This is a genomic window from Paenibacillus sp. NRS-1760 (genome assembly GCF_050467785.1).
In the GTDB taxonomy this organism is placed as follows: Bacteria; Bacillota; Bacilli; order Paenibacillales; family Paenibacillaceae; genus Pristimantibacillus.
Map to the genome: position 1 here is coordinate 228,442 of NZ_JBITPK010000020.1, position 54,368 is coordinate 282,809.

The 54,368-nt window shown below is 42.4% G+C and carries 46 protein-coding genes and 2 pseudogenes (1 of these 48 running past the window's edge); 33 read left to right on the forward strand and 15 right to left on the reverse strand.

Annotated features, from left to right (window positions below):
- The 5 genes in view from ACIFSR_RS27910 to gcvPB are tightly spaced (at most 53 nt apart) and all read left to right on the forward strand, a layout consistent with a single transcriptional unit that may run on beyond the window.
- Window positions 1-370: the 3' portion of a carbohydrate ABC transporter permease gene (locus tag ACIFSR_RS27910; protein WP_430061565.1), read on the forward strand. 443 nt of this gene lie to the left of the window's left edge; only the last 370 of its 813 coding nucleotides appear in the window; its start codon lies beyond the left edge, outside the window; its stop codon occupies window positions 368-370.
- A gap of 53 nt (window positions 371-423) precedes the next feature.
- Window positions 424-3,591, forward strand: coding sequence for a glycoside hydrolase family 2 TIM barrel-domain containing protein (locus ACIFSR_RS27915; protein ID WP_430061567.1), 3,168 nt, complete (start codon window positions 424-426; stop codon window positions 3,589-3,591).
- Window positions 3,592-3,593: 2 nt separating this feature from the next.
- On the forward strand, window positions 3,594-4,376 hold the full coding sequence (locus ACIFSR_RS27920) for an SDR family NAD(P)-dependent oxidoreductase (RefSeq protein ID WP_339209708.1): 783 nt from the start codon (window positions 3,594-3,596) through the stop codon (window positions 4,374-4,376).
- A gap of 37 nt (window positions 4,377-4,413) precedes the next feature.
- Window positions 4,414-5,826 (forward strand): aminomethyl-transferring glycine dehydrogenase subunit GcvPA, encoded by a 1,413-nt coding sequence (gcvPA, locus tag ACIFSR_RS27925; RefSeq protein WP_430061569.1) that lies wholly within the window; start codon window positions 4,414-4,416, stop codon window positions 5,824-5,826.
- 34 nt (window positions 5,827-5,860) lie between these two features.
- Complete coding sequence (gene gcvPB, locus ACIFSR_RS27930) at window positions 5,861-7,420, forward strand: aminomethyl-transferring glycine dehydrogenase subunit GcvPB (RefSeq protein WP_430061571.1); 1,560 nt, start codon at window positions 5,861-5,863, stop codon at window positions 7,418-7,420.
- Between the two features lie 132 nt (window positions 7,421-7,552).
- Here the strand turns inward: gcvPB and ACIFSR_RS27935 are convergent, their stop codons facing one another.
- Together ACIFSR_RS27935 and ACIFSR_RS27940 are read right to left on the reverse strand one after the other, a co-directional pair.
- Window positions 7,553-8,755, reverse strand: coding sequence for an MFS transporter (locus ACIFSR_RS27935; protein ID WP_430061573.1), 1,203 nt, complete (start codon window positions 8,753-8,755; stop codon window positions 7,553-7,555).
- Between the two features lie 24 nt (window positions 8,756-8,779).
- Entirely contained in the window at window positions 8,780-9,361 is a 582-nt protein-coding gene (locus ACIFSR_RS27940; RefSeq protein WP_076270492.1) for a TetR/AcrR family transcriptional regulator, read from the reverse strand.
- A 184-nt stretch (window positions 9,362-9,545) separates the two neighbouring features.
- Between ACIFSR_RS27940 and ACIFSR_RS27945 the strand changes: the two genes are divergently transcribed.
- Together ACIFSR_RS27945 and ACIFSR_RS27950 are read left to right on the forward strand one after the other, a co-directional pair.
- Window positions 9,546-9,962, forward strand: coding sequence for an Rrf2 family transcriptional regulator (locus ACIFSR_RS27945; RefSeq protein ID WP_339203942.1), 417 nt, complete (start codon window positions 9,546-9,548; stop codon window positions 9,960-9,962).
- Between the two features lie 99 nt (window positions 9,963-10,061).
- A complete protein-coding gene (locus ACIFSR_RS27950; protein WP_430061575.1) occupies window positions 10,062-10,928 on the forward strand; it encodes an SDR family oxidoreductase in 867 nt (288 codons plus the stop codon).
- A gap of 106 nt (window positions 10,929-11,034) precedes the next feature.
- On the opposite strand, the gene ACIFSR_RS27955 is transcribed toward ACIFSR_RS27950, so the two are convergent.
- From ACIFSR_RS27955 to ACIFSR_RS27970, 4 genes are read right to left on the reverse strand one after another with little or no spacing between them, the layout of a single operon-like run.
- Window positions 11,035-12,144 carry a GerAB/ArcD/ProY family transporter gene (locus tag ACIFSR_RS27955; protein ID WP_430061577.1) on the reverse strand — a complete coding sequence of 370 codons (1,110 nt, stop codon included), beginning with the start codon at window positions 12,142-12,144 and terminating at the stop codon, window positions 11,035-11,037.
- 26 nt (window positions 12,145-12,170) lie between these two features.
- Entirely contained in the window at window positions 12,171-12,413 is a 243-nt protein-coding gene (locus ACIFSR_RS27960) for a hypothetical protein (RefSeq protein ID WP_339203938.1), read from the reverse strand.
- A gap of 2 nt (window positions 12,414-12,415) precedes the next feature.
- Window positions 12,416-13,588 (reverse strand): Ger(x)C family spore germination protein, encoded by a 1,173-nt coding sequence (locus ACIFSR_RS27965; protein WP_430061579.1) that lies wholly within the window; start codon window positions 13,586-13,588, stop codon window positions 12,416-12,418.
- On the reverse strand, window positions 13,588-15,132 hold the full coding sequence (locus ACIFSR_RS27970) for a spore germination protein (RefSeq protein WP_339203936.1): 1,545 nt from the start codon (window positions 15,130-15,132) through the stop codon (window positions 13,588-13,590). The genes ACIFSR_RS27965 and ACIFSR_RS27970 overlap by 1 nt, the downstream gene beginning before the upstream one ends.
- 259 nt (window positions 15,133-15,391) lie before the next feature.
- Between ACIFSR_RS27970 and ACIFSR_RS27975 the strand changes: the two genes are divergently transcribed.
- The 6 genes from ACIFSR_RS27975 (at window position 15,392) to ACIFSR_RS28000 (ending at window position 23,848) form a co-directional block, all read left to right on the forward strand.
- Window positions 15,392-17,194, forward strand: coding sequence for a sensor histidine kinase (locus tag ACIFSR_RS27975; protein ID WP_430061582.1), 1,803 nt, complete (start codon window positions 15,392-15,394; stop codon window positions 17,192-17,194).
- Window positions 17,187-18,800, forward strand: coding sequence for a response regulator transcription factor (locus tag ACIFSR_RS27980; protein WP_430061584.1), 1,614 nt, complete (start codon window positions 17,187-17,189; stop codon window positions 18,798-18,800). The genes ACIFSR_RS27975 and ACIFSR_RS27980 overlap by 8 nt, the downstream gene beginning before the upstream one ends.
- Window positions 18,801-18,863: 63 nt before the next feature.
- Window positions 18,864-19,778: a carbohydrate ABC transporter permease gene (locus ACIFSR_RS27985; protein ID WP_076270536.1), complete on the forward strand. Its 915-nt coding sequence runs from the start codon at window positions 18,864-18,866 to the stop codon at window positions 19,776-19,778.
- Window positions 19,779-19,785: 7 nt separating this feature from the next.
- The gene (locus ACIFSR_RS27990) at window positions 19,786-20,622 is read left to right on the forward strand and encodes a carbohydrate ABC transporter permease (RefSeq protein ID WP_076270500.1); all 837 of its coding nucleotides are present in this window, start codon (window positions 19,786-19,788) and stop codon (window positions 20,620-20,622) included.
- Between the two features lie 134 nt (window positions 20,623-20,756).
- Window positions 20,757-22,085 (forward strand): extracellular solute-binding protein, encoded by a 1,329-nt coding sequence (locus ACIFSR_RS27995; protein WP_430061587.1) that lies wholly within the window; start codon window positions 20,757-20,759, stop codon window positions 22,083-22,085.
- 110 nt (window positions 22,086-22,195) lie between these two features.
- Window positions 22,196-23,848: an MGH1-like glycoside hydrolase domain-containing protein gene (locus ACIFSR_RS28000; RefSeq protein ID WP_430061589.1), complete on the forward strand. Its 1,653-nt coding sequence runs from the start codon at window positions 22,196-22,198 to the stop codon at window positions 23,846-23,848.
- A gap of 92 nt (window positions 23,849-23,940) precedes the next feature.
- Here ACIFSR_RS28000 and ACIFSR_RS28005 read toward each other — a convergent pair whose 3' ends face one another.
- Both ACIFSR_RS28005 and ACIFSR_RS28010 read right to left on the reverse strand, forming a co-directional pair.
- Window positions 23,941-25,122: an MFS transporter gene (locus tag ACIFSR_RS28005; protein WP_430061648.1), complete on the reverse strand. Its 1,182-nt coding sequence runs from the start codon at window positions 25,120-25,122 to the stop codon at window positions 23,941-23,943.
- 1,749 nt (window positions 25,123-26,871) lie between these two features.
- A complete protein-coding gene (locus ACIFSR_RS28010) occupies window positions 26,872-27,525 on the reverse strand; it encodes a transcriptional regulator (RefSeq protein ID WP_339203930.1) in 654 nt (217 codons plus the stop codon).
- A 589-nt stretch (window positions 27,526-28,114) separates the two neighbouring features.
- Between ACIFSR_RS28010 and ACIFSR_RS28015 the strand changes: the two genes are divergently transcribed.
- Window positions 28,115-28,669: an FAD-dependent oxidoreductase gene (locus tag ACIFSR_RS28015; protein WP_430061591.1), complete on the forward strand. Its 555-nt coding sequence runs from the start codon at window positions 28,115-28,117 to the stop codon at window positions 28,667-28,669.
- A 1-nt stretch (window position 28,670) separates the two neighbouring features.
- Complete coding sequence (gene sigJ, locus ACIFSR_RS28020; RefSeq protein WP_430061593.1) at window positions 28,671-29,513, forward strand: RNA polymerase sigma factor SigJ; 843 nt, start codon at window positions 28,671-28,673, stop codon at window positions 29,511-29,513.
- 65 nt (window positions 29,514-29,578) lie between these two features.
- Here the strand turns inward: sigJ and ACIFSR_RS28025 are convergent, their stop codons facing one another.
- Window positions 29,579-30,109 (reverse strand): hypothetical protein, encoded by a 531-nt coding sequence (locus ACIFSR_RS28025; RefSeq protein ID WP_430061595.1) that lies wholly within the window; start codon window positions 30,107-30,109, stop codon window positions 29,579-29,581.
- A gap of 198 nt (window positions 30,110-30,307) precedes the next feature.
- Here ACIFSR_RS28025 and ACIFSR_RS28030 point away from each other — a divergent pair, with 198 nt between their 5' ends.
- A complete protein-coding gene (locus ACIFSR_RS28030) occupies window positions 30,308-31,423 on the forward strand; it encodes an NADH:flavin oxidoreductase (RefSeq protein WP_430061597.1) in 1,116 nt (371 codons plus the stop codon).
- 128 nt (window positions 31,424-31,551) lie between these two features.
- On the opposite strand, the gene ACIFSR_RS28035 is transcribed toward ACIFSR_RS28030, so the two are convergent.
- Window positions 31,552-32,919 carry an MFS transporter gene (locus ACIFSR_RS28035; protein ID WP_430061599.1) on the reverse strand — a complete coding sequence of 456 codons (1,368 nt, stop codon included), beginning with the start codon at window positions 32,917-32,919 and terminating at the stop codon, window positions 31,552-31,554.
- 169 nt (window positions 32,920-33,088) lie between these two features.
- Here ACIFSR_RS28035 and ACIFSR_RS28040 point away from each other — a divergent pair, with 169 nt between their 5' ends.
- The gene (locus tag ACIFSR_RS28040) at window positions 33,089-33,763 is read left to right on the forward strand and encodes a helix-turn-helix transcriptional regulator (protein WP_430061601.1); all 675 of its coding nucleotides are present in this window, start codon (window positions 33,089-33,091) and stop codon (window positions 33,761-33,763) included.
- A gap of 100 nt (window positions 33,764-33,863) precedes the next feature.
- On the opposite strand, the gene ACIFSR_RS28045 is transcribed toward ACIFSR_RS28040, so the two are convergent.
- On the reverse strand, window positions 33,864-34,562 hold the full coding sequence (locus ACIFSR_RS28045) for an MBL fold metallo-hydrolase (RefSeq protein WP_430061603.1): 699 nt from the start codon (window positions 34,560-34,562) through the stop codon (window positions 33,864-33,866).
- Between the two features lie 16 nt (window positions 34,563-34,578).
- Between ACIFSR_RS28045 and ACIFSR_RS28050 the strand changes: the two are divergent.
- From ACIFSR_RS28050 to ACIFSR_RS28065, 4 genes and pseudogenes are all read left to right on the forward strand, one after another.
- Window positions 34,579-34,800 (forward strand): annotated as a pseudogene (locus tag ACIFSR_RS28050) (Lrp/AsnC ligand binding domain-containing protein); the annotation flags it as partial.
- A 356-nt stretch (window positions 34,801-35,156) separates the two neighbouring features.
- Window positions 35,157-36,188 (forward strand): ATP-binding cassette domain-containing protein, encoded by a 1,032-nt coding sequence (locus tag ACIFSR_RS28055; RefSeq protein WP_339203921.1) that lies wholly within the window; start codon window positions 35,157-35,159, stop codon window positions 36,186-36,188.
- Window positions 36,185-37,000, forward strand: a complete 816-nt coding sequence (locus tag ACIFSR_RS28060; protein WP_430061605.1) for an ABC transporter permease — start codon at window positions 36,185-36,187, stop codon at window positions 36,998-37,000. Before ACIFSR_RS28055 ends, ACIFSR_RS28060 begins: the two co-directional genes overlap by 4 nt.
- 168 nt (window positions 37,001-37,168) lie before the next feature.
- Window positions 37,169-37,978, forward strand: coding sequence for an aminoglycoside phosphotransferase family protein (locus tag ACIFSR_RS28065; RefSeq protein WP_430061607.1), 810 nt, complete (start codon window positions 37,169-37,171; stop codon window positions 37,976-37,978).
- Between the two features lie 64 nt (window positions 37,979-38,042).
- On the opposite strand, the gene ACIFSR_RS28070 is transcribed toward ACIFSR_RS28065, so the two are convergent.
- From ACIFSR_RS28070 to ACIFSR_RS28080, 3 genes are all read right to left on the reverse strand, one after another.
- A complete protein-coding gene (locus ACIFSR_RS28070; RefSeq protein ID WP_430061609.1) occupies window positions 38,043-39,503 on the reverse strand; it encodes an MFS transporter in 1,461 nt (486 codons plus the stop codon).
- Between the two features lie 179 nt (window positions 39,504-39,682).
- On the reverse strand, window positions 39,683-40,633 hold the full coding sequence (gene nudK / locus ACIFSR_RS28075; RefSeq protein WP_430061611.1) for a GDP-mannose pyrophosphatase NudK: 951 nt from the start codon (window positions 40,631-40,633) through the stop codon (window positions 39,683-39,685).
- 19 nt (window positions 40,634-40,652) lie between these two features.
- Window positions 40,653-41,855: a MerR family transcriptional regulator gene (locus tag ACIFSR_RS28080; RefSeq protein ID WP_430061613.1), complete on the reverse strand. Its 1,203-nt coding sequence runs from the start codon at window positions 41,853-41,855 to the stop codon at window positions 40,653-40,655.
- Between the two features lie 264 nt (window positions 41,856-42,119).
- Here ACIFSR_RS28080 and ACIFSR_RS28085 point away from each other — a divergent pair, with 264 nt between their 5' ends.
- Entirely contained in the window at window positions 42,120-42,464 is a 345-nt protein-coding gene (locus ACIFSR_RS28085) for a hypothetical protein (RefSeq protein ID WP_430061615.1), read from the forward strand.
- Window positions 42,465-42,796: 332 nt separating this feature from the next.
- On the opposite strand, the gene ACIFSR_RS28090 is transcribed toward ACIFSR_RS28085, so the two are convergent.
- Window positions 42,797-43,447 (reverse strand): transcriptional regulator, encoded by a 651-nt coding sequence (locus ACIFSR_RS28090; protein ID WP_339203906.1) that lies wholly within the window; start codon window positions 43,445-43,447, stop codon window positions 42,797-42,799.
- A 438-nt stretch (window positions 43,448-43,885) separates the two neighbouring features.
- Between ACIFSR_RS28090 and ACIFSR_RS28095 the strand changes: the two genes are divergently transcribed.
- The 11 genes and pseudogenes from ACIFSR_RS28095 to ACIFSR_RS28145 all read left to right on the forward strand — a co-directional run bounded on the left by ACIFSR_RS28095 (window position 43,886) and on the right by ACIFSR_RS28145 (window position 54,106).
- Window positions 43,886-44,836, forward strand: coding sequence for an SDR family NAD(P)-dependent oxidoreductase (locus ACIFSR_RS28095; protein ID WP_339203905.1), 951 nt, complete (start codon window positions 43,886-43,888; stop codon window positions 44,834-44,836).
- Window positions 44,837-45,107: 271 nt separating this feature from the next.
- A complete protein-coding gene (locus ACIFSR_RS28100) occupies window positions 45,108-45,662 on the forward strand; it encodes a GNAT family N-acetyltransferase (protein WP_430061617.1) in 555 nt (184 codons plus the stop codon).
- Window positions 45,663-46,727: 1,065 nt separating this feature from the next.
- The gene (locus ACIFSR_RS28105) at window positions 46,728-47,345 is read left to right on the forward strand and encodes an alpha/beta hydrolase (protein WP_430061619.1); all 618 of its coding nucleotides are present in this window, start codon (window positions 46,728-46,730) and stop codon (window positions 47,343-47,345) included.
- A gap of 125 nt (window positions 47,346-47,470) precedes the next feature.
- Window positions 47,471-48,448 (forward strand): phosphotransferase enzyme family protein, encoded by a 978-nt coding sequence (locus ACIFSR_RS28110; RefSeq protein WP_430061621.1) that lies wholly within the window; start codon window positions 47,471-47,473, stop codon window positions 48,446-48,448.
- A gap of 491 nt (window positions 48,449-48,939) precedes the next feature.
- Window positions 48,940-49,596 (forward strand): DUF4085 domain-containing protein, encoded by a 657-nt coding sequence (locus ACIFSR_RS28115; protein WP_430061623.1) that lies wholly within the window; start codon window positions 48,940-48,942, stop codon window positions 49,594-49,596.
- Between the two features lie 163 nt (window positions 49,597-49,759).
- Window positions 49,760-50,122 (forward strand): DUF4440 domain-containing protein, encoded by a 363-nt coding sequence (locus ACIFSR_RS28120; RefSeq protein ID WP_430061625.1) that lies wholly within the window; start codon window positions 49,760-49,762, stop codon window positions 50,120-50,122.
- A gap of 170 nt (window positions 50,123-50,292) precedes the next feature.
- Window positions 50,293-50,982 carry a CPBP family intramembrane glutamic endopeptidase gene (locus ACIFSR_RS28125; RefSeq protein WP_430061627.1) on the forward strand — a complete coding sequence of 230 codons (690 nt, stop codon included), beginning with the start codon at window positions 50,293-50,295 and terminating at the stop codon, window positions 50,980-50,982.
- 247 nt (window positions 50,983-51,229) lie between these two features.
- Complete coding sequence (locus ACIFSR_RS28130; protein ID WP_430061629.1) at window positions 51,230-51,706, forward strand: UPF0158 family protein; 477 nt, start codon at window positions 51,230-51,232, stop codon at window positions 51,704-51,706.
- Window positions 51,707-51,920: 214 nt separating this feature from the next.
- Window positions 51,921-52,649 (forward strand): annotated as a pseudogene (gene hisJ / locus ACIFSR_RS28135) (histidinol-phosphatase HisJ); the annotation flags it as partial.
- A 64-nt stretch (window positions 52,650-52,713) separates the two neighbouring features.
- On the forward strand, window positions 52,714-53,529 hold the full coding sequence (locus tag ACIFSR_RS28140) for a hypothetical protein (protein ID WP_430061631.1): 816 nt from the start codon (window positions 52,714-52,716) through the stop codon (window positions 53,527-53,529).
- Between the two features lie 145 nt (window positions 53,530-53,674).
- Window positions 53,675-54,106: a hypothetical protein gene (locus tag ACIFSR_RS28145; protein WP_430061633.1), complete on the forward strand. Its 432-nt coding sequence runs from the start codon at window positions 53,675-53,677 to the stop codon at window positions 54,104-54,106.
- The last annotated feature ends 262 nt before the right edge of the window (window positions 54,107-54,368 follow it).

Below are 54,368 nucleotides of genomic sequence, written 5' to 3' on the forward strand. Positions count from 1 at the left end.
ATTTTTGCTGAGGCAGTTTATTCTTACGATTCCGCGTGAGCTTGATGAGGCGGCAACTATAGATGGGGCGAGCAAATTTGGAATTCTTGTGCGGATTATAGTGCCGCTCATGGGACCTTCGCTCATTTTAGTCGCTGTGTTTCAAATTATGAGCTGCTGGAATGATTATCTGGGGCCGCTTATTTTCCTTAATGATCAGTCGAAGTACACACTTACGCTCGGATTAGCACAGTTCAAGGGCATGTTCGGCGTCGATATGCAGTCGATTATGGCGATTACTTGCCTCATCTCGATTCCTCCGCTCGCTGTATTTTTTTTCGCACAGCGTTATATTGTCGGTGGAATAGCAGGTACGGGGATTAAGGGATAGGCAGCATGAATAGGTAGAGTGATAGAGATAGGTTTAGGAGAGGAGCGGCATCGATGCGAAACGAGAAAATAGAACGCGATTGGGATAACCTTGCCATACTTGCACGTGGCCGTGCGAAAAGCCGATCATATTTCATCCCGTATTCCGATCGTGCTGGAGCTTTGAGCTATGACCGAGGGAGCTCCCCTTGGTTCCGCTCATTAAATGGCAGTTGGAAGTTTCATTATGCGAAGGGGCCTGAGTGGGCACCGGATGGATTTTATGAAGACCATTATGATACATCTAGCTGGGATGATATTCAGGTTCCAAGTCATTGGCAGCTGAAAGGTTATGGAAATCCGCATTATACAGACTTGTATTATCCATTCCCTGTTGATCCGCCCCATGTACCGAATGATAATCCAACAGGCAGCTATATACGAGAATTCGAGCTGCCTGCACATTGGGATGGAAGAAAGCTTGCCGTCAAGTTCGATGGCGTTGATAGTGCCTTTCATTTGTGGGTTAATGGGACATTCGTGGGATACAGCCAAGGAAGCCGATTGACATCAGAGTTTGATTTGACGCCTTATGCGAAGACGGGTATCAACCGTCTAGCTGTTCGTGTATACCAGTGGTCGGACGGCAGCTACTTGGAAGATCAGGATATGTGGTATATGAGCGGTATTTTTCGAGATGTATATTTGATTTCGGAGCCATCAGCGCTTCGTATTGTGGACTACCGAATCGTTACCGATTTGGATAGTGAATACTGCGATGCGATGTTATCGGTACAGGTGGAACTGAGTGGAGAGGATCTGCAAGGCGAAGTTCGGCTGGAGCTGCTTGACCCTGAAAGCGCATTTGTTTGTTCAGCGATGAATCGAATTGCTTCTGCTGATGGTCAGACTTTCGTAGCAAGTTTCGCCATTCCAATTGTGAAGCCAGCCCTTTGGAGTGCGGAAGCTCCTGCTTTGTATCATCTGACAATTAGTATTGTGGATCAGAATGTACAAATGATCGAGACTGTTGCTCAGCGGGTGGGCTTCAGGAAGATAGAAGTAAAGAATGGCCAATTTCTGGTGAATGGCAAAGCCATTTTGCTCAAAGGTGTAAATCGTCATGACCATCACCCTGATACGGGACGAACAGTCACCCTATCAACGATGATCCAAGATGTGAAAATGATGAAACAGCATAACATTAATGCGGTTAGAACGGCACATTATCCGAATGATCCGAGATTTTATGATATTTGTGATGAATACGGTTTGTATGTTATGGAAGAAACGGACTTAGAGACACATGGCTTCGAGCTTTTGGGCAATATTGCTAAGCTAAGCGATGACCCAGCATGGCAGGAAGCGTATGTGGAGCGGATGAGGCGTATGGTGGAGAGGGATAAGAATCATCCTTCCATTCTGTTCTGGTCGCTCGGCAACGAGTCTGGCTTTGGCTGCAACTTCCGGGCAATGTCGGAATGGTGCAAACAAAACGATCCGACCCGCCTTATTCACTATGAAGAGGATCGTGAAGCAGAAGTGTGCGACATCGTGAGCACTATGTACTCCTCAGTAGAGAAGATGGAAGGTTTTGGACAGCTGCTTGATCATCCTAAGCCGCATATCCTATGTGAATTCGCTCATGCGATGGGTAATGGTCCAGGCGGTCTCAAACCCTATTTTGATACCTTTGATGCTTATCGAAGATTGCAGGGCGGCTTCGTATGGGAATGGATCGATCACGGCATTCGCAGGAAAACAGCCGATGGCAAAGTTGATTATGCTTATGGTGGAGACTATGGCGATGTTCCTAACAACAGCAATTTTGTTATTGATGGCCTTGTTCGTCCAGATCGAACGCCTTCTCCCGGACTCATTGAATATAAGAAGATTATCGAACCTGTCAGAGTCGACTATATAAATAATGATCGTATACGAATTACGAATCGGTATGACTTCCTAACGCTGGATCATCTATATGCAGATTGGAATGTGACAGTAGAAGGACGGATAGTCCAAAGCGGTGTACTATCGCTGCCAAGGATAGCACCCGGTGAAAGTGCAGAGCTTCGTATCCCTATGCGAAATGATTCGCAGTTGACCTTATCCGTGGAGGGAGCGGAGCGCTGGCTGAATATCAGCTTCTCGCTTGCAGCATCTTGCATGTGGGGAGAGAGAGGAGATGAGGTCGCATGGGCGCAGTTTGCCATTGAACCTGCGCGGAGCTGCTCAACAACCCGAGCTGACGGGGATTACGCCAATGATGGATTGACTTTAGCAGCACCTATGAGTCTACCTATTCCTAGCTTATCGTGCATGGAGGATGGACGACAGATTAGCATTGGGAACGATAATTTCAATTTGGTATTCGATTCACGGCAATCAGGGATCAGCTCACTCCGAATAAACGGACAAGAGTTAATAAATAAAGGGCCGCGACTCAACTTCTGGCGAGCCCCGATTGACAACGATATGTACGTCCTGCCCGATTGGCGCAAGGCGCATCTCGATAAGCTGACGGAACGAATCGATGATTGCCATTGGGAGCGATTGAATGAAGGGACGATTCGGATCAGCTGGTCCTCCCGAATTGCTCCGCCTGTCTATGATTGGGGCTTCCGCTGTGAAACGACTTACACTGTAACAGGCACAGGCTTAATCATTATTGATGTGCATGGCGTACCTGAAGGCAAGCCGCCTGCTATGCTTCCTAAGATTGGATTTCAATTGGAAATGCCGTCAGAAATGGATTCAGTCAAATGGTATGGCCGTGGTCCGGGAGAAAATTATTCCGACAGCAAGGAAGCAGGAAGATTTGGTGTGTATACCAAGTCAGTTGATGAACTATTTACCCCATATATCTATCCACAAGAGAACGGGAATCGTATGGATGTTCGCTTTGTATCTATTACAGATGGCAGTGGAATTGGGCTGCTGGCAGTAGGGGTAAAGGCACTCGAGTTCAGCGCTCGACGTTATACGGATGGCGACTTAGAAGCAGCGCAGCATGCGAGTGATCTTGTTCCACGGGATTTTATTACACTTAATTTGGATTATCGCCAGAATGGTCTTGGCAGCAATAGTTGTGGACCTTCTCAATCACTGGAAAACAAAGTTGCGGCAGAGGAATTCCGTTTCAGACTGCTGCTGAAGCCTTATCTTTCAGAAGATACGGCTCCCGAGAGGCTCAGCCATCACATGAGACAGGAAGCGAATCTACTACAACAGGAGGAGAAATAATGATGCTTCATACACAAGACATGCTTAATCTATCGGGAAAAGTAGCCGTAATCACCGGAGGCGCCTCTGGAATTGGACTTGCGACAGCTGAACTTCTTGCCAGCTTCGGTGCAGCAGCTATCCTTATTGACATTAATGAGGCGATGGGTGAGCAGGCGGTTAAAGGAATAAGGGAAAAGGGAGGCCAAGCGAGCTTTCAGCGCTGTGATGTGACCTCTTCAGCAGATTGCCAGCGTGCAGCAGCAGAAATTGATTCTGCTTATGGCAGAGTAGATATCTTGTTCAACAATGCTGGCGTTATTCGTCGCAAGACTGTCGTGGAGCTGGAAGAACGCGACTGGGATCTCGTTTTGGATGTTTCTTTGAAGGGTGTCTATCTTCTCTCCAAATATATCATTCCTATCATGGAACGCAGCGGTGGAGGAAGTATCATTAATTCGGGTTCAGGCTGGGGTCTAAAAGGCGGAGATCGGGCTGCAGCTTATTGCGCAGCCAAGGCTGGTGTCGTGAATTTAACGAGAGCGATGGCTATCGATCACGGAATCGCCAATATACGTGTGAACTGCGTTTCACCTGGCGATACGGATACTCCTCTCCTGCGCGATGAAGCAAAGCAGCTGCAGCAGGACGAGGCAGCCTTCCTTGTCGCCTCTGCCAGCGGTCGTCCGCTTGAAAGGCTTGGAACGCCGCGTGATATTGCGAATGCGGTTCTGTTCTTAGCAAGCGATATGTCTTCTTGGGTAACAGGAAGCGTGCTCGTTGTGGATGGCGGCGGTATTGCATAAGAACGGCTGCAGGATACAACTAAACTGACAACGATGAATGGAGGCGTTTATTTTGCCTAAGAACAGAACGTATGCCCATCCTTATATACCGAATACTGTACCTGAAGTTCGCGAAGCGATGCTGAAGGAAATTGGACTCACCTCGATGGACCAGCTTCACGATGGCATACCAGAGAGCTTAAAGCTAAATCATGAGATGAACCTTCCTCCAGCGATGACGGAATATGAGCTGCGCCGTCATATCGATGGCCTGCTTGCAAAAAATAAGCATGGTGCAGCTTATCTGAATTTTTTAGGAGCAGGCTGCTGGCAGCATTTTATTCCAGCTGTCTGTGATGAGATCAATCAGCGTTCCGAATTTGTAACGGCTTATGCAGGTGAACCCTATGAAGATCATGGACGCTTCCAAACGTTGTTTGAGTATCAAAGTTTGATGGCTGAGCTAGTTGATATGGATGTTGTAAACGTCCCTACCTTTGACTGGGCGCAAGCTGCATCAACTTCGATTCGGATGGCAGGGCGCATGACAGGGCGTAAAGTTACCTTGCTTCCAAGGTCGGTTGATCCTGATAAAGTGATGATCATCAACAATTATTGCACGCCTGTGATGGAGCTTCGATTCGTTGAAATCGACGAGGCAACGGGCAAAATGAGCTTAGATGATTTACGCAGCAAGCTATCGAGCGATATCGCTGCGGTTTACTTCGAGAATCCTGGTTATCTAGGTATTATCGAAGACCAAGGGCATGAAATATCAGAGCTTGCGCATTCGGTAGATGCGATTTCGATCGTTGGTGTTGATCCCATCTCTCTTGGCGTTCTTCAGCCGCCTAGCCAGTACGGCGCTGATATCGTATGCGGAGATTTGCAGCCTCTTGGAATGCACATGAATTATGGCGGGGGGCAAGCCGGTTTTATTGCGACCCGTGATGAAGAGAAGTATGTCATGGAGTATCCATCAAGATTGTTCGGCATTGTGCCTACTGAGGTAGAAGGCGAGTATGGCTTTGGCGATGTGGCATATGAGCGAACTTCCTTTGCGCTGCGTGAGAAAGGAAAGGAATCAGTTGGCACCCAAACTGCATTATGGGGAATAACAGCAGGTGTTTACTTGTCTTTGCTAGGACCGACCGGCATGCAAGAGGTCGGAGAGACGATCATGCAGAAGTCGCAATATGCAGCGAACAAGCTCTCAGCTATTCCAGGCGTTTCTCTTCGATTCGGAGAAGCAGCCTTCTTTAAAGAGTTTATTGTTGACTTTAATCATACTGGCTTAACGGTCGCTCAGATAAACGCTCAGCTCTTGGAAGCAGGAATTTTTGGAGGCAAAGATTTGTCGGCTGCCTTCCCGCAGTGGGGACAAACTGCACTCTACTGCGTGACGGAAATTCATTCACAGCTTGATCTACATCGACTGGCAGACACGATTCAAACGATCGTTCGCAAATGAGGTTTGACTTATACAGAGGAAGGACGAAAGCGCCATGAAACGAATTCGCAGGAACCATAAAGTCCGAAATTTCCATCAAGCCAAATGGGATGAGCCGATCATATTTGAACTTCATCGTCAGGGCGAGCGCGGTGTCATTCCGCCTGGAACTGAGGCTGGGATTGTAGCTGAGGTAGGAGATGGTACCCGGCGCATACCTGCATCGATGCGTCGCAGCAATGCGCCGGGGCTTCCCGAGATTGGTCAAGCAAAAGTACTTCGCCATTATTTGCGCCTCTCGCAAGAGACACTGGGCTCCGATTTGAACGTTGAGATCGGTCAAGGTACTTGTACGATGAAATATATTCCGCGTATTAACGAGATGCTGATCCGCACGCCGCATATGACGGAGCTCCATCCGTTGCAGGATGCAGGTTCAGTTCAAGGCATATTAGAAATTTTCTATAAAATGGACCTGGCCATGCGTGAAATTAGCGGCATGGATGCCTTCTCGTTTCAGCCAAGCAGCGGGACGCAAGCTTTGCTCGCGATGGCTTCGATCGTTCGTGCATACCATGATTCGCGGGGCGAAGGAGACCAGCGGGATGAAATCATTACGACGATTTTCTCCCATCCTTCTCAAGCTGCGACAGCTGCAGTTAAAGGCTACAAAATCATTACGCTTCATCCGGACGAAGACGGATTCCCTGATTTGGAGAAGCTGAGAAATGCGATATCTGAGAGGACCGCTGGGTTTGTCGTAGCAAATCCGGAAGATACCGGTATTTTCAATCACCGTATTCGCGATTTCACCGATTTGGTTCATGAAGCGGGCGGCATCTGCTTCTATGATCAAGCTAATGCCAATGGTTTGCTCGGTATTACCCGGGCGAAGGAAGCTGGCTTTGATATGTGTTTCTTCAACTTGCATAAAACCTTTGCTGCTCCTCATATGTGCGGCGGTCCAGCTACAGGTGCGCTAGGCGTGAGCGAAGCGCTTAAACCTTTCTTGCCGGGGCCGCTCGTTGATTATGTTGATGGCCAGTATGTATTAGCGAATCAGTCAGAAAGCAGTATTGGCAAAGTGCGCAGCTTCCATGGTGTTGCACAAACGGTGCTTCGTTCTTATGCTTGGATCATGAGTTTAGGTCCAGATGGACTAAAGGATGTTGCACAGACTGCAGTTCTAAACAATAACTATCTGTATCACAAAATACTTCAAATTCGCGGTGCAAGTGCACCCTACATCAAAGGTCGCCGCCTAGAGCAGGTTCGTTACAGCTGGAAGCAGCTTACCGAGGAAACGGGTGTCACAACCGAGGATATTACTCGTCGCATGTGCGATTTTGGACTCCATTATTGGACTTCCCATCATCCGTATATCGTGAAGCAGCCATTCACCTTAGAGCCGACTGAGTCCTATTCCAAAGAAGATTTGGACGAATACATTCACGCGCTGGAGCATATTTCGAACGAAGCTTATACGCAGCCGGAAATTGTGAAATCAGCTCCGCATAGCAGCACCGTACACCGAAATGATGAATCATCCCTCGATGATCCGAAGCAATGGTGCATTACGTGGCGGGCTTATTTAAAAAAGACGCAACCTGAATAAATATTTCTAATTAATGACAACTATTATTTTACAAAGAAATCCGATGTCTTTCAAAAAGACATCGGATTTCTTTTTTATTATGCGTATTGTGAAGAAGGAAGATGCGCTAGTTGTTCAATAGCGTTCCATACATTATTTTGCCAAGCTGCTAGCTGATTGTTTTTCTTTCCACATCATCGTAATGACAAGGCCAATCAACATGATGACAGCAGCAAAGAGATAAGGATAGTTGATGTTTACATCAAATAATATTCCGCCCAGCGCAGGTCCGACGATATTGCCTAGGCTAGTATAGGTGGAGTTCATTCCAGCGATAAAGCCTTGTTCTTTCTCGGCTGTTTTGGATAAATAGGTTGTTAATGCTGGCCGCAGCAGGTCAAATGCGAGAAAGATAAAGGAAGTGACTAGCAAAACTGCTAAAAATCCGGAGATCATGGTGGATACTACTGCAAAAAATACGCCAGCAATCAAGCATATTTGTATAAGTTTCTTCTCTCCGAGTTTATCTACCATTTTACCAAACATAAAGACCTGAACGACAACGCCGAAGATTGCACTAATTGTAATAACGGCTGCAATATCTTGAGGAGTGAAACCAAATTTATGATCAGAAAAAAGACTGAATACTGTTTCATACGCTGATAAACCAAAGGCCAGTACAAACACGATTATAAAGGCGATAATGTATTGAGGTTGAAGCGATCGTTTCAAATCAGATACAAAGCTGGTCCCTTTTTTGAGCTGACTAATTTCTAGAAGTTCCTGTTTGGATAGCGGTTCTTTTAAAATAAACAGGGATGAAATACAGGTAATTAATGCGAAGCCAGCTGCAAAATAGAATGGGGCACGCACGCCCAGCTCAGCAATAAAACCTCCGATGCCAGGACCAATAATGAAACCGATACTAATCGCGGCAGAAATATAACCCATCGCTTTGGGCCTTTCCTCCACAGAGGTAATATCAGCAACAAAAGCGGTTACGGCGGGCATAATAAATGCACCACTAATACCTCCTAAAATTCTGGAAAAGTAAAGAACGGATACATGTGTGCCAAGTCCAAAGATTACCTCTGATATGCTGAAAAGGAATAAGCCGATAACGATCATTTTCTTCCTGCCGAATGTGTCAATCCACCGTCCTGCAAGGGGAGACATGAGTAATTGCGCAAACGCGAAGGCCGCCATAAGATAACCCATCGATTGGCCTGATAAATGCATAATATTCATAAAGGAAGGCATAACCGGGACGATTAGTCCCACGCCTAGAAAAACAATGAATATATTACTTAGTAGAATGAATAAGACGGTTTTTTGTTCTTTCAATGGTTTCTTCATGAAATAATACCTCTCTCTGTAAAATCATAGCTGTGAAATACCTCTCCAAAATACAGTCCATGAGGCATTTAATTTATCCTGTAGACGTTTTTCATTATTCCCATAAGCAAGCTCTAACATCATGGAATCAACAACACCTAAGAAAGCAAGCGTAGGGATGGAGGCTATATCTTCCCTAATGGCTTTCGCCGCGATCCAATCATGAAATTTGCCTTCGAGTACGGTTTGAATCTTATTTTCCGAGTCGAATACTTCCTCATTAATGGCTGGCGCCAAATGGAGAGGCGGAAAAAAAGACATACGCAGCCAAAACTTCAACTGCTCGCTCTGTTGAAACAAATCAATGACTAATTGCAGGTATCCAAATAAATCCTCTTTAGGATTTTGGGTACCCACTTTACTCAAATAGTTTAGTTTCGATGAGACCTCTGCTTCTTTAGCATCTTGTAATACTTGTAGAAATAGATCATCTTTTCCTTTGAAATGAGCATAGAGAGACTGTTTTTTCATCCCGACATTGTCGGCAATTTGAGACAGAGAGGCACCCTCATACCCATGAATTGTGAAAAACTTTAAAGCAATGTCTTTAATTTCTTGGCTTTTCAATAAGTTCACCTCACATTAACGAACGTTCGTCAGTTATATTATCAAAAATTTTTTTCTTATGCAAATGAAAATTGGTTTCGCAGGTTAAAAAAGCTGGTTTTGAATATAATAAGCTTATCTTCTTCTAAAGGATTGACAATCTGCTGCGTAGTAACTACAATGGTTACAACGGTGGTGATGCTAAGTGAAACAAATTAGTAGCAGATTTTCCATTGCTGTCCACATCCTTTCTCTAATCGCCGTCAGCTCCAATGATTGTACGGGTGATTATATTGCAGGCAGCGTGAATACGAATCCTGTCATTATCCGCAGAATTATGGGGATGCTCAAGAAGGCAGGTTTGGTGGATATTCGACCAGGAGTCGGGGGCGCTTCGTTGCTGAGAGATCGGGATGAGATCACACTTTTGGACGTTTACCGTGCCGTGGAAGTCATTGAGGATGGTCAACTGTTTAATTTTCATGATAATCCGAATCCAAAGTGTCCGGTTGGCCGAAACATTGAAGCAGCTCTTCGTTTGGAAATGAAGGAAGCTCAATCTGCGATGGAACAAAGGCTAGCTCAAGTAAACTTAAGCCAGCTCGCAGCTCATTTTGTGTAACAAAAAAGCTCATTGAGCTTTTTTTATACCTAAGTTGTAACCGAAGTGGTTATAACTAAGGGGCAATCATAATACATTAAACTAAATGGAGGAATTACGATGAAAATTTTGGTAACAGGTGTAACAGGGAAATTGGGATCAATTGTAGTAGAGACTTTATTGGAGACTATACCGGCAGAGAATCTGGCTGTCAGCGTCCGCAATCCGGAGAAAGCCGAACACCTTCGTGCACGGGGCGTGGATGTACGTCATGGGGATTTTGACCAGCCACAAACGTTAGATAAAGCATTCGCGGGTATCGACCGTCTATTGATTGTGTCCACTGACGGCGATAACGAAACGAGAATTCGTCAGCATGCCGATGCCGTAGCAGCCGCTCAGCGTGCTAATGTTGGTTTCATTGCATATACCAGTGTAGGAAATGCAAGCGAGAGCTCGCTGTTTCTTGCGCCAGTACATCGTGCTGCAGAGGAAGCGATTAAGAACACTGGAATTCCTTATTCCTTCCTGCGCAATAACTGGTATTTGGAGAACGAAATCAGCAGCATTCAAGCGGTCCTTGGAGGTGCGCCTTGGCTGACATCAGCGGGATCAGGCAAAGTAGGCTGGGCAACGCGTCGCGATTATGCAGTGGCAGCTGCGGCGGTGCTCGCTGGCGAAGGCCACGAGAATACCGTTTATGAGTTGTCCGGCAAGCTTACGACGCAAGAAGAGCTGGTTTCCATTCTTGCCACTATCTTGGGACGGGAAATTCCTGTTCAACAAGTGGATGACACTACTTATGCCAGCATCATGAGCAGTGCAGGCGTACCTGAACCGGTTGTTCCTATTCTGGTTCAGATTCAAAGTGCGATTCGCGATGGAGCATTGGAAGTGGAAAGCAATGATTTTGAAAAGCTGCTTGGACGTCCAGTCACACCGCTCGAAGAGGCTCTCCGTCAAATCGTAAACGAAATTCAGTCATAATTAAGCGCGCAAATCAATTCTAGAGGTTGTCCCAGAAGGTCTTAAGTGACCGATGGGACTGCCTCTTTTTTATTAATTGCTAGTTTGAATAACAAATCAATGACAGCTATTGCTTCTTACTCCGTTTTCTATGATGCTTAATCACTGTAAGAACTAAAATCAGAAGAACGGGTAAGGTATAGGCAAGATTATTGAGCAGCGGCCATGTCACATTGACGAGCTCCTCCAATTGAGATTCCTTCGTATAGGTGGTTAACGACAGCATGAGGCAAATGAATGCTACGGGAAATACGACCAAGCGTTCATTTTTCAAGCCTAGAAGTTCTTTCAACATTTTGATCAGGATGAGCAGGAGAATAGAAGCTTTGAAATAAAAGCCGATGATGAGCGAGAATCCGATGATGGATTCAATTCGCTCGATCACCTCCTGAAACGATATTAGCCTGGCTAGTTGGTACAAAGAGTATTTCAAGTCACCGGACAGTGGTCCCAGTACCATAATGCTGCTTATGACCGAGAAAATTAGCGTCAAGGAATTGACTACAAGCGCAAAGTACATATGTTTGCGCAGCTGAGCGTTCTCATCCTTGCGTACAAACGATAAGATGACCGAAAATACGACCATCTCGGAGTAGGGAAAACCATAAACTACATAAGAGGCGTTCAGGATTGGTCCAATTCCATCTGGCATCACAGGGAGCAGATATTGCGGGTTGTACAGGTTTGAGACCAGAATCCAGATAAGAACAATACAGCCGAACATCAGAAACATTAATACAGCTGCCATCCGAGCAATGACTTCGATTCCGGCCATCGCTGTTACTCCGATCATAATGAAAAACAATGTGCTAACAGCATAGGTAGGGGTTTCTTTCATCATCGTATTCTTGAAGAAGATTCCGATTTCAATGACAACGCCCGAAATATTCCAAAGCAATACGAAGGTGAAAGGGATCAATACCAAAAAGGTAAGTCCCTTTCCCAGGACGGAGCGGCCTTGCTCAACCAACGAAAGCTCTGGGGCCAGCCGGTTTAAATAAAGGATAGCAGCCAGCAAAAGCATGCCTATCGCCGAGGCAATGAGTAGTGAGATCCATGCTCCGTTGCCTGCAATGTTCGTTAAGGGCGCAGGGACAATGACGATGGAGGAGCCTGTCATGAAAAAAAGGAACAGCATGGACATTTGAATCGAACTGATACGTTCTTTTTGTTTCATGGGGTCTCCTCCAAATTTTATAACACTCACGTATGCAAGGGATTGAGCCAACGAATGAAAAGTTTAGCCGGTTCGGTAAATAAATTGAAAATCATATCGAGGTTAGGCCATGGCTTGGCTATTAAAAATATAACTGTAAGATAGAGGAGCGGCGCCAACATCGTTATGTACACAAGCCGATCTCGTTTGCTTGCGGCTTTCACTTTTGGGATGTCATGGATCAGCATAGCGGATGCTAACAGCAGGACGCAGATGAATTTTCCTAACACATCTAGTGCTCCTTTTTCCCAAATATCGTACCTGCGTTCATGCCCGTACTTAACACATGAACTTGAACGTGGGTTTGGAATTGCATTTGAGCAAGCTTATCCTCCCAATTGGGTTCTAATTGTTTCCATAGTTTCGGGTTGTTCCGATAAATTTGATTGCCGATTCCGAGCACATCAACTTTTTTTGCCTTAAAGGTACGGATTGCATGCTGAATCTGATGTTCTACCTGCTCCTTGATTGTTTGTTCAAAACGCTCCATATCTTGCTTGGTCTTCAGGTCTGAGCATCGTAGTTCTCCGGTTGTACCTTCAATCGTAATATGGATGTCGACTGTTACATTCTCATTTGTTGCCTTCGAAACGATTTGACTGTTCAAATTGATTATTTCAAGCGATTCTTTGTTGTAGATCTGCTTCTTTTTTTCATGATTCATGCAAGGGAATTCAAATACCCCATACTTATATTTGTCTGTTAGCATCATCAGCGTTTCGGTATCTTTCTCCGTAAGAACCCCTACCATTCTCCCGTCTTGAATCAATGCGACCCCGGAAATTGACGCTTTATTATCCAAGCTATTTTTATGCAGGTAAGGCATAACAGAGGTTTTGGAGGGGCTGCTTAGCTGAATAGCGAGATCATATAGCGGAAGATTAGACGTTTTCGCGGAATAGAGAGCTCCGGTCGTCTCCATCTTTCTATACTGTTGACCAATGGTCTGCTCGATAAACGGTTTAATATCCAGAAATGCCGCCGCCGATTTCTCAGCTATGATGGGAAGAATCGTGCCCCGTGGCTCTTGGTCTCTTGAGAAAAAGTCAAGCACTTCACGGATGTTCAGCGTTCTGGCTAAATTCTCTTCGATAATAATGACACGCATATGATCCCATTTGGCTTTACGTCCAAATTTTGCAGGGATCTCTCGCATCGCTTCAAAAAAGGTTTCTCCTGTTGTTCGAATATTAATTCCTTTCGCTGCTATACTCGTTGCTGGATCAGTTTGCATTTTGCTGGAAGGGTTATAAAAGTGAGTCGTAATATCGACAAAATCACCCTCGCCTCGATCAATCGATATCGCTTGCACATAGCCATACTCGTCCAGTTCATTATTATCCCAGCATCCAGTAATCAAGCAAAGAACAAGAATTGAAGCGAGAAAGGAGAGGAGTGGCTTCACTATGATTTCTTCCTTCCTGTAGATTTTTTATGTAGATGTCGACTCCTAGGCGAATGAACCAGCAATCTTCTTGGCAGCACGAAAACCGCATCTCGCAGCCTTTTCAAATCCAGTGGAGCAAACGAATCTAGATAAGGCTCACCTAAGGATCGTAGAGTTGCTAGATGAATGAAAATGAGAATTAAGCCGACCATGATGCCCAGCCCTCCAAACGTCGCTGCGAGAAACATTAACGGAAAGCGCAAAATCCGCAGTGCGATGGCCATGTTGTATTGAGGGAGCGCAAAGGAAGCGATGCCCGTCAAGGCAACGACAATGACCATGACCGGAGATGCAATCTGTGATTGAATAGCTGCTTGGCCGATAACAAGCGCCCCAACTATGCTGACGGCCGAACCGATCGGCCGAGGCAGACGAATGCCGGCCTCCCGCAGCAGCTCAAAGAAAAACTCCATAATCAACGCCTCAATCATAGCCGGGAACGGGATTCCTTCCCGTGTATCTAAAATGGCTAGCAGGAGAACCGTCGGTATGAGTTCAGAGTGAAATGTTGATAACGCGATATAAGTGCTGGGCAGCATAAGCGCTATGAGGAACGCAGCCAGTCGAATCAATCGAATTAACGAAGAAAAAATCGTCCGATAGTAATAATCCTCGCTGTTTGTAAAAAACTCAATGAATTTTCCTGGACAGATAAGAACCGAAGGGCTTCCGTCCACTAACGCAATGATTTTGCCATCCAGCAAAGAAGTAACCGTCGTATCCGGGCGCTCCGTATACCGAACTTGCGGAAAAGGGGAGTAGTTGGAATCATTAACCCACTCTTCCAGATAGGAAATATCAATCATTTCTTCTTGATCTATACCCTCAATCTTTTGCTTAAACGCTTCTAATGTCTCCGGCTTTACGACGCCTTCCAAATAGCCATAGGACACTTTTCTGTGAACCTTCTCCCCGGATATAAAATACTCAAATTTAAGTTCGGGAGATTTCAGCAAGCTTCGAATGACACCGATATTGCGATCCAAGCTTTCAATGAAGCTGACATGCGGGCCTTGAACGGTAGGCTCCGTAATGGGCTCTGAGGTTTGACGCTGCTCGACATCAAGGGCAAAATAGGCGATAGCTTTAGGCCATCCGTCAAAAAAAATGACAACTTTGCCGTCCAGAATGCCTCTGACGGCTTGTTCCATTTCGCTCATAAGCTCAACGTTAGGGGAAGCGATGCCATGATTCTCAAAATAATGGATAACATCTTTTATCGTTACCGTCTCGGCAGGACCAAGCTCATGCGGCACTAGATTTTGCAGCGTATCCTTTGCGAAATTCGTAACGGTCGTTTTAGTTAGCGTATCGAAATAGACGGTAAAGGCCGATTGCTCCAAGCCCTGTCCATAACTCCAACGATGTATTATCAAGTCTTTGCAGTTGGCAAAAAAACCTTCGAGCGAGTTCAAATTTTCTTCCAGATGGGGAGAAATGTTCGGGTAAGAAGGCTTGTCGGATGAAGTCTGATTAGGTGAAAAGTTGGGCGATTTCCGCATGCGAGTCTCCTATCCGAAGTGAAGTGTCGAATGATTACATCTTTTCCCTGTTGAGGGAAAGATATTCGGTTGTCATTGGATTGGGGCGGGAGGGCAGGAGCCAATGTCTATTCTGTTTACTTGTTATATTTTATTGCATGTACGAGATTGACGACTATAATAGGTTTAAAGAAGAGGGGATTGCAGCAAATGTATGGCTAGGATTATTACCAGGTCTAAACATCGTTGGAAGAAAGGCTGGCACGAGAGGGGACTGGCTATGTTTTATTCGTTAAAAAGTCGTTTGATTGCAATCTTTTGTTTACTATTTGTTCTATCCTTCGTCACACTGTCCATTCTTTTATTTAATGAGTCTCGTTCCATTATTCGCTCTTACATTGAATCTTCAGCACTGGAGAAAATGGATGAATACGGGTCTTACATTGATATGGTTCAAACACAAATCTATGATTTAGCCTCTATCGTTTTTAATAGCGATATTACGAATAATTGGGATGCAGTAGCCTCTGATTCCGCATCCACGGAGGGAGAAAAAAATCTTGCCCATTACCGAATGAGCCAGTTTTTGACGCAGACAACGAACAGTTATTCCAGTGTTTCTGGTGTCGCCGTCTATCGTCAGGATGGCATGTGGGTCAGCAGCGGCAATTTAGTTGTGTCTAACGATTCCTTTCTGAAGGAAAAGTGGTATCTCGATTTTAAAAACGAGGATCAATACTGGATTCCGGCTCATACGGATGTCGCAGAGCTGCGAAATAACAACAAACATCCGGTAATCAGTATGCTGATGCCGATCAGTTCATTTGAGCCTTCACTGACAAAAAGTGTGATGAAGATTAATGTAAGCGCTGACTATTTTCTGGAGCCGCTAGGCAGAATCCATCTTGGGGAGAGCGGAACGATCTATTTATTAGATCAGCATGGCAAACCAATGCTGTCCCAGAACGAATACGGAGCCCATTCGGAGATGGTACGGCAGGTTGACGATTTACGGACAGGCTGGAGGAAGCAGGGCGTCGTTTATTTAAATAATTTAAGCGGAGAAAAAGAAATTTTAGTATACAAAAAACTGCCGAAAACGAACTGGATGCTTGTTGGGTTCGTATCAGAGAAAGATTTGTATTCACAACTCTTTCGTCTGCGAAGCACGATTCTAATCGTTGCGGCTGTCTTGTTAATTGTGTCTTTGATACTGGCGACTTGGTTCTCGCATGGAATTACGAAGCCGCTTTCACGGCTGGTGCTCGCAATGCGGCATGTACAGAGAGGCGATTTTGTGCTTGCCGAGAGCCGTTTGGCGCCTGAGAAGAGGGTGCGCAATGAAGTGGGCTTCGCAACTGAAACGTTCCGCAACATGGTTACGAGACTGCGACAGCATATTAAAACCGAGTTCGAACTTAAGCTGCTAAGGCAGCAAGCGGAATACAAAGCGCTGCTCATGCAAATTAATCCGCATTTTCTGTTTAATACACTGGAGCTCATGAGCAGCTTAGCCATACAGCGACGGACGGATGATACAGTCGAAGTTATAGAATCACTAGGGAAGATGATGCGTTTCTCTCTTAAAATTAGCGATGATCTCGTTCCGTTGGAAGAAGAGCTTGTTTATGTGCACTATTATTTGTCGATCTTAAAAATCCGCTTCGGTGATCAACTAAACATAACGATTGAGGAGGAAGGCGACCTTTTAAGATTATCGACAGTAAAATTTATTTTCCAGCCGTTGATAGAGAACGCCGTTAAATACAGCTTCATGCATCAATCCGAGGCAATCGTCCGCATTCGTGTAAGCCATGCTGCGGGAAGGGTTCATCTAATCGTGTCAGATAATGGACCGGGGATGACAAGTGAGCAGCAGAAGAAGCTGCTGGAGCGATCGGAATCGGTTCAGCTGGAGCAAATTCTTACTAGCCGGAGCAGCCAAATTGGACTAGGAAATGTTCTTGCACGCTGCCGTCTTTATTACGAATCGCTATTTGAGGTCCGCATCGATTCTACGCTTGGCGCGGGTACAACGATTGAGCTCATACTACCAGCACAGGAGGAACACCAGCATGTATAAAGTATTAATCGTGGATGATGAACCTGAGATCCGTCAGGGTCTAAAGCTTAAGGTGGACTGGGACAGTATTGGACTTATCATTGCAGGGGAAGCCTCTAATGGCGTCGAAGCGCTCGAGAAGCTTTCAGAAGAGGCTATTGATATTGTTATTACAGATATGAACATGCCTGTGATGGACGGTATGTTATTTTTAGATTCCTGTCACGAGCAGTACCCATCCCTGCGTCTGATCGTCATTACAGGTTATGAGGATTTTCATTATGCGAAAGCAGCCATTCGCAATCAGGCTCGCGAGTATTTGTTAAAACCAGTTGCTAGAAAAGAATTGACCGACACGCTTTCAAACGTAAAGAAGGAGCTGGACAAGGACAGGCAAAGCCATGATCAGGCGGCTATGACACAGTGGCGGCTCTCCCAATATTATAAGGAAATGAAAGAGCATTTTATCGTTCATCTCGTAAAGGAAGAGATTTTGCAGGAGAGTACTATAAAAGATCGTTCCCGATTATTTGAGCTGGATTCATGGGATAAACGTGAGGTTAGGTTTATTACGGCAGGGCTATGGGAGCGAGGGGAATCAAGCGCCTCGGTTGACCGTACGCCGGACAAGTTTCGATTGCCGTTCGATATCATATCAAGAGAATGCGCAGACAGGTTCCAAGGGAAGATGGAGGTATTTCGTGATACCAATTATCCTGGCCTCATGCATTTTGTAATCGCTGCGGATCATGAATTGGAGCGGGAATTTGCTGAGTTTCTGACTCAAAGCGTAAATAAGTACATGGCCTTTGAAATTAAAATCGGGACCAGTCAAACGGTAAGTAGATTTAAGCAGTGGAAAGAAGGTTATATTAGCTCTTTGCTGGCATGGAACATGCCATATGGCAAAGCTGCTGGTCTAGCTCCTGCTTCTGAGGGGCATACGGCTATACCTGAGCATATCATTAAGGTTATTGAGCGCTATTTAATTCGAGGAGAGCTTTCATCGTTTGAAGCAGCGATTAGACAAGAATTACAGCGCGGAATGAAATCGCAGCTTCGTTTTGTCAAATTGATTTTCCAGCTTTACTTGATGCTTGAGACCATTGCGCATGAATCGCAAATTGCTTTGGAGAGCGGCGAACAGCTTTGGCTAAGGCCGGAAATGACACTTAGTCTCGATACTGTAGAGAAAGCGGAGCGGTTTCTGATGCGTATTGCAGCTAAAATCGAGCGCAAGCGGCAAAGCGACTCTCAGGAAAGTGATCCATCCTTGATTTTGGCGGCTAAGCAGTTTATTGACGAGAACTATATGTATGAATTGAATTTGACGATGATTGCAGAGAAGTACAATTATAATTCATCTTATTTCTCAGAAATGTTCAAAGCTAAAGTAGGTAAAACCTTTATTCATTATTTGAATGAGGTACGAATTGCTGAGGCTGTTCGGATGCTAAAAACAACAACGCTGAACCTTTGGGATATTGCAGAGCTTACTGGTTTTTCCAATGCAAGCTATTTCAGCTCCAAATTTAAAAGGATGTACGGAATGACACCTTCGGATTATCGTCAGCAGCAATCGGAATTAAAATCTGAAAAAAATGATAGTGAACACCCAAAGAATTAGCATTCTATGTTAATAGCCCCTCCCTTATGATGGAACTACATCAATAAGAGAGGGGTATTCATGATGAGAAAAAGCCTTAAGCCGCTTAGCAATCAGCATAACTTAACCGCATATACCTTTTTGCTGCCATGGCTGATCGGGTTTTTCTGCCTGACGCTCGGTCCAATGCTTGGATCGTTTTATTTGTCGCTCACGAAGTATGATTTATTAACGTCGCCAAAATGGATTGGTTTTTCAAATTATATTAACATTTTTAAAGATGACGAAACCTTCTCGAATTCCTTGTGGCTTACAATCAAATACGTGTTCATTTCTGTTCCGCTGCGTCTTGCTTTCGCGCTGATGGTCGCTATGGTTCTAAACAAAGGTATTCGAGCGCTAGGCATTTACCGCACCGTATACTATATCCCTTCGTTGCTCGGGGGCAGTGTCGCTATTGCGATTGTGTGGAGACAGATTTTTGATGGCAGCGGCCTTGTGAATCAATTTCTTGGCTGGTTCGGCATTCAAGGACCTTCATGGATTTCCCATCCGAGCTACATTGTTTACACCATTATTTCATTGTCCGTATGGCAATTTGGTTCAGCGATGGTAATCTTCCTTGCAGGCCTTAAACAAGTGCCACTTGATCTGTATGAAGCAGCTCAAGTGGATGGAGCAGGCAAAGCTCGTCAATTTTTTCGCATTACGCTTCCCATGATTTCTCCCGTTATTTTCTTTAATCTCGTGATGAGCATTATTAATTCATTTCAAGCGTTTACACCTGCATTTGTCATTGGGGATGGCCGTGGAGGCCCGCTTGATGCGACCATGTTCTACACCCTGTACTTGTATATGAAAGGCTTCTCGTTCTTCGATATGGGTTATGCATCAGCGTTAGCCTGGATTATGCTGCTGATCATCGGGGCGTTTACAGCCATTATTTTTGCAACATCAAAATATTGGGTATTTTACGGTGACAGCAAGGAAGGGAGGTAAGGCAGCTATGCAAGTGAGAAAGTTAAACGGATTAACTAAACATACGATCATTATCATCTTTGGCATTGCCATGCTTTACCCGGTATTATGGTTAATAAGCAGCTCTTTTAAGCCTAATGAGCTGATCTTTACACAGCCGGGATTATGGTCAAGCTCATTCACTCTGGATAATTACATTAACGGCTGGCGCGGCTTTCAGGGAATCGCATTTAGTAAGTTTTTTGCAAACTCATGGCTGATATCGATTCTAAGCGTGCTTGGCAATGTGATTACCTGCTCCTTAGCAGCCTTTGCGTTCGCGCGGTTGAATTTCAAGTTTCAGAAGCTTTGGTTTTCGTTAATGCTGGTGACGATTATGCTTCCCTATCATGTGACGCTTGTTCCGCAATACGTCATCTATAATGAGCTGCAATGGATCAATACGTATTTTCCGCTGGTTCTGCCAAAATGGCTGGCGCATGATTCCTTTTTTATTCTCATGATGGTGCAGTTTATCCGCGGAATTCCGAGAGAGCTGGATGAAAGTGCGACGATTGACGGCTGCAGTCCGCGGCAAATTTATTTCCGCATTATCATTCCGCTCTTAGTACCCGCTTTGATATCCGCCGCTATTTTCACTTTTATTTGGTCATGGGACGATTTTTTCAGCCAGATGATCTACTTGAGTGATATTAAGCTGTTTACAGTGCAGCTGGGAATTCGTTCTTTATTTGATCCTACGGGTCAATCGGATTGGGGCGCGCTGCTTGCCATGTCGGCATTGTCGCTTGTGCCAATAACGCTGATATTCCTTATTTTTCAACGCTATTTCTTGGATGGCATCGCAACTACCGGTTTGAAATGATATTGTGTTTTCTTGCTCGATAACCGAAAAAATTGATAATGAATACCCGAAGGAATGAAATTCCGTATAAACGGAAATCAGGGTAGCATCATAAGTGAAAGCGAATTCATAATAGGGTATTGGGGGAAATCAAAATGAAACAGCGGTTGCTTATTTTGGCTTTAGGAATGTTAATGGTGTTCACTGCGGCATGCTCAGGTGGTACGGGCAGTGGAGCATCAAGCAATGAAAAAGAGAAAAACGGAAATGAGTCAAGTGAAGCAAAACAAGTAGAACTGCGCATTATGTGGTGGGGAGATCAAAAGAGGGCGGATATTACAAACGAGGCGTTGAAAATTTTCCAAGAGAAAAACCCCTCCATTAAGGTTGTTGGCGAGTTTGCTCCATCCACTGGTTATTTCGATAAGCTTAATACGCAGCTTGCTTCCGGCACGGCGCCAGACATTTTTTTCTTAGGAGGAAATGTGGTCGATTATGCGAATAAGGAAGTGCTTCTTGATCTTTCTCCATATGTGGATAAAGAGCTTAATTTAAGCGATATGGATCAATCGATGATTCAATATGGCACGATCGGCGGCAAGCTTCTTCATATTTCTGCTGGTGCTAATGCACGCGGAGTCGTTGTGAATAAGACGATGTTCGAGAAAGCTAGCCTTCCCGTACCTGAGGATGGTTGGAATTGGGAAGACTTTGCACGAATCAGCAAAGAAATCTCGGACAAACTGGGCAGCGGTGTCTATGGTACTTACAACATGTCCATTGATGGAATGGATATCGGTCTGAAGCAGCAAGGTAAACAGCTTTATGATATGGATAAAGGGACGCTGGGCTTCGAAGAGGCTGACGTATTAAGTTGGTTCCAATATTGGGATGAAACGATGAAAGCCGGCGGTGTTGTCCCATCCGAGCTGCAAGTATCCAATCCTCCCGGCGATACGAGTAAGTCATTAGTCGTCACAGGAAAAGTAGCAATGAGCTTAATTCCGTCCAATCAATTGGCAGCTTTGCAAGGACTTACGCAAGATGAGCTGATTATGGTACAGCTGCCGCGCGGCGAGAAGGGAACCGGCGTAGTGTTCGAGTCAAGCCAAGGTTTGTCGGGTTATGCCAAGACCAAGCATCCAAACGAGGTAGCGACGTTGTTGAGTTTCTTCATTAATGATCCCGATGTTGCTAAATTGTTAGGCAATGATCGCGGTGTACCAGTGGTTGCGGCTAACCGCAAGCTCCTTGAAACTAGCGCGAACAGCGTAGAGAGAATTGTTTATGACTACACAAGCCGTGTTTCAGAAGCGACAAACAAGGAGCCGTTTGCGGTCAGCTACAATCCTCCGGGCTTCTCTGAATATTCCAAGCTTGCCGAGTCAACGATGTATGAAATTGGTTTCGGACGCAAGAGCGTAGAAGTGGCTGTTAAGGACTTCTATAATGGCACTCTGAAAATATTCAAAAACAATCAATAGTTTCCTATGAGTTGGGATTAGCAATGCATGAATAGACAGGCTGCCTCGCGGCAGTCTGTTTTTAAATTTAGTGTAGAAAACAATTATATCGGAAACGCGAGGCGATTAGGATGAGCGAATCATTGCTGAAGCAGCTTCGGGAGCTGTCTATAGATGAGAAGATTGGCGAGTTGAAGAAACCATCTCATATAAATAGCCTTGAGGAATGGAAGCAATCCGGCATTCGTTTTACAACACGTTCAGGTAAGCTTGAGCAGGTCTATTATGCAGCAGTGCGCAAGCTGCTCGATTGTATTGTTCCTACGGGCGGCGAAGAGCCGATTTTGCAAGAAGGAGGAATCTATCTCGGCTGTTGGCTGGAAAGTACAGGAACGATTAATGCTGAGCTGCTTTCTCGCTTTATTCCATCCGTATCGGATGCAACTTTCCGCTCGTTTGCCGTGCACCAGCGTGAGGATGGTTTGTTGCCATATAAGGTAACGGAGCATGGTCCTGCATTTCGGCAGATTCAGCTGGTGACGCCGCTTGCACGCAGTATATGGAACCACTATAAGCTGAATCAAGCGGGGAAGCTGTTTTTGCAAACGATGTATACTGCGATGGCAAGCTACGATGAGTGGCTGGTTCAGTACCGAAATACCCGTGGAACAGGTTGTGTAGAGGCATTCAGTACTTTTGACACGGGGCATGATCTTTCACCGCGGTTCTGGCATGTCCCTGACACCCCTCATCTTAATGATGCAGCGGAAATGAATCCTGATTCTCCGATTTTACCCTTTTTGGCGCCGGATTTAACCGCAAACGTATATTGTCAACGTCTTTACTTGGCTCGAATTGCAGAGGAGCTTGAGCTTCCTAGCAAGCAGCACTGGCTAGCGAAAGCCGAAGAGAGCTTAACGAGTTTGTATCGTTATTGCTTTGATGAAGAGGATCATTTCTTCTATGATCGAGACCGAAATGATGAGCTTGTGCGAGTACAATCGGATGTGCTGCTGCGCGTAATGGCATGCGAAGTAGGGGATCAGGCTTTTTTTGATACGATGCTTAGACGTTATTTATTGAATACAAGCAAATTTTTTGCCAAATATCCATTTACTTCGATGGCTATGGACGATCCGCGTTTTGATCCGTTCTCTAGCTACAACAGCTGGGGAGGCGCATCGAACTTCCTTAGCTTGATTCGCGCCCCTCATGCTTTCGAGCATCATGGACGGCACGTTGAACTCACTTGGGTGATGTACCCGATCTTAGCTTCATTTACCAAAGCAACCCGCTTTGCACAGGCGGTTAGCCCGTGGACTGGAGATGAGGGATTTACTGAGGCGTATTCACCATCGATATTGTGCCTGTTAGATTATGTAGAGCGTTTATGCGGAATTTTGCCTACACCAGATGGCGAGCTATGGTTTACGGGACTTGTACCCTACAATATGGATCATGGAGAAGAGATTACCGGTGAGACAGGCTACAGCCGAATCGTGGATGGTGTTACCTATGAACTGTTAAATATGCAGGCGGGGTCGGAGCTGTATCGAAATGGAGAAAGCTTCATCCGTTTTCCAAGCGGCATTCGCGTGATTACCGATCGCGAGGGTCAAATGAAGGGAATCATTGGAATGAGTGTACGTGAGATTCAGGGTGTAATTATTTATAATAATCAAGAGATTCCTTTTTATGTGAAAGGTAATGAGTATTTGACCTTTGAGAACGGCAAGTTTAGCGTGGAGCGTGCAATTGGCGTCGTAAATCCGACTTACCGTTAATTGCGGGGTTGAAAAGGGAATGATTTATGTAGACTCTCCATTGTGCAACAAAGAACAAGCCTTGAACCCGAATGTGCTCAAGGCTTGTTTTGTTATTGAGGCAGCTGTGACAGACGACGTTCCCTTATCAGCACAATAGACATAATCGTTATTGAAATAGATACTAGCGCAATTGGAATGACGAATATGGATGGATCGTAGCCTTCGATGAATAATGGTAACAAATATCCGATTAATGATGCCGTTAGTGAAATGAAAACGTACAAGCTTGCGCCGAATCCGGTCCGGCCTGCGAACATGCGCTGCACATACCCCATCGCTACTCCGTACAAGATGGATACAAAAAAAGAATAAATCGGCTGAATGAGGAAAAAAACGATCAATGGCGAGTGCAAGGCATAAATCGTATAAGTAATAAGCGCCCCAAAGCCGCCGATTAAAATAATTATTTTGCTGCCGTATTTCGCAGCCCAATAACCGGCGATGGTCATGAACAACAGCTCGAATACGGCTTGGGAGCTCCAAATATAAGACATATATTCCGGCTTGCCGAACAACGTTTTTACAACAAGCGGCAAGTACAATCCGCGAATGGCATCTGCGCATGCAAGCAGCAGCAGAGCAATTAGCATAATGAGGGAAAAAGGCTCGCTCGCTCCCATATTAGCTTGTTTTTTCTCTTCAGAGTGTTCCCGGTAGAACAACAGCAGGATAACGAGCATTGCGTAACCTGCAAAGTTGCCCCATAATACACCTTGAAATGTAGCAATCAAATACAAATTCGCTCCTGCCAGCAAACCGCAAAAAAATCCAACACTATACCCTGCGCGCAGCCAAATTTGTGCCATCTCCACAATATCTCCGGCAAGTCTAGCAAAGTGATTTCGAGATATAGCGAACAATTGTCCCATAATGAGTCCGGACGGAGCGCTCACAACACACATGCCGATCAGCGCCTGGACATAACCTTCTGCATTCATGTAAATTATCAAACCGACGAGACATAACAAAGCAGCGGCAATGACCAGTCTTTTTCTGCTGCGCAGCTTATCACTTAAAAGTCCAACTGTAATCGTAGTTCCCATATTGAGCAGCAGTGATACAACGAAGATCGATACGACTTCATTCTTTGAAAGTCCGATGCTCTCACTTAAATAGATAGCATTCATCGGTGCTAGAATGCCCATGCCGATGCCATAACAAAATAAGGTGAAAAGCATCCTACCTGCACCATCCACCTGCAAAAAACGTTTCATATCTGCGGCAATACGCATCTTCAACCTGCTCCATTCTCCTCATGATCTTGCCAAATTCTAACAAAGTGTAGCTCACTTTTCTCTTGTTGTCTAGAAGAAAACGGTGGTTTTATGCAGACCATGAATGAATTACTTTGGCCGCGTTCTTATGGAGAACGATGGGAAATGTAAGCTTTGTAGCACTTTTTGGATTTGCCGAGTGGACGCGGATTCTTTTTAACAACATTTTGGACTGGTTGAAGAAGAAAAGTGTCAACCTGCAAGTCGTATTTCATCGGTCGGTCACTATTAAATGTGACCAAACACAATCTGCTACACTTTACACATAGGAGAGATTATATAGTAGGCGGATTGTATCCGTGTTTATTTTGTTAACAAACCATAGCGTGCTTATATTAGCGCAAACTAGGGATATGTGTTTTTACGAATGGTGGTACCTGTCTAACGATCCGTTGCGTGCTTATATTAGCGAAAACTGGGGTTATGTGTTTTTACGAATGGTAGCACCTGTCTAACGAACCGTAGCGTGCTTATATTGGAGAAAACTAAGGTTTATTTGTTTTTACGAATGGTGGCACCTGTCTAACGAACCGTACTATGCTTATATTGGAGAAAACTAAGGTTTTTTTATTTTAACGAACACCATTGGCGTTATCGACCCATATTCAGCGCAAAATGAGCTGTTTTACTCGAAATAACGATTGTGAGGTTCGTAAGAACAATAAGTTGCTACATTATAAGCAAATAAGCGTTACTTGATTCGTTAGCTCGGATGTCCACTAAAGTTGATTGCGGATGAGTACAGTAAGAAGTTGGAGATACGAGTTATTGAGTTCTTAAGTAGCCTATCTAATGATGTTGATTGCTGCTGAGTACAGTAAGAAGTTGGAGATACGAGTTATTGAGTTCTTAAGTAGCTTATCTAATGATGTTGATTGCTGCTGAGTACAGTAAGAAGTTGGAGATATGAGTTACTGAGTTCTTAAGTAGCTTAATTAATGACGTTTATTGCGTTTGAGTACAGTAAGAAGTTGGAGATTCGAGTTACAGAGTTCTTAAGTAGCTAATCTAATGACGTTGATTGCTGCTGAGTATGAGTACAGTAAGAAGTTGGAGATATGAGTTACTGAGTTCTTAAGTAGCCTATCTAATGACGTTGATTGCTGCTGAGTATGAGTACAGTGAGAAGTTAAAGATACGAGTTACTGTGTTCTTAAGTAGCTATCTGATGACGTTGATTGCTGCTGAGTATGAGTACAGTAAGAAGTTAAAGATACGAGTTACTGAGTTCTTAAGTAGTTTATCTACTAACTTTGATTATGGCAGAGTACAGTATGTAACTGAAATTGACTAGATTATGGAGGATTCACATCGCATACTGAGCTGTAATTCATAGGTTGATGACCATTCCCTCTGTAATTACATGCCGAGTAAACGATGTAACCTTTTTAGTAAGGGGTGAACACTTAGCTTCACCCCTCTATATAAGATTGAAGAGTAAACGAATTGTATCAGTGAGATTTTTCTAACGAACTGTAGTGCGCTTATATTGGAGAAAACTACATTTTTATTATTTTAACGAACCCTATTGGTGTTATTGCGTCAGATTAAGTGGAATATGAGCAGTTTTACTCGAAATAACGATAGTGGAGTTCGTAAGAATAATTAGTCGTTACATTTTGGGCAAATAAGAGTTACTGGGTTCGTTAGCCATTTGTCTGATATCGTTGATTACTGCTGACCACAGCCAATAGCCGAGGATAAGAGTTACTGGGTTCGTAAGCCGTATGTTCGATAACGTTGATTGCCGCTGACTACAGTTAATAGCTGGAGATCGACTAGCTTGTGAAGAATTCGCCGTGCATGCTGGTCGGTTATTGCTAGATGGGATCCGAGTTCCGATGGTGAAAATGGACGAAATAGTCGCCTTGCATACCGGAATGTTTCTGCCTCTAGCCAAGTCAAATCACAAGGGGCATCCATAGCGATAAACTTCCCAATAAAAGAAAGAACGAGCTGCTCGCAGCGCTTCGGTTCATCGATAATGGACAAATAGGCGATCGGTAAAAATACCCAATCATCAAGCGCTAATAAACAATGCCGCCAACATAAGTCCTTAAACCGTCTAACATCTAAGTCTCTTGCGTGAGGTCCATAACCTTGTATTTCAATCCCTCCCTTAACATCACCGCTGGGCATATAAGCTAGATCCAGATAACGAAATCCATTGTTGAAATCACGAACTTCCCATTCAGGATAAAGATGGTTGAAATTTTTTACAGCAGGAAACCACACGGAACGTAAAAATTCAATAGTACCATGGCCAAGTCCTTTCTCGAGTAATTCCCGTCTTCTATGATTTTGTTCTTGGGAAATGGCTAAATGCATCCATTCCTCATAAGCTTGTTCAAATCTTGACATCGCAATTTTCATCCTCTCAATCATTGGTGGTAAAAACGAAAAAGCCGCTTCAACACATGTTCACCCATAAAGGTGCAGAATGTGCCAAAGCGGCGTGTGCTTCACGACCAGCGTTATACAGATAGTATAACGATAATTCATTTGATTTCAATAATCTTTTTTCGCCAGAGCGAGTTCAACCGATAACTTGCTCTCACCCATCAAACCGAAGTTAAAAGAATCAAAGAAAAATGGGAAGTTGATTAGTGATGACAATTTTGGAGACAGAAGCGAAAGTGCTGTTGAACGGCAAGTAGTAGATCAGTTTCTTAAGCTAGGATAAAAAGTGAGGGCTTTTTAACACGTAATCCTCATTCGAGTTTTCTAGCTGAAGTGGAAATTGTAGCAGGGGACTTATGTGAGACAAGTACACTTGTTAAAGAACGATGTGTCATACAAGGGATGCATTAATTATAACCGGTGCACATCATTCTATTAAAAAATCGTAGTATTATCATTTAAGCACTGATCAGGGCAGAAAAATGAATACTATTCTGTAACAAAACACCTTTGCTATTTGTCATATAAGCAAAAACATGAGGTGATCATAATGAATGAGCGAAAAACAGCCTATGACGCAGTCATTATTGGCGGCGGTTTGTCTGGTCTGACAGCTTCTATTTATTTGGCTAAAGCAGGATTATGCGTGCTGCTAGTCGAAAAGTCCAATCGATTGGGCGGAAGGGCATTAACGGTGAAAAAGAAAGGAGTTTATCTCAACCTGGGTGTTCATTCTTTCTATCAGGATGGGGTAGGCGAGGAAGTGCTAAAAGAGCTTGATGTTAAGCTAAAAGGAGCCAATCCACCGCCATCAGTGGCCGCAATTTGGAACAATCAAGTGTTTCCTTTGCCGACTGGACCCATTCAATTGCTGACATCTAAATTGTTCTCGTTTACTGGGAAAATAGAGCTAGCACGGTTTATGATGAAATTAGCTAAAATCGATACAACGAAACTCGAAAGGGTAACATTCCGAGAATGGGCTGAAAAGGAAGTTCAAGATCCGATGATTAGGCATGTTATTTATTCGATTTGCCGGACGAACACCTTTGTGCCGCACCCAGAGCTGCTAATAGCCTCAATTGCTGTGACAGCTATATGTTGAATTGAAGCCGTTATTATTTTCGCTCGCTTATCAAATGATGGGCAGTGTCGCGGATGCGGAAGATATTGTTCAGGACGCGTTTATCTCTTTGCATGAAGATCAGTCTGATCATATCCAGTTTATTAAAGCTTATATGTGCAAAGTAGTTACGAATAAATGCCTGAATAAGTTGAAATCGACAAGCAGGCAGCGGGAATTGTATGTGGGACCGTGGCTGCCAGAGCCTCTCGTTACGAGTGGTGTTAACTCAAACGATCCGCTCCAACTATACATTTCGAAGGAAATGTTGTCTACCGCATACTTGCTGTTATTGCAGCAGCTGACCGCCGTAGAGCGTGTTGTTTTTCTACTAAGGGAGTTGTTTCATTACCCATTTCAAGATATTGCCGCTATTCTCGATAAGAGCAGCGGAAACTGTAGGCAAATTTTTTATAGGGCAAAAAAAAGCATAGGGTCCTCTTCCAGCAGTAAATTGGCTCCGCAGGAGATTGCTAGTCCTATGATGGAGGAATTCATAAACGCGATCATTTCTGGCAATATCAATCGCATGCTGGCGATTCTTTCCACGGAAACAGTATTGTATACGGATGGATGCGGCAAAACAAATGCGGCCCTGCGTCCGATTGTGGGGCAAAATCTTATTATCCGTTATTTTACGGCGATTAGGCCGGAAGTTCCTTCAGATTTCACTTGTGATGTTGTTGAACTAAATGGAAATAGCGGCATTGTGATTAAGTCTGGCGAGCTTACGTTTTCGGTTATTACCTTCCATATCAAAGACAACGTCATTTCGGACATTTATATCGTCATGAATCCAGAGAAACTGCGCCATTTTAATAGATAGAAAATAAATAAATAAATAAAACAACCATAACAGCAGAGATGCAGTTATGGTTGTTTTGGCTCGTATTAGACCAAGAAATATCGAATCAAGCCTAAGAGGGCGAAGCAGAATAAAACTGTACCAGAACCAATACCTGTAATTGCGCTATGGGCTATCTTAAGCTTTGGAGATATGATTAACGTACTGATGGAAACGGCAACCAACAACGCAGCAAGTACATATAAACTGGGATCATTGAAAACATGTTTCAAACTAATAAAATGAATACCAACAATAAAGGCAATCCAAGGGGAAACGTATTTGCTGCGTTTTGTTTTTATAAATACAAAAGCACCCGCACCAGCCAAAATAATCTCAGTGTATACCGAAATCAAATAGTTTTTGAAAGATGATTGATTAGACAAAGCGGAGGGTGCGTCCCAGTTCGTTATACTAAGGTAGACGCCTGCCAAGCATACTAGAAGTGCAATGCCAGAAGCTATGCCAATGTATTTGCGCCAACTCGCTCTAGGATTTTCTTGTGCCCAGCCAAACCAACTGAAACTAAACATGCCAAATATTGCTGCATACATGGTGTAATCTCGAAGATAATCCATACAAACCCTCCTAATGGATAACTGTTTTATTTGGATTCCTTTTCCATTATACCATCAGAGCATTTTTTTAGATTAAAAGGTTTTCGGTTTTACGGCATTGAAAATAAGTAAATTTCTGGGAATACACGGTAATTCATGATAGTATCTATAGTACACAAACCTAATTAAACTCAAATCAAATATATAGGAGGAATGTACATGTCTAATACCACAAATGAAACATCCGTTGAAGCTTTATTTAAGCCCTTTGTCTCCAAAAATTTGCAGGTTGCCAATCGTATTGTGATGGCGCCAATGACAAGAGGATACTCCCCAAATGGAGTTCCAGGGGCTGATGTTGCAGCTTATTATCGTCGGCGGGCGGAGAATGGCGTTGGTCTTATCGTCACCGAAGGAACCGTAATCAATCATAAGGCTGCTGCTGCAAGTCCGAATTGGCCTCACTTTCATGGCGAGGCTGCGCTGAGCGGCTGGTCCAACGTGGTAAAAGAAGTGCATGAAGCCGGCGGTAAAATTATTCCGCAGCTATGGCATGTTGGGTTAACGCGCAAAATTGGCGACCTCCCCAATAACGAAGCATTGCCAATTGGTCCTTCGGGACTCAATCTATCAGGTGAGAAAATAACGGAGCCTCTAACGGAGAAAGAGATTGGGGATGTTATCGCAGCTTACGCACAGTCAGCGGCAGATGCAGCACGAATCGGCTTTGATGGTATTGAGCTTCATGGCGCGCATGGTTATTTGATCGATCAGTTCTTCTGGGGCCAAACAAATAAACGGACTGATCGCTATGGTGGCGACCTTGCAGCGAGGACACGTTTCGCTGTTGAGATTGTTGAAGCATGCCGTCGTGCAGTCGGAAGAGATTTCCCAATCGTATTCCGATTCTCACAATGGAAGGCAGGTCATTATGATGCCAAATTGACGGAAACGCCTCAGCAGCTTTTGCAATTTTTGACGCCGCTTGCTGATGCGGGAGTGGATGTCTTTCATTGTTCAACACGGCGATATTGGGAGCCGGAGTTCGAGGATTCTCAACTAAATCTGGCAGGATGGACGAAGAAGCTGACAGGAAAACCAACGATAACTGTAGGCTCAGTTGGGCTGGATAATGAATTTAGAAGCAGCAGCGGGGACGCTGCGAAGCCGGCCATTTTGAACAGCTTAATTGAAAGACTAGAAAAGGAAGAGTTTGATCTGGTAGCCATAGGCCGTGCACTGCTTGCTGATCCAGAATGGGCAGCCAAAATACGCGACAATCGAACAGATGAGCTGCTGAGCTATGACGCAGGCGCTACAAAAACTTTATATTAATGTCGTACACGATAGAAGAGGAGCCTGCAATTAGGCTCCTCTTCTTCTTTATGAACTAACTGACAGAGTAACTCACTCATTCATTCGCTTGAGATAATCTCTTCTCCTCCAGATCACCCCATCGTGTTTTAGCCTGCCATTGGTTTCTTAGAAGAAATACGAATACTTGCAAATAAACTCATAAGTATTAACAAAAGATTAAATCCCATCGTTACAATCAATCCCGATTGCATCGTCATTCCGGCAGCCTGACTAACGACAAGGATAGCACCGCCTATACCGATGACCACACCCGGTGTGAAAGAATCTGCAAATTGCAAATTAGCGGACGTCTCGCCAGCTCCGTCTTCACTAGTATGGGCAAATGCAACCGCACCGCTCGTTGGATGGGATAATCCCATTCCAATTCCTGCAATGATTTGCCCCATTACGGCCAAGGCAACCGTTACGTTTGGAATCCAAACGACTAAAGCAAAACCTATTGTGAGCAGCAGCACGCCTAAAATAATTCTTCTGTTGCGCCCACGACCTTGGTCTGCTGTATCCCAGCGCCCTTGCAAATAAGCAAAGAGACACCAGCTAAGCGCCGCGCTGGCAACAATTAATCCGGCATGAGCGGGATTAATGCCTTTAATATCGATTAGAGCTAACACAAGAAAATTTTGTGTACTGACATATGCGGCGAAGAAAAGTCCACGTGTTGCTAGAATAGCTGGCATGCCTCTTCGGAAGAGTAGAGTGCCCGTAGGCAGCAACTTGCGCAGTGGATATGACATGACGGCTAAGCCGGCAATGCTTAATACAGCTCCTGTAATTTTGGGCAGCATGCCAAGTCCAACGAGGAAAATACCAGTACCTATTGTTAAAAATAAAGCCATCCACGTAGCGGCGGCACCATTTCCCTCCCTTGTACCTTGTACCTTCAACTTTCTAAAAGCCGGCAAGCTAAGAATGGCTGACAAAACAATAATCGGCAATATGCCCCAGAATACAAAACGCCAAGACCACTGTTCTGCAATCAAACCGGCAACGAATGGACCGAGCATAGACGGAAGGACGTAGGCTGTACCGAATGCACCGAGTATTTTGGAACGCAATTCATCGGGATAGCTTAAGGAGATAGCGGTGTATACACAAGTCATCATCGCACCAGCACCAAGGCCTTGCAGCGCTCGCGCCGCAATCATAACGTACATATCGCTGGCAGCAGCCGCAGCAATCAGACCCGCAATAAACAAAACAAGTGCAATCGTAAAAGGTGCTGCTGGCCCTTTTTTATCAATAATTCGACCGACAACCAGGGTGCCAACAATCTGAGCAAGCAGATAAGTGCTGAATATCCAGCCAAAGAGATGAATGCCATTCAAATCACCGGCAATGGAAGGAGCGATCGTGGTTACGGCTAAGCCTTCAAATCCTACTGCCATCACTGACAAAATAATTCCTATCGATAGTGCAAAGTAACGTGGACTGAAAATGCTTTGATGATTCGGCATTGCCTTTAACCTCCAACAAAATTGTTTATGTATACGCCATATCCGGATACTTAGTAAACATATTTCTTTATAAAGTTTAGGCTACAGTTCAGCTTTGACTTTGTCAACATTTTTATTTAAAATGTAGAGAGTGATATAGAGTCAGTTGCCTCAAAAGGAGGTCCTTATAATGAGCGGAAGTCAAACGAACAAAGATTCCTCAACGAAGACGCGAAGAGGAATCGTTAATCTGCTGAAGCAGCAGGGTGGGATGGATGTTATGGCATTAGCCTCAGAGTTTCTATTGTCTGGAATGGCTATTCGCCAGCATTTAAATGCACTGAAAGAAGAAGGCTTAGTTACGTATGAAGAAGAAGCCCGTCCGATGGGACGACCGGCCAAGCTATGGAGATTAACGCCTGAAGCTGATCGGTTTTTTCCGAGCGGGTATTCGGAATTGTCAGTTAGTCTGCTTCAATCTATGAGAGAGGCTTTCGGAATCGAGGGGCTGGATAAGCTGCTGGCAGTACGAAATAAAAAAATGCTGGAGCAATACCTTTTCCAACTTGGCGGGGAACCTCATCTAATTGGAAAATTGGAGAAACTGGCTGATATTCGCACAAAAGAAGGTTATATGGCTGATATCAAGGATCTAGGCGATGGAAGCCTTTTGTTTATAGAGAAGCATTGTCCAATCTGTGAAGCTGCTGCTGCTTGTGCCGGGTTATGTAAAAATGAGTTAAGCCTCTTTCAATCCGTGCTAGGCAGTGAAGTTCAGATCGAACGCGTAGAGCATATTTTGTCAGGCGGAAGAAACTGTGTTTATAAGGTTATGGAACAAAATAGTTGCTATAGAGTACTTTGAATCCTGTATTATTAGTAGCACTTTAAATAAATTAGACATATTGAAGGCTGCCGAGAGTTTCTCGACAGCCTAATTACGCCAGAGAAAAATGATTTTTTATTTAAAAAGTGATGGATTCACCATCAATGGGTACTAAAATATGTTTTGAAAGTTCCTTTTCATTAAGGAATGCTTGTAATTCTCTTCGAGTTAATAAGCAGTGATTGAGTGCTTCCATATGTGAAACGATAATGGTTGATTGCGGAGCTGCCATATAGGTTTGATAAATGTCTTCTTTTGTCATAATGATCGGATCGCCTTGAAGAAATTGTGCAGCCCCTCCATTTACAATGATGACTTCAGGATGATGCAGTCTGATGCTGTCCTCAACATCATTGCACCATATCGTATCTCCTGCAAGATAAAGTGTTTTTTCATCCGGATGGTTAAAGACAACACCAGAAACCTCGCCCATCATCTTTCCAATTTCGCCAATACCATGTTTTCCGTTTGTTCTAGTTAAGCTAATGCCTTCTATATACGAAATACGATCTATCGATTGTACATTTTGAAAACCTGCTTTTCGGATGACTGCGACATCATCTTCAGACTGTGCAATAATAGGAATAGTTTTCGGCAATGCTTCGATCGCAGCGGCGTCAAAATGATCAGGATGTAAATGAGTGACAATAACGACATCTGCATCTATGATCTCTTCGATTGAAATGGGGAGATCTACTGTTGGGTTAAATGTATCCTTATTCAACGTATTTGGAAACGGAGGATTTGCCCCCTTTTTCGCCAAAAATGGATCAATCAAAAAGGTTTTATTTGCAATCCACTCCTTTATAAATATTTATACAAAAGGCACGGAACATAAGCCCTATTTGGCCTATATTGAGAAACAACAGCAGTACATCTTAAACAACTTCAAAATCAGTGGAGATGGTTGTTATCTTTTGGAGTGCAGATTTCCATCCAACCATGAGCTGGATCTATTTTTAACCGAATTAAATAATCATGTTAATTATAAGTTGTCTATTGTAATTAGTAAGTGAAAGGATTGAGCTGCTTTTTTTACGTTTAGAATTATAAGATGAAAAGCTATGAAATACTCTGATCGTATCATAGTCTTAAGTTTATGACATAGCTCTAAAACAGACCCTAATTCAAATGGCGGTTAGTTAGAAAGTCCTTATTTTCTGCAATCGGCAGAGAAATAGGGGCTTTTTTTGGTGACTTGCTTTTAAGTGGGATGTTTAATTTGTTTAATTTCTGTGAATCTAAGGTCAGGGATAGAATTTATGCGCTCGATAAAACGTAAGATTTAAACTGCGGATCATTTTTTGTTTAAATTCAGTTTACAAAGGTACGTTACCATCACGTTATCAACAGTTGTATAGGAGGAATTACAATGGTTCATGTAAATAAGAAGAAAATAGAGCCAAACCACGGTGATTGGGCTGTCGAAGCGAACGGACTCGTAAAAACCTTTGGTGAAAATCGGGCTGTGGATGGCGTGAATATGAATGTACGCGCAGGTTCAATTTACGGTGTGCTTGGTCCGAATGGAGCTGGCAAAACCACAACGATTAGTATGCTTGCAACCTTGCTTCGACCAGACGCAGGCTCGGCGCGCATCTTCGGGCACGATGTAGTAAAGGAATCGCAGATTGTTCGTCAATTAATTGGGGTAACCGGCCAGTACGCATCGGTTGATGAATCTCTAAGCGCTACAGAAAACCTGGTTATCTTCTCTAGGCTGCTAGGGCTCGGGCGTTCAGAAGCGAAGCGTAAAGCAGATGATTTGCTTGAGGAGTTTGGTTTGACGGAAGCAGCGAAGCGGCCGTTGAAAAACTTTTCTGGCGGCATGCGCCGCCGCTTGGATTTGGCAGCGAGTCTTATTGCACAACCGCCGCTTATCTTCTTGGATGAGCCGACTACAGGGCTTGACCCGCGTACGCGTGCTCAAATGTGGGATACGATTCGCCGGCTAGTGAAGACGGGGTCGACCGTGCTGTTAACGACACAGTACCTCGATGAGGCGGATCAATTGGCTGATAGAATCGCAGTTATCGATCGCGGTCGGGTAGTGGCAGAGGGCACGGTGGATGAACTGAAAGCTTCAGTAGGTACCTCCTCATTGCAATTAAGAGTACAAAACCCGCTGGACATCGAAGCAGCTCGTCAAACGGTTGAACATGTGCTGAAAACACAATCAATTGTGTTATATGAAGCTGGAATGATTACGGCCCCTATGGCGGATGCCGATTTGGTCACAGATCTGCTTATCGCACTGCGTGAGAGAGGTATTCATTTGGCAGAAATGAGCGTACAAAAACCTACCCTTGATGAGGTGTTCCTCACAATCACAGGTCATGGTGTTAAAGAGGACGCTGCACTAGCGTCCGATGTATCCAATAAAGCGGAGGCGGTAAAAGTATGAAAAGCACTTCCATTCAATCAGGATTTGATCGTGAGCTGAAAAACCACACGAGCTTTGGTCAAACCATTCGTAATTCATTAACAATGGCTTATCGCGGCCTGCTTAAAATTCGTCGCACACCTGAGCAATTGTTTGATGTTACACTTCAGCCAATCATCTTTACTTTAATGTTTACCTATATTTTTGGCGGTGCCATCTCAGGTGACGTAATCAGTTATTTGCCCGTCATCATTCCCGGCATTCTCGTGCAGACTGTAATTACGACCTCAGTTGTTACTGGCGTTCAATTGCGTGAGGACATGGACAAAGGTGTATTTGATCGGTTCAAGTCATTGCCAATCTCACGAATTGCTCCGTTAGCTGGAGCTTTGCTTGCAGACACCATTAGGTACACTATTGCTACTGTACTCACTTTAACTATGGGATACATTATGGGCTATCGTCCTGATGGAGGCATTGACCATGTGGCCATCGCTGCTCTACTTGTGATCTTCTGTTCTTGGTCAATCAGCTGGATCTTCGCTTTCTTCGGCGTCATTGCCCGTACTGCCTCAAGCGTACAAGGGATATCGATGATTGTGCTGTTTCCGCTGACGTTTCTTTCCAATGCCTTTGTGCCGGTTGATACAATGCCGAAATGGCTTCAATGGTTTGTCAACATCAATCCGGTCTCCCATCTTGTCAGTGCCGTCCGTGATTTGACCAACTCTGGAACGGTAGGCTGGGATTTGGCTATCTCTCTGATCGGAGCAATTGTGATCGTAGCGATCTTTGCACCGATTACGGTTCGCGCCTATATGCGCCGGACATAATGAACTGCGTGGAGTTTAATTGGTGCAAGCGCCAAGCTCCACCAATCGCTCTAATTAAAACGGCAGAAATGCCGTTTTTTTGTTTTATTTTTTTATAGCGAGTTCTAGTAAAATTCGCAAATTTCCATAATATGCTATGATTATTGGTAGAAAAGTATAGATGATACCATGAATGAAGCAGCCATTTGGAAAGGAAAGATGACATCAATGAAGTATGGGAAATTAATCGGTGAAGGCAATACCGCATCGGTATATGAATGGGAAGAAGGGACAGTGCTTAAGCTTTTCGTGCACGGTTATCCAAAAAGTGATGTAGAAAGAGAATTTAGAAACGCACAAGCCATTAATGATATGAACTTCGAAAAACCAAAGGCATATGAGATGGTTAGTTGCGAAGAGCGTATGGGTATTATTTATGACAAAGTGGAGGGCGAATCACTGCTCGATTGGGTTTTGAAAACAGGTGATCTCCATGGATGCGCGGAGCATATGTCCAAGCTTCATAAGTCGATTTTACAGAACAGAGTTAGCACTAGCAATGTGCCGGATTACAAATCATTTTTAAAATACAATATAATAAATGCGTCATCGGCTAATGCAATGGAACAAGAAGGCGTATTGCAAAAATGGAGTGAATTGAAGGATGGAGACACACTTTGTCATGGTGATTTTCATCCAGGCAATATACTATTATTCAATGGTCAGACAAAAGTTATCGATTTCATGAATGTGTGTCACGGACATTTTTTATATGATGTTGCAAGAACTGTATTTTTGGTAGAGTATACACCCGTGCCTGAAGGTACAGAGGATATAGAGGTGGTCAGGGGATTAAAGAGAACATTGGCAGATTTGTATCTTGTCCAAATGGATGTTACCCGAGAAATGATACAAGACTATTTATCGGTAATCATTGCGGCTAGAGTCGGAGAATGTCCTGACGAACCCCGCTGGAGAACAACAGTAAATAGCGGCTAAAGCGGAGAAAGAAAAAGACAGCCTCCAGTTGAATGGAATGCTGTCTTTTTTTTGCAGCTATGCACTAGTGATTGAAGGCTTGCTCTTTTTGCTTGTTCAAGGCGATGAAAACAGTAAATAACAGAAGGATGATTCCAGTAAAGATGAACCCTTCGATAATATTGAAAGGAAGCCATCCCAGAACGGATGAGCCTGCAACCACACCAAGAGAGAAGAAGGCGTAGAAATATCCATAAGCTTTCCCGCGAAGCTCTGCTGGCGTAGCTCTAATGAGCATCGTATTGATGGATGGAAACAAGAACGCAAAGCCGATTCCATATAGTCCTAAAACAAAATAAAGTCCTAATGTCGTTGATGATTGGCTAATAAGCAGCTGACTTAATCCCATTAAACCCATGCCTAATGCCATCGTTCGTGATGGGGAAACGCGATCGAATATACGGTTTGTAGGAAGTACAAACATGAGAACGGCAATGATCCCGAAAGTGCTCATTAGCGTACCGCTTAATTTCGAATCATATCCAAGCGTTTGAACATGCAGCGGCAACAAATAAGCGATTACGCCTTGAGAGAACATTAAGAAAAAGGCACCGCCATAAGCTTTTACAACACCTGCATTAAAGAATGAGCCTGCTGCTTGTTCGATCGTTTTTTCTTTTTCTTTCTTCAATGGTTTGTACTTGCTTAAAAAAATTGCAGACAAAATGGCGAGTGCAAACCCTAATACAGCTACACAAGTAAAAACGAAGGGAACGGAAGTTTTGCTTGCCATAATTCCGCTGAAAGCAGGTCCAATAATGGCGGCTAATCCAACAAATGTACCCGTGAAGGCAACTTTTTTCCCTTGCTCATTATTTATCGTAGTATTTGCAGAGAAAGTAAACGCAGCTGGAACAATTAATCCGGCCACAAAACCATGAATGATTCGTACGATTATTAATACGACTGGAGAGTCAACGAATTGATATAGCAGCAGTGCGCTGCTTGTCAGAAGCAAACCGATCATTAGTATTTTGAACGGCCCTACCTTATCCGTCATAATACCAGACAATATGTTGCCAAACGTATTGGTTAACGAATAAAGACCAACAACAATGCCTACAATAAACGAGCTTGCACCAACGGAAGCGGCAAAAGTACTCATAACCGGCAGCTGTGCAAATAAATCAATAAAAGAGAAAAACACGATACTGTACACTAATATGGCATAGTTAAATGGCTTTACGCTATATTTGACTTGTGCCTTCTTCAGCTTCCAATCGAGCAAAAAGTTGCCTAATGGCACAAAAGCCGCAATTACTGCTGCTGCAGGCCAAAGCAAACTCCACTTCACTCGAATAGCTGCGTAAAGTATTGCTACAGCATATAAACTGAAAATCCCCCCGTGAATACTTCCCATAAGCGTCACGGCTTGCTCTATTCCCCATATATATTTCAAGGGCATAGCGATACATAATAATAAAAGTAATGAAATGCCATCTAGAAAACCTGTGATTCGTAAAATGTGAATTGGATGTCCTCGCACTTTTCATGCTCCTAATATAGATTGAATTGATCTCTCTATTCTAACATTTAATTAGGCGATAAAAATAGAACGAGGCAGATGGAAAGTGAAGGTTCAGCAACAAATATGAGATGAACGATTTATTTTTGGAAGATGTCGTCAGAAATGGTGAATTCGAGCATCAATCCGCAGCGCGATGGCTAGCTTAATACTGGAATTTCAGCGAGATTGTAATATATCTTTTTCCCCTTGGCTACAGCTGTGCTTACCATTTCATCGGCTCCCTTGGACGGTCCTCCTATTCGAAGAACGGCGTCGCAATGGGATAACAAACGAGTGGAGGAAGGGTGGAATATCCGTTCGAAAATCTCATCCCCGATGCGTTGTGATCCACTGGTTTCGATGAGAGGGAGGGCGTACCATTCCCCAAGAACAGGCATATGTCCCATCTGATAAACGCTTAGAGCTGCTTCATTCATCAACTGCATATTAGCCTTGATCAGCACCGGATCATCACCAGTATTGGAGCGGTAAGGACCTGCTATTAATATATGCTGTGGCTTGCTGATAGGCTGATGCAGCCCATGCAATTGAGCATATTGGAGAAGCATAATTGTTTTTGCATCTCGTATTTCACCATTTTCGACCATGCTCAGCGCCTGCTCAAAAGATAACTCCAGCACCTCGATTTCTTCCTGTTCTTGTTCTACGCCACCACCTTGACCTGTATGCATATGCGAGGTATATTCAGCAACAAAAAAATATAAAATTTCAGTGACGGACCCAGGGGACATATAGGCTTCCCCAATCTTTTGCACATTCGTTACTTTATATCCGGTTTCCTCTTCTGTTTCACGGCGAATACAATCCTCAGGTGAATCATTATCCAGTAATCCTGCGCAAGCCTCAATAAGTATCCCTGTCTCATTTCCATTAACATAAGTCGGCATTCGAAATTGACGAGTCAAAATTACGGTTTGTTTCTCCCGGTTATAAAGTAAAATTGCAGCACCGTTGCCGCGATCATACGCCTCCCGAGAATGAGTTTCCCAGCTGCCGTCACGTTTTTGGTAATTGAATATTATTTTTTTTAGAAGATACCAGTTGTCAGATAAAATCTCTTCTTTCACGATTTGAATATTAGGTGTCATAAGTATCTCTCCTAATTCTCTATTGTTTTTTGCCATAAAAGAACCCGGAATCTTTCGTAATATAGAGGCTCCCTTTTTCTGTGATTTTAGCCTGTAAATAAGTTTTGAATTGGTCGAGCTTCTCACCAACAAGAATCTTTCTCGCGTTCATCGGCGTTGATGTAATGTACTGAACAAGAGGCAGCTCATGATCAATCAGCATATAATCCTCAAACCGGATCTGTTTAATCTCCATAAAAAAGTTATGCAGCATCTCACTCCCATTATCCAAATGGAATCGTTCCATCACAGGGTCCAACACCTGAATATTCGGATCAAAAGCTTTAGTTAACTGTTCTATTTCTTGCAAATGGCTCTTGCTCATCGTTGAGGCGTACACGTGTCCGCCAGGCTTTAGAATTCGGTGCATTTCTGATACAGCTTGGTTAATATCGAGCACATGATAGAGCATGTGATTGGCAATTACGATATCGAATTCATTATCGTGAAATGGAATAGCCTGGGCGTCGGCAAGCAGAAATTTAAACCTCCCGCTATGTCCACCTAAAAGAACCTTAGCCTCATCAAGCATACCTTGCGATAGATCCGTAAGCGTAACACTCCAGGTTTCGGGAATAAGGTTTGCATTTCTACTCCATAAGGCAGCGTCTCCGCATCCAAGTTCCAGCACTTTTAGATCGGGAAGAGAGCCAAGATGCTCAAAGAACCACCGATGCCATCCGATTTTGTTCCAACTAAACTGGTCATAAAGCCGGATTCGCGTCTGCAGGCGAACGGCATTATAGTATTGCTCACACCATTCTTTTTCCTTATGTATTGACTGGATAATGCTAGCCAAACCTTCCCAATTCAATTCCTCACCTTGATCATCAATCATAGCCATGGCTTCATCAATGGTTTTGGATACGTCCAGCATATGAGCGATTTTGTGTTGGATGATGTCTTTTTGCAGCTTTAACGAGCTCCTGAGATTGCGCTCAGGCTGCGTTTCGTTAAACATAATTTGACTAATTTCTGATAGCGATAATCCGATGAACTTAAGCATCTGAATTTTTTGCAGCCGTGTCATATCATCTTTACTGTATAGACGGGTTGATGAATTGTTTTGTTTGGCAGGCTTTAACAATCCGATTTTGTCATAATAGCGGAGTGTTCTTATCGTTATTCCTGTTCGCTGTGCGAGCTGACCCGTTGTTAAGAATGGGCTTTCCAGTCTCCTCAAGCACTCGACCTCCCTCATCATTTCAAGTATATTTGGTGACGTTACGTCACCTTCAAGCTTTATTTTTTTGATTTTTTTTAAATAGTTGTTGTTCCTATGAAATAAGTTTTAAGATTCTTCCTAATATAAAACAAGTATATCAGGGAAATTTTATTATTTGTCTCAATTAAAGCTTGACCTTGAAGTATATTTCAACATTTATGCTCTATCTTATCAATTACGGCTATCCATAATTGAAGTCTGAGATGAAGTTGGAGGTTATGTATGATGCGAGTATTAGAGGTAGTTGTTATTTTGGTCATTATTGCAGTCACGGTGGGAATCCTATTTGGCAAAAGGGAGCGGCGGCTGAATGCATTGTTATGTATGTCCTTAGTGTTGGTTGTATTATTGCATGGAATAATCGATCATTTTCGCATACAGATGGTTCCGGCCTATGCCGCTGTGTTGATGCTTATCATTGTATTGGTCATTAGATTGGCTAAGCCGCAGAGCAAAGTCCGCACTAAGCGTTTGTTAAAAAACAGTCTGCTAACTGTTGTCGTAATTAGATGCCACTTCTTCGGTAGGAGTGGTTTTTCTTTTTTATACCGAATATTTTGCGGATAATCTCGCTTTTTTTGACTCGAGGGGTAGTGTCTATCATTGTTAACGGACATGAGATCCGCTAATTTTGAATTTTAGTGGGTTTTGACATTTTAACGGACATGAGATCCGCTATTTGTGCTGAAACACTCAAAAAGACTCGATTTATAGCAAATAGCGGAACCTATGTCCGTTAAAATCAAAAAAAGAGCTAAATCCATCAAATAGCGGAACCTATGTCCGTAACACCCGCCACCTAAGCTGCTTTTTCTGTCACAGTAAGAACTCAAACACCCCACGTAATTTTGACTATCACCGTCACATTACCCACTCTCATGCTCCTACGACGTATAACGTTACAATCGAATTTTAAAGGTACGGCAACGTTGGTGGCCACTTGATACCTCTAAAAGTTGGAGTTCAACGAGTTTGTACAAAATACGCCTTGCATGTCGATCACTTACTCTGAGATGCTCAGCGAGTTCTAAGGGAGTTATTGGTCGGAGCAAACGTTGTGCCAGTCGTAATGTTTCCGCTTCAGAGCTCATTAGCTGTGAAGGCACATCTGAAGAAATAAATTTACCTATGAAAGCAAGAACGAGCTGCTGGCATTGTTGCGGTTCGTCCGTAATAGAAGGGTAAGCAACAGGCAGCAGCATCCAACCGTCAAGAGCTAACAAACAATGCCTTCTACACAAATCTTTAAATCGTCTTACATCAAGATCTCGAGCATGGGACGCATATCCTTGAATCTCAATTCCACCTTTTGCGGCACCTGGCATATAGGCAAGATCCAGATATCGATAGCCATTATTGAAATCGCGAACTTCCCATTCAGGCAGCAGATGATCAAAATGTCCGACAGCAGGGAACCATACTGATCGTAGAAATTCAACTGTTCCGTGGCCAAGTCCCTTATTGAGCAATTCAAGTCTTCTATGATTACTCTCTGAATCAATATTGGCTTGTAACCATTCCTTATATTTGTGATCAAATTGAGATGCCATAACTTACACTTCCCCTCTACAAAATAAAAACGCCGCTGTCATACAAACACTCCCAAACAGGAATGGTTGTATGACAGCGGCGTGTTCTTCACGACCTATGTTGTCAGTATATCGTCAGCTGACTATTTCATCAATAGCCGTTATTTCTAATATTCATAAGTGTCTCATAGTTTTTGTAAGATGCACTATTAATTGAAAAAATACGATATATTATTGATATACAGCTTGAGTAACACACCCAAACAATTGACATCTAATCAATTTTTCTCAAGAACCCAACTGATAACGCAGCTTATAAAATCGAAACAATTCCTTCGCACCATAATATCATCAAAATAGAGAAGACATAACTGTGTAAAAGCACTAAAAGCATTTGTTCAAGCGCTTAAGAATCAAATCTTGAAGGGTAACCGTAAAATATCCAATAGGAGGTTCGGCATGAAAGCTAAGATTGTTATTATAACAGGAGCAAATTCGGGGATCGGAAAAGCAGCAACGCTGAAGTTTGCAACCGAAGGATATCATGTTGTCATGGCTTGCCGCAATTTGCAGATTAGTAGACCTGTGCAACAAGAAATCATACTAGCAGCAAACAATGTTAATGTAGATTTGATGGAGCTGGATATTTCATCGTTTGATTCTATTCGTTTATTCTGCGCTGCATTCAAAGCTAAATACTCACGTTTGGACATTTTAATACATAACGCAGCTTACTTAAATCATGGAGAAAAGCAATATAAGCTTAGTCCTGAACATATTGAACTGTCTTTTGCTACAAACACATTTGGTCCCTTCTTAATGACTAATTTGCTGACAGACCATCTTCAAAAATCGCAGGACCCGAGAATTCTTAATGCCTGTACGACCAATATTAAAAATTTCTTCGATCCCAAAAGAAAAATTGACTTCGATAATTTACGCGGTGAACTGCAAAACAAGCAGCGTTACAGTGTATATAAGATGTACGGAGACTCCAAAATGGCGTTATTGATATTAACCTTCAAATTAGCTGAACAATTGAAAAGCAAGGGAATTAAAATCAATGCGCTTCAGATCAACCGAGTAAAATTATCAAAAGAAACGATAAGCAAACTTAGCCTATTTTGGAAAGTGCTTGCTACGGCTCAAAATTTAACGAATCCGCTACCAGCCGGCATGGCAGACAATTATTTTTATATCTGTACTTCAGATGAATTCCGCGATGTAACAGGCCAGCTAATTAACCACAAGCGAGAGATAGTTGCACCATCCAAAAGCGAAAAAGGTGTAGAGCAATTGAAAAACATATTTGGTTCGGGAAGCTATCCTAAATACGCTATCGATACTGAAAATTCGGCGAAGCTATGGGTTTTAAGCATGGAGCTGACTAGTAATTTTTATGAGTCGTAAGCACAACAGGAGTAGCAGAAGTTAGAAGAAAATAAAGTTCTAGACTGAAAAACATAGTGTTAGACTAGGAAAATAAAATTTTAGACTGAGAAAATAAAGTATTAGACTGACGATGCGACAATGCTTCATTAAGCTAAAGGGCAGGATAGTTGGGTGAATTATGTCATCCCGACATTGTGAAGAGCCTAACAACTGAAAAAAATTGAAAGTAGCAGGAATAGGAGGTTTAATATGGAACTTTCTCTATTACACATTTTAAGGAGGTTAACAAATGAGTTTTAATGAATCGTTTCAAGAATTTCCTATTATTGAAACAGAACGATTTTTATTAAGGGAACTTCAACCGGATGATGCGGAAGATTACTTTAAATATTTTTCTGACCATGAGGTAACAAAGTTTTGGGGATATGATAGTCCAAAAGATGTTAAAACAGTGACAAGCACCTTTGTACGTTTTAGTAATGCATTTAAAAGAAAAGAAATGATTGTTTGGGGGATATCTTCCAAGGAAGCCAATAAGATTATCGGCACATGTATACTAGGTAACTTTGTTAGAGGTTCAATGGCAAATATCAGTTACAACCTGTCTCGAGAACAATGGAAACAGGGTATCATGATAGAGTCTTTAGGAGCTGTAATCCCCTTTGGGTTTAATAATTTAGGATTGCATCGTATTCAAGCTACAGTAATGCCTGAAAATAACGCATCAATAAGCTTGTTAGAAAAATGTGGTTTTAAGAAAGAGGGTCTGTTAAGGGAATACTCTTTTGGCACATTATTTACCGATACCCTAATGTATTCTCTCCTAGCTGAAGAGCTTAATTAAATTCATTTTCTAATTTTCCGTTGTTGCCTTATTAAACTAAAGGAAAACGATAGTTAAAAACAAAATGGAGCAGTTGCAATCGGCAGCTACTCCATTTTTTATTACGCTATACCAGCCAATAGTTTGAGAAATTTTTAAGTACCCTGTGAAATGGAAATCGTACACATAATAACAGCTATTCCCTGGAGTTTAAGCTTCAGGACAAAAATTGCAGCGGTTGACCGTGCAAAATGGTTATGACTAGGCATTCGTATAGTCAAGTAGTTATTCACCTACATAGTATAAGATACACTTTCATGTAATATCATGAATATCTTCCGTTAGGAGTGATGTTATGGTTCAAATGCGAAATATAGGACCCATGAGACAACCGCCGCAGTCACCTCCTCCCGCATTCATCCCGCCGAAACCCGCTGTTTCTTATATCGTCGACTGCGTTTACCAGTACACTTATATTTGGCTTAGGTCTGGCGAGAACTTCTGGTTTTATCCGTCATCTGTCGATATGGACGGTGTTGCTGGTTATAGATGGAGCGGATCATACTGGTACTTCTATGGTATCGATCCGCGATTCATCGATGCCGTATCGTGTCCTCCGATTCCTACCCTTTTCTGATCACTAAAATCAGAGTGCCAGTGGTACTGTTTACTCACCGCGCTCTGTTAGTGATACTTAGGACATCCTCGAAAATAAAATATAATCCAGCGCTTTTGGCTCGCCCGATGTTGCCTCCAAAATGCGTTTCTGCGAGACGGTAGGGGACAATCGGGAGGCACTCAATTTGCTGCGCTGGCGGGGTTTGCAGAGTTTCTAAGTGTTGAGCCACTGAATAACAAGGTGGAGAAACCTTCAGAAGTAGCCAGTATCATTTTTGAAAACAATCTCTTACCTCGTTGAACTAACGGTATAACGATAGTTGAAGACTAAAAGGGCTGCCACTTGACAGCCCTTCGTCGTTACGCTAACGGACAGTTTTGTATACTAAATTTGTGAGCGAGTTGGGGAGGGGATAAGTGGATGGATATTGAATGTATTACCAAATAACTTGTAAAGAGGTGTTGTGGATGCAAGTTGAAAAGATTATTTTACACTCTAAGTGGGGCAGGGATATTTCTCACAAACACATAAAAAATGATAACCCCTCAGTTGCTGTGTTTTTCCCTGGGCAGAATTACTCATGTGAATTACCTCTTTTATACTATACGGGCAGATCCGCATATGATGCGGGCCATGATCTATTAATGCTTGAATATGGCTACCAATCTGCGAGAACCGCTTTTGAAGAAGCTAAAGTTGATCAGTTGATTCATGAATGCTACACCTCAATAAACCAGATAATTAATGATTATAATGATGTCGTATTTGTCAGCAAAAGTCTTGGAACGTACATAGCTGGTAAGACAGCTGAATTAATTAAAGAAAGATCGATAAGACACGTGTTCTTAACACCTATAAGATCAACAATCCCGATAATTGAGAAATTTGGTGGATTAGTTGTAAGCGGCACAAAAGATCCAGTTTTTCATGAGGATGATATTGAACATATCGAAGGATTTCCAAATACAGAAGTCCTTAGAATAAAAGATGCAAATCACATATTAGAGGTAAGCGATTTGCATCAGTCTTTAAAGATATTGAAAAACTTAGTGGAGGTATCTAGTGGGTTTTTCAATCATAAATAGTTCACAAGATAGTCATTAAGCTAACGGGCAGGATAGTTTAATTATAGACGTTTTTTATTGACCGAAATCAATTGATTTCGATTAGAATAAGATCAAATTACTTTCGGAGGGTGATAAGGAATAATATGATTAAGAAGATCAAACAGCTATTCAATCAAGATATATTGAGACAAGCAGCAGAACGTTATGGTATATGCGAAGACTCAGTGATTGAATTAAATGGGTTTCAAAACTTCGTATATTCTGGATTGGTCGGAAATCGTGAAGTTATTCTAAGAATTGCCCATATCACACATCGGAATGAAATATTAACGAAAGCGGAATTAGACTTTATCATGTTTTTGGCGGAGTCCGGTGTAAAAGTAGCTAGACAGATTCAGTCTTTAACGGGTGATCTTCTTCATACAATTGATGCTGCTTTTGTTGTGACAGCCTTTGAGAAAGTCTCTGGCAGAAATGCAAAAATTGCCGAGGAAAGCAATACTTTTTATGAGAATATAGGTCAATTTGTTGGAAAAATACATAAGCTTTCACTTCACTATCCCCCTCAACATTTACGGTATGAATGGAATGACAATGCTTTATTAGCTTCATTTAAAAACTATTGTCCGTCAGAATTATATAGCAGTTTCGACCGTTTAATTGGGGAAGTTAGCGCTCTTTCCAAGGATAAAGGTACATACGGCCTTATTCATGGGGATGTCAGCTGCGGTAATTATCTAAATGATGGGGATAAGGCCAATATTATCGACTTTGATGAGGCGGAATATAGCTGGTTTGTGTCTGATATTGCTACACCTTTATTTTATGAAATCCCTATCCCATGGGTTGTGGATGGAGAGGTAAGAAAGGAGATTACAAAGCGTTTTTTTTCCAACTTCTTAAACGGCTATTGTAAAGAAAATACTGTAAGTCAAGAATGGTTAAAGAAAATACCTTTATTTATCGATTTAAGACAAGCTAGAGTTTTATCCGCACTATATAGAAGCAGAGATTTTAATGCTTCTGATTGGAGCGAATGGGATGAACAAGCTCGACGCTTCTACTATTTCAACTTACTGAATAACACACCATATATTGATTTGGACTTTTCGCGAATGTAAAACTGTTTATTCCGCTAACGGGGAACGATAGTTGAATAATACACATTGATGAGTAGGTGCTACGGTAGCCTGCTCTTTTTATTAAGCTAACGGGCAGGTTAATTTAGGATGTATGTGTTAAAATAAGGATAATTAAATCTAAGCTATATGACTGAGTAGCAACCAGTAGTGATTATAGTGATAATTAAAATTGACGGTTATTTTCTAAAAGTTATGCTCACAGGTAAAAAGTGTTCTAAACAACAATTAAAACAAAAGTATCTTAAAGCAAAAGCATCTACATCTGAAATAAGAGACCTCGCTAATGTATTTTGCAGGCTTCACAACTTTGAACACATCACTTATGACAGTGATATTGAGGTTGAATATGTCGTAGATACTGATACTGATAGAATTTATTCACCCTCCTATTAAGCTAACGGGCAGGTTAGCGCAACAAAACAAATATACAAGCCGTATATTTAATAAGCGAACTATACTAGGGGGAACCAATGAAATCTTTCACTAAAGAGTCGTATGAAGAGACGCAGATAAGAAGTTTTTTGATTTTTCATAAAACGGAAAAGGATTGGGAAGACGACATTGCTTGGTATGAATCTGAAGGTTTGAATTTCAAAGAAATTTGTAAGAACAGCTTGGAGGATAATAGAACTGATTTACTCAAATTTCTCCCAGCATACTTTCATCCCTATATTCAAAACGGAACGCTAAAATCAGAATTTCCATCTGAAGAACTTAGAAAAATGGCTGACCAATGGCTATTGGAGTATGATGAGAGAGTGAAAGCAAAAGGGATTGCGTATCGGAACTACTATAACTCCATAAAAAGTTTATTACCCGAGAATGTTATTCAGTTGTACGAGAAGTCCTTACATGATGCACAGATAACCTCGATTGAGCAGCCTTTGAAAGACACGTTTATCATGACATTGGATTGTAGAGGCGGCTATCATTATTTAACGGATATCAGGATAACCTTTACGGGAGTACAGAATATTCAACCTACTAACTTAAGCGTAGGAAGTGGCTGGCTTTATGATGAAGTTTACCTCACAGATACTGGTTTTGAACTTCATGTGTTATTAGATGGTCCTTTAATGGAGTTCACTATATCTGCTGAAAACGTAAATATTGAGGTTATTTCATAATTCATTGTTAAGCTATCGAGATACGATAGTTCAATAAAAACACAGAAGCAGCCGATCGCAATGGTCGGCTGCTTCATTACGCTAACGGGCAGGATACTTCCAATATGTGTTAATATAGTAACGGTTGATTTATAAGTTAAATTCCTGCCGAGGAGAATGTAGGGTGGAAACAAAACACGTTGATTTAATCAAAAAAGAACTATTAAGACTTGAAGAGATGTTACTATCACCAGAGATACGTACTTCAGTTAAGGAACTCTCAATTTTGCTTGCAGAGGAGTTCTTCGAATTTGGAAGTTCGGGGAAGGTATGGCGAAGAAAAGATGGGCTAGACTCTAATGGAATTGGTGTCGTCAAAATGCAACTAAGTGATTTCGGTATTCATCCATTATCTGAAAATATAGTTTTAACTACATACAAAATATTTAATGAAGAAAAAAGGCAACATTCGCTACGTAGTTCAATTTGGAAATATGAAGATTCAAAATGGCAAATGGTATTCCATCAAGGAACACCAATCACTTAAGCTAACGGCGAACGTTAGTTGAATAGTACATAACGATGAGCAGGCGCTGCGGTAGCCTGCTCATTTTATTAAGCTAACGGGCAGGTTAGTTTAATAGAAAGGAAGTATATTGATAGTCAATAAAATTGATCGTTGAGTTGTATTGTATAATAAATGAAGGGGTGATAAAGATGCTTTTTTTAACCGCACTTTTACTAATAATTGCTGTAGGTTATCCAATCTGGGATTATTTTCATATGAAAAAGGTTGAACAAAATCTTGTGAATAAGCAGAAATTGTTCATTGGAATTATGATTACTCAATGGTTACTGGTCATAATTGTATTTGTCTTTTGGGTAATTACACAACGTTCCCTAAACGACTTATTTTTTCTTGATAAACCCTTATTTCCTTTTCAACTAGAATTTTTATTGGCTGCTGGATTAGGAATAGGTATATGTATTGGAATGTTTACTTTGATTCTTGTCTTTTCAAAAAAATTAAGAAAAATATTATCTGATGCTCTATCTGATGAAAGCATTCAATTTTTGTTACCCTCAACAATTAAAGAACGTTTACTTTTTCTCTTAGTAGCTATTACTGCAGGAGTCTGCGAAGAAATCATTTTCCGAGGAGTGGTAGTATATTATTTAAATCATCTTCCATTTGAACTGTCTGTCATCACAATTGGTATTGTTTCTAGTTTGCTATTTGGAATTGTACATTTATATCAAGGTTGGAAAGGGGTATTACTTACTACCTACTTAGGTGCTATTTTGTTTCTTCTTTTCGTGGGAACAGGCGTCTTATGGATTCCAATCGTCTTACACATTATTATTGATGCGAAATTTGTGTTTTTGCCAAATAAAAAGATGCCGTAAAATTAATTAAGTGAGTATTTGTTTGAACTAACGGGGAACGATAGTTGAAAAGTCGTAGCCATAGCAATGGCAGTCTAGATCTTTATTTCGCGTCCTAGTTTGCTGCTGTTGCTGCGGATTTAATTTGCAAAGTCTGATGATAGTTGAGGACGAGTTACATGCTTAAAAGCAGCTCCTCTATAATTTATTTTGGTAATTTGAATAAACTGTTTTGTAGAAGGAATCTCAATGAAAGGACAGATGTGAAATGGAGAGAAAAGCAACAGTAAAATTAGATGATCTAATTACTGAAATTGAAATTCAAATGGATGAGACCCTAACATACATAAACATCCAGACAGGAGAAGTAATAACATTATCGAGAGAAGAGATGAGAGCGGCAGAAGATGAAGAGCTGCTTGACAATTATCCGGATTGGGAACGAGAGAACATTGAACAAGCCATAAAAATTATAGAGGATGAAGACGAGGTTTACCTCGATTTCACATTAAGAAACGAGTTCCATGAGTATGAACTAATAGAAGAATTTATTGAGACATTAGACAAAGCAGAGGTTCGAGAAAAATTGTTTGGAGCTATTCAAGGAAGAGGAGCATTTAGAAGATTTATAGATGGAATCATTGAACATGACGTCGAAAGACAATGGTATGAATTCAAAGAAAAAAAGGTGAAGGAATTAGTTATGGAATGGTGTAAAGAGAAGGGTCTTGTAATAGAGGAATGAAGTGTTATTTATTTGGAGGATAAACATGGCTTTAGACAATTAGATATCTCTACAAGAGTCAAACCGTCAGTCAATTTGTATAAGGAGGAACCTTCATTTGAAATGGGACGGTCATACCCATACCCCATACTGTCATCATGGTAGTGGCACTTCACAAGAAGAATATTTAGAACGAGCGATTAATTTAGGATTCGAGCGTTAGACGCTCAGTGAACATGCCCCTTTACCATTGAAGTGGATCGATGATGCTTCGTTATATAAAAGGCTAGCAATGCCTTACAGTGAGCTTTTTCTGTACATCGAACATGCCAAGCATTATAAGCAAGAATACAATGGAAAGATAGATGTTGCTGTTGGTTTAGAGCTAGATTACTTACCAGGTAAACTTGATTTCACTGAAAGAATAATAGATGACTTTGATCAGGATTTAGAAGACATTATTTATTCTGTGCACTATATACTCGGTATGGGTGGAATGAGATTAATTGATTACCGACCAGATTATTTTAAAGAATATATATTAAAGCATTACGGAACGATGGAGAAGGTTGTTGATGAGTACTACAACTATATTGAAGAAGCAATTGAGTGGATCTCCCAATTCTCTATACGGAAAAGAATTGGACATATTAATCTAATTGAAAAATTTAAAACCGTCTTGCCTGAAATAGATGAAGGGCAAATCAAAGATCGCATGGAGAAAATTATTCCTCTCCTCCTTAGAATGAATGTTGGACTTGATGTGAACACGGCAGGATTAAGGGTAGATACATGTGGGAAAGCGTATGTACCTGAATGGTTCCTGATTAAATGTAGGCACCATGGGGTTTCGTGTATATACGGGTCAGATGCCCATTCTCCAGATCACTTAGGGATTGGATGGGATTGGTTTGTGGAGCTAGAGCACTACGCTAACGGGCAGGAAACTTCCAATATGTGTTAGTATGAGAAGATTAGGAGCCAGGATTGAAATAGGAATCATTGGTTATATAGGAGCGTGTATACGGTTGAATGATCGACTATTGTTTTATGAAGGGTTAAAGGAGAATATCGAGCGAACGGAGGAAAGGAATCGGATAGATCTGAATGAAGGATACTCAATCGACAACCACTTTTTTTTAGGACTTTATGAGTTTCGAGGATTACTAGGTCCGTTATATGAGAATGGCGAGCTCAGTAAACTGGCAGATTATTTTGAGTTACTTGGGACAGCCAATCGTAATTTATATCGAGACCATAATAAATATTTTTGGTGGATTTATCCACCTCTTGTCTGGTTGCTGTGCAGCTCTTTCTACAACTATCGTACTGGCAGAAGTTCTTATGCGGCAAACTTAGCTCACTTCAACTATTCCTATATGGAAGAGGTAAAGCCCGGCTTAACACATGGTTTTACCAGAATAGAAATTGGTCTCACTGAGCGAGGATTGTTCGAAGAGTTGATGGGTTATTTTTCATTACTATTTGATCCGAATAGATTCATTTCCCATATGAACGAAGCTAAGATATTATTCGAACAACACATTCAACTTCGTGAAGAAACATCTGCTAACTCAAAGATTGAAGACGACGAGGGCCTTAGTGATTCGGGAGGAATCGACGAACAAACAATCGTGAATGAATTCTCATTTAGTGAGGCAAATCAACCTTTTGATATTGCGCTCATCCTCTGCTTTGAGATTAATGAGTGTACCTATTGGTTCAAAGAGCGAGAACAAATCTTTGATCGACTGAAGACTTTCTTCACTGATCCACCAGATTGGAGCGCAATGAAGAAACCGTCATTAAACATATCACAACTTCACTTGGATCCTGATCAATAAAGTCGTTAGGCAACGTTCTAGAGGATTAAGCTAAAGCGAATCGTTAGTTTAACGCACCATGGAGTAGTTTGCGAACGCAGCTGAATGACCCAGCAGAAATAGGCGTTTAGGTCGTGTATCATATTTTGAAATGAGGAAAATCAGTATGGAATACAAACAAGTTGATATTTATGTTTACGGTAAAAGAATTATTATGATTGCTAAGGGAATTATTAATAAGTGTGGAGGAATTATTGCAAACATTGATGTAGTAAAGGAGGTTGAAAATTCTAACAGTGAGGAACAAATTGAGTCAGCGCTTGAATATGTATTTCAGAAATGCCATTCTCTAACTCCCGTGGAAAACGACATCACTCCGCTTGAGAAGTATTTAGGAGTAAAAGGCTATGAAAAAGCAATAAAAGGGAAAAAATTAGTTATATACTCATGTGATAGGGAAGAAGGTTATTCTTTAACTCCTACAAAGAAGCAAAAAGGTTTTGATTTTTTAGATGATAAAAAAATACATTTAGGTCATGAAATTATTAAAGGTAATCTAGCAAAAGCCTTAAGAGAAGCAATTGAGAATTCAAAGTAATGAAAACCACATGTGAGTATTGTACTGTTCCTTAAGGTTCCGGAAACTCGGAATCTTTTTGTATTGAGGAAAATTGCAGTGGGCTGCGAGAAATAATTAGTGTAGATACGAAATAGGAATATCCTTCGAGGGAGGTACATACGCTCGGCTCTATACCTCGTTCGAAAAGGGTTCTTTTGGTTGAAGGAAATTCGCTAAATCATTAAGCTAACGGGCAGTTTAGTTCAACATCCTTTGCAACTGCATTTAATGGTACATTCAA

Coding starts and splice junctions, on each gene's coding strand:
- ACIFSR_RS27915 (WP_430061567.1), top strand. CDS start 424: ATGCGAAACGAGAAAATAGAACGCGATTGGGATAACCTTGCCATACTT.
- ACIFSR_RS27920 (WP_339209708.1), top strand. CDS start 3,594: ATGCTTCATACACAAGACATGCTTAATCTATCGGGAAAAGTAGCCGTA.
- gcvPA (WP_430061569.1), top strand. CDS start 4,414: ATGGAGGCGTTTATTTTGCCTAAGAACAGAACGTATGCCCATCCTTAT.
- gcvPB (WP_430061571.1), top strand. CDS start 5,861: ATGAAACGAATTCGCAGGAACCATAAAGTCCGAAATTTCCATCAAGCC.
- ACIFSR_RS27935 (WP_430061573.1), bottom strand. CDS start 8,755: ATGAAGAAACCATTGAAAGAACAAAAAACCGTCTTATTCATTCTACTA.
- ACIFSR_RS27950 (WP_430061575.1), top strand. CDS start 10,062: ATGAAAATTTTGGTAACAGGTGTAACAGGGAAATTGGGATCAATTGTA.
- ACIFSR_RS27955 (WP_430061577.1), bottom strand. CDS start 12,144: ATGAAACAAAAAGAACGTATCAGTTCGATTCAAATGTCCATGCTGTTC.
- ACIFSR_RS27970 (WP_339203936.1), bottom strand. CDS start 15,132: ATGCGGAAATCGCCCAACTTTTCACCTAATCAGACTTCATCCGACAAG.
- ACIFSR_RS27975 (WP_430061582.1), top strand. CDS start 15,392: ATGTTTTATTCGTTAAAAAGTCGTTTGATTGCAATCTTTTGTTTACTA.
- ACIFSR_RS27980 (WP_430061584.1), top strand. CDS start 17,187: ATGTATAAAGTATTAATCGTGGATGATGAACCTGAGATCCGTCAGGGT.
- ACIFSR_RS27985 (WP_076270536.1), top strand. CDS start 18,864: ATGAGAAAAAGCCTTAAGCCGCTTAGCAATCAGCATAACTTAACCGCA.
- ACIFSR_RS27990 (WP_076270500.1), top strand. CDS start 19,786: ATGCAAGTGAGAAAGTTAAACGGATTAACTAAACATACGATCATTATC.
- ACIFSR_RS27995 (WP_430061587.1), top strand. CDS start 20,757: ATGAAACAGCGGTTGCTTATTTTGGCTTTAGGAATGTTAATGGTGTTC.
- ACIFSR_RS28000 (WP_430061589.1), top strand. CDS start 22,196: ATGAGCGAATCATTGCTGAAGCAGCTTCGGGAGCTGTCTATAGATGAG.
- ACIFSR_RS28005 (WP_430061648.1), bottom strand. CDS start 25,122: ATGCGTATTGCCGCAGATATGAAACGTTTTTTGCAGGTGGATGGTGCA.
- ACIFSR_RS28010 (WP_339203930.1), bottom strand. CDS start 27,525: ATGTCAAGATTTGAACAAGCTTATGAGGAATGGATGCATTTAGCCATT.
- ACIFSR_RS28015 (WP_430061591.1), top strand. CDS start 28,115: ATGAATGAGCGAAAAACAGCCTATGACGCAGTCATTATTGGCGGCGGT.
- ACIFSR_RS28025 (WP_430061595.1), bottom strand. CDS start 30,109: ATGGATTATCTTCGAGATTACACCATGTATGCAGCAATATTTGGCATG.
- ACIFSR_RS28030 (WP_430061597.1), top strand. CDS start 30,308: ATGTCTAATACCACAAATGAAACATCCGTTGAAGCTTTATTTAAGCCC.
- ACIFSR_RS28035 (WP_430061599.1), bottom strand. CDS start 32,919: ATGCCGAATCATCAAAGCATTTTCAGTCCACGTTACTTTGCACTATCG.
- ACIFSR_RS28040 (WP_430061601.1), top strand. CDS start 33,089: ATGAGCGGAAGTCAAACGAACAAAGATTCCTCAACGAAGACGCGAAGA.
- ACIFSR_RS28055 (WP_339203921.1), top strand. CDS start 35,157: ATGGTTCATGTAAATAAGAAGAAAATAGAGCCAAACCACGGTGATTGG.
- ACIFSR_RS28060 (WP_430061605.1), top strand. CDS start 36,185: ATGAAAAGCACTTCCATTCAATCAGGATTTGATCGTGAGCTGAAAAAC.
- ACIFSR_RS28065 (WP_430061607.1), top strand. CDS start 37,169: ATGAATGAAGCAGCCATTTGGAAAGGAAAGATGACATCAATGAAGTAT.
- nudK (WP_430061611.1), bottom strand. CDS start 40,633: ATGACACCTAATATTCAAATCGTGAAAGAAGAGATTTTATCTGACAAC.
- ACIFSR_RS28085 (WP_430061615.1), top strand. CDS start 42,120: ATGATGCGAGTATTAGAGGTAGTTGTTATTTTGGTCATTATTGCAGTC.
- ACIFSR_RS28090 (WP_339203906.1), bottom strand. CDS start 43,447: ATGGCATCTCAATTTGATCACAAATATAAGGAATGGTTACAAGCCAAT.
- ACIFSR_RS28095 (WP_339203905.1), top strand. CDS start 43,886: ATGAAAGCTAAGATTGTTATTATAACAGGAGCAAATTCGGGGATCGGA.
- ACIFSR_RS28100 (WP_430061617.1), top strand. CDS start 45,108: ATGAGTTTTAATGAATCGTTTCAAGAATTTCCTATTATTGAAACAGAA.
- ACIFSR_RS28105 (WP_430061619.1), top strand. CDS start 46,728: ATGCAAGTTGAAAAGATTATTTTACACTCTAAGTGGGGCAGGGATATT.
- ACIFSR_RS28110 (WP_430061621.1), top strand. CDS start 47,471: ATGATTAAGAAGATCAAACAGCTATTCAATCAAGATATATTGAGACAA.
- ACIFSR_RS28115 (WP_430061623.1), top strand. CDS start 48,940: ATGAAATCTTTCACTAAAGAGTCGTATGAAGAGACGCAGATAAGAAGT.
- ACIFSR_RS28125 (WP_430061627.1), top strand. CDS start 50,293: ATGCTTTTTTTAACCGCACTTTTACTAATAATTGCTGTAGGTTATCCA.
- ACIFSR_RS28130 (WP_430061629.1), top strand. CDS start 51,230: ATGGAGAGAAAAGCAACAGTAAAATTAGATGATCTAATTACTGAAATT.
- ACIFSR_RS28145 (WP_430061633.1), top strand. CDS start 53,675: ATGGAATACAAACAAGTTGATATTTATGTTTACGGTAAAAGAATTATT.